This is a genomic window from Actinomycetospora sp. C-140 (genome assembly GCF_054796175.1).
Window position 1 is genome coordinate 54,456 of sequence record NZ_JBTWNF010000004.1, and the last position, 56,758, is coordinate 111,213.

Consider the following 56,758-nt stretch of genomic DNA (forward strand, 5'->3'; position numbering starts at 1 on the left):
TGACCACACCCTCGATGAACGACTGCGCGCTCGACCGCGCCGGCACGTCCGACGTGGCCCGCGCGCTGCGCTCGACGCTCGTGGGCCGCGCCCGCGAGATCGTCCCGGTGCTCGCCCGCAACGCGGCCCGCACCGAGGAGGACCGGCGCGTCGTCGAGGAGAACATCGCGCTGATCGACGAGGCCGACCTCTTCGCGATCATGAAGCCGCGCCGGCTCGGCGGGCTCGAGACCGACATGCGCACCAAGCTCGAGGTGTCCCGCGAGCTCGCCCGGGGCTGCGGCTCGACGTCGTGGGCCACCACGCTGATGAACGTCTGCTCGTTCTTCGCCGGCCTCTACCCGGACCAGGCGCAGCGCGACGTGTGGGAGTCCACGCCCGGCGCGCGGATCGCCGGGGTGCTCGCGCCCTCGGCCGAGGCGACGAAGGTCGACGGCGGCCACCGGCTGACCGGCCGCTGGGGCTGGGCGTCGGGCTGCTTCCACGCGCAGTGGGCGGTCGTCGGGTTCCCGGTGCCCGACGAGCACGGCGAGGTCGTCGACCAGGGCCTCGCCCTCGTGCCGATGGACGAGCTGACGATCGAGGACACCTGGTTCGTCGCCGGCATGCGCGGCACCGGGTCGAACACCCTGGTCGCGCGCGACGTGTTCGTCCCCGAGCACCGGGTCCTCTCGATCCCGGCCGCGATCGGGGGGCGCTACGGCACCGAGCACACCGCCGAGGCCCTCTACCGGTCCGCGTTCGTCCCGGTCGCCGCCCTCGTGCTCGCGGGCCCGCAGCTGGGCCTCGCCCAGGCCGCCCTGGACCTCGTGATCGAGAAGGCGCCGAAGCGCGCGATCTCCTACACCTTCTACGACACCCAGACCGACGCTCCGACCTTCCAGCTCGCCGTGGCGAAAGCCGCCTCGCTGGTGGACGCGGCGCACCTGTTCGCGTACCGCGCCGCCGCCGACATCGACCAGGCCGCGGCCGACGGCATCTACCCCGACTACGCCGCACGCGCCCGGGTGCGGATGGACACCGGCGCCGCCATCGAGAACGCCCGCGAGGCGATCCGCGTGCTGATCTCCGCCCACGGGGCGGGGTCCTTCGCCGAGACCAGCCCGCTGCAGCGCATCTGGCGCGACTCCGAGGTCGCGTCCCGCCACGCCGTCATCAGCCCGGCGATCTCCTCCGAGGTCTACGGGCGGGCCCTGCTGGGCCTCACCGACGGCGTCACCGCCCTCGTCTAGGAAGGACGTTCGTTGCGCATCGCCAACCACGCCGGGCGGCTCGCCCTGGTGGAGCCCGACGCCGACTCGCCGGGCGGTCTGCGCGGGCTCGACGTCGAGCGCGCCAGTGACGGCCGCTTCGCCGCCGACCCGCAGGCCGTCTACGACCGGTGGGACGAGTTCCGCGACTGGGCCGGCACCGCGGACCTCGCGGCCGCCGTCCCGCTGGGCAGTGTCGATTCTCCTGGGGCTGCCCTCGGCCCCGTCGCCCCCCGGCCGCCGCAGGTCTTCGCGGTGGGCCTGAACTACCGCGACCACGCCGCCGAGTCGGGCATGGACCTGCCGGCGACGCCGCTCGTGTTCACGAAGTACGCGTCGAGCTTCACAGGCCCGCAGGGGGACATCACGCTCTCCCCGGGCACCGTCGACTGGGAGGTCGAGCTCGTCGCCGTCATCGGCAGGGGCGGTCACCGCATCCCGGCGGCGCACGGGTGGGACCACGTCGCCGGCCTCACCGTCGGCCAGGACCTCTCCGATCGCGTCGCCCAGTTCGCCGCCCCGCCCCCGCAGTTCGGGATGGGCAAGTCCTACCCCGGGTTCTCGCCGATGGGCCCGGCGCTCGTCAGCGTCGACGAGCTCCGGGCGGCCGGCCTCGACCCCGACGACCTCGAGCTGGGCTGCCTCGTCAACGGCGAGAGCGTCCAGAAGGGCCGCACCGGCGCGATGATCTTCTCGGTCCCGGACCTCGTCGCCGAGCTCTCGGCGATCGTGACGCTGCTGCCCGGCGACGTCGTCTTCACCGGCACCCCGGCGGGCATCGGGGCGGGCCGGACCCCGCCGCGCTTCCTCGGCGACGGGGACGAGCTCGTCACCTGGTGCGCCGGGATCGGTCAGATGCAGCACCGCTTCGTCACGGGAGACCCCTCATGACCGTCCTGGAAGCCGCCGACCGCAGCGACACCTTCGTCCCCCACGCGTTCGACGAGCACCTCGTCGACCTCGGCGAGGTCCGCATGAACTACGCGACCGCCGGCGACGAGTCGTCGCCGTCGCTGCTGCTGATCCCCGGGCAGTCCGAGTCGTGGTGGGGCTACGAGGCGGCGATGCCGCTGCTCGCCGAGCACTTCCGCGTGTACGCGGTCGACCTGCGGGGCCAGGGCCGGTCCACCTGGACGCCGGGCCGCTACACGATCGACAACTTCGGCAACGACCTCGTGCGGTTCATCGACCTGGTGATCGGACGGGAGACGCTGGTCAGCGGCCTGTCGTCCGGCGGCGTGCTGGCGGCGTGGCTCTCGGCGTACGCCAAGCCCGGGCAGGTCCGCGCCGCGGTGTGGGAGGACCCGCCGCTGTTCGCGTGCCAGACGACGCCCGCGATCGGTCCGGGCATCCGCCAGGCCATCGGGCCCGTCTTCGAGGCGTGGAACACCTGGCTCGGCGACCAGTGGAAGGTCGGTGACTGGGAGGGGCTGATGCGCGCCATGCCGACGGCGCTGCCGCCGGAGCTCCTGCGGGCGCTGTCCGCGATGATCCCGCCGCCCGACCCGGAGGCGACGATCCCGCCGGGCCAGAACCTGCGCGAGTACGACCCCGAGTGGGGCCGCGCGTTCACCAGCGGCGCCGCGACCGCGTCCTGCGACCACGTGCCGATGCTGCGCCAGGTCCGGGTGCCGGTGCTGTTCACCCACCACTACCGCACCGTCGACGAGGAGACCGGCCGTCTCATCGGCGCGTCCTCCGACCAGCAGGCCCGCCGGGTGCGCGAGCTCGTCGAGGCCGCCGGACAGCGGATCGACTACCGCTCGTTCCCGGACATGCCGCACTCGATGCACGAGCACGCCCCGAAGCAGTACGTCGAGACCGTCCTGGACTGGCTCGCGACGCTCGACCGAGAGGAGCCCCGATGAACCAGCACAAGCAGGCCCCGATCATCCCCCCGAAGCTGCACCACGCGACGTTCCTGACGCTCGAGCTCGACGAGATGGTGCGTTGGTACGGGCTCGTGTGCGGGCTCTACCCGGTGCACTACGCGGAGACCGCGGCCTGGCTGACCAACGACGAGGCCAACCACCGGATCGCGCTCATCGCCCACCCCGCGGTGCACCGGCCGGTGAACAAGCCGACGAGCGCGGGCCTGCACCACACGGCGTTCGAGTACGACTCGTTCGACCAGTGGCTCGACAACTACGAGCGGCTGCGCGACCACGGCATCACACCGTTCATGTGCCTCGACCACGGCATCACGATGTCGCTCTACTACGCCGACCCCGAGGGCAACGGCGTGGAGATCCAGTTCGACGCGTTCGGCGACTGGGCCGTGTCCAAGGAGTGGATCTGGGCCTCGCGCGAGTTCGCCGAGAACCCCATCGGCGAGTGGTTCGACCCCGACAAGCTCGTCGAGGCCCGCGCGCAGGGCGTGTCCCAGGACGAGATCCACGAGGGGGCGCGCGCCGGGAAGTACAAGCCCGAGAACCCGCCCGCCGACCTCCTGCTGCCCGAGGTCTACTGACGACGTGGATCGCTGCGAGGTCCTGGTCGCGGGCGGCGGGCCGGTCGGGCTCGCCACCGCGGTCGAGCTCGGCCGGCGCGGGATCGACTGCGTCGTCGTCGAGCCGCGCCCGTCGGTGTCGCGCAGCCGCCCGCGCTGCAAGACCGTCAACGTCCGCACCATGGAGCACCTGCGGCGCTGGGGCGTCGCCGGCCGGCTCCGGGAGCGCGCCCCGCTGCCGGTCGACTGGTCGCAGGACGTCGTGTTCTGCACCACGCTCTCCGGGCACGAGCTCTCCCGCTTCCGCGGGGTGCTCGGGCTCGCCCCGGAGGCGGGGCGCTGCGCGGAGCCCGGCCAGCAGGCCCCGCAGTACGTGCTCGAGGAGCTGCTGCGCGAGGTCGTCGCGGAGATCCCGTCCTGCACCCTCGTCACCGGGAGCCGGGTGGTGGCGCTGGAGCAGGACGAGGACGCCGTGCGGGTGGTCGTCGACGACGGCGCCGGGTCGACGCGGGTCGTGGGCGCGCGCTACGTGGTCGGCGCCGACGGGCCGCGCAGCGTCGTGCGCGAGCAGGTCGGGGTCGACTACCTCGGCGAGCACGCCCTGCGCCCGAACTTCGGGATGGTCGTGCGCTCACCCGACCTGTGGCGCCACGTCCGGCACGGCCCGGCGGTGCAGTACTGGACGGTGAACCCCGTCGCCCCGACGCTGATGGGCCCCCTCGACCGCGACGGCACCTGGTGGATCATCGCGTTCGGCGTCGAGCGGGCCGAGGGGGAGTCGCGGGCCCGGGAGATCGTCGACGCGGTCGCGGGCGTGCCGGTCGAGGCCGAGGTGCTCTCGACCGATCCGTGGACCGCGCGCATGCAGCTGGTCGACCGGCTGCGCGTCGGGCGTGTCCTGCTCGCCGGCGACGCCGCGCACCTCAACCCGCCCTTCGGCGGGCACGGGCTCAACACCGGCATCGGCGACGCGGTCGACCTCGGGTGGAAGCTCGCGGCGGTGCTGCGCGGGTGGGGCGGGCCGGGGCTGCTCGCGAGCTACGAGGCCGAGCGGCGCCCGGTGCAGGAGCGGATCATCCGGGCCGCCGAGGACAACATGAAGACGCTCTCGACCGACCTGCTCGGGGGTGATCTCGACGGCGACGCCGCCGCGCGACGGGCCGCCCACGAGCGCATCCAGGAGACGAAGCACGCCGAGTTCCACGCGCTCGACCTCGTCCTGGACGTCGTCCACGACCGCTCGCCGGTGGTCTGCCCGGGCGCCGGGGACCGGGTGCCGCACCGCTGGCTCGCCCCCGGGCGCTCGCTCTATGACGCGCTGGGTCCCGAGCTGACGCTGCTGGTTCCGCCCGGGACCGCCGTCGACGGGTTCACGGCGGCCGCGCGCGCCCGGGGCGTGGACCTGCGGGTTCTCGACGAGCCGGGCCCCGAGCTGCTGCTCGTGCGCCCCGACCAGCACGTCGCCTGGCGCAGCCCGGCGGTGCCCGACGACGTCCCGGCCCTCCTCGCCCACATCCTCGGCGGGTGATCAGGGCGGGTCGTAGCGCCATCCGGCGGCGAGGGACTGCACGGCGTGGGAGCGGCCCAGCTCGACCTGCTGCTTCGCGTACTCGCCGTCGAAGAGGATGTGGCTGAGCAGCTCGTCGCGCCCGAGGCCGTCGCCGAGCGCGTCGAGCAGCCGCCCGACCGCGGAGTTCGCGTCGAGCGGCAGCGCCGAGGGCCGGAACGTGTCGGCGGCGAGGCGGGCGAGCTGCCCGTCCCGGGGCGCGACCAGCAGGTAGGGGACGCGGGGGTAGGGCCGGCGGTCCTCCGGCAGGACGTCCGCGACGCCCTCGAGCCACCGGTTGCGCAGGCCGAGCGCGTGCAGGTCGTCGGCGAGCCCGTCGGTGAGCACGGCGCGCACCGACAGGGCTGCGGTCGCGGCGGTGTCCGGCGGCGGCGCCCCGGGGTCGAGCGGGGTCGGCGACGGCGGCGGGCCGACGGAGTGCCCGGACACCACGACCAGCCGGGTCACGCCGCAGGCGAGCGCCGCGTCGACGGGCGCGTTGAGCCGGACGCCGCCGTCGACGTAGTACCCACGGAACCGGGGCGGCTCGGCGACGTACTCGGGCGGGAACGCCACGGGGATCGCGGCCGAGGCGAGGACGTGGGAGAGGTCGATCCGGTCGACCGCGGCGACGTCGACGGCCGGGTCGTCGGGGGGCCGGACGGGCTCGCGGCCCAGCAGGAACAGCCGCGAGCGGGCCGCGGCGCCGTCGGTGGGGCACACGGTCGCCGCCACGGCCAGCGTCTCGGGCCGGCCGGCGCGGACGTGGGCGGCCACGCGGTCCGCGTCGAAGATCTGCCCTGCGTGCCGGCGCAGCGGCGCGGTGTCGAGCAGCGACGCGACCGGGCCGACGAACCGTTCCCACGGGCTGCCCGCCAGGACCGCGCGCCCGACCACCCGCAGCCCGGCGTCGTCGAGGACGGGGTTGTCGAAGACCTGGCCGAAGCCGGTCCAGACGTCCGCGACGTGCTGGCCGGCGTCGTCCCCGGTGTCGGCGAACTGCGCGAGCAGGGTCGCGGAGATGCCGCCCGAGCTCGTGCCGAGCAGCACGACGGGCTCCCGCCCCTGCTCCCGCAGCGCCGGGATCAGCACCGACAGCGCGCCGGCCTGGTACGGACCCCGCGCCGCCGCCCCCGACAGGACCAGCCCCACTCGCTCGTCGCCCACCCGCGCGATCCTGGTGCATCCCCCGCGAGGGGAGACACCGCCGCCGGGTCACATGTGCGCGGCGACCTCGCCCATCTCGCTCCACCCGACCCCGGCGGGCAGCTCCTGGTAGACGATCGTCGGGACCCGCGACACGACCGAGGGCAGCCAGCCGAAGAACCACTGCGCGTGCTCGGACGACACGTGGGCCTCGCCGGCGGCCTGGTCGGCGTAGTTCGCGACGACGACGAACTCGTCGCCCTGCTCGACGCTCTCGTAGCAGGTGAAGTGGAGGTTCCCGGGCTCCTCGCGGACCTGGGCGCTGTAGCGCGTCACACCGGCCAGGAAGTCGTCACGCCTGTCCGGACGCACGTCGATGCTGATCACGATGAAGATCACGGGGACCGGCCTCCTCGGTGAGGGATTCCTGGGGCGTGAGCACGAACGGTTCGTCGACGAGGTGCACCGACCAGTCCTGCTCGGTGCTCCAGCGCGGGGTCGCACCCGCCGACCACCGCCAGCGCCGCGGGACGCGTTCCACGCCGAGGGCGTAGACGGTCAGCGTGCCGTCGGGTGCGATGCGCAGGCGGAGGAAGCCCTTGTGGTCCTCGATGCTCTGGGCGGCGAAGAGCTCGTTGCGGTTGGTCCAGCGCCCGTAGGCGAGGAAGAACGCGGCGAGGACGACGCTCGCCACGAGGCCCGCGACGAGCACGACGGCCGTGGCCGCGAGCGCACCGCCGAGGGTGCGGGCCACCCACACCGACACCCCCGCGACGATCAGCTCGGGCAGCGCGAGCAGGGCGGTGAACAGGACCTTGCGAGGCGCGCCCGGGCGCTGCGGCGCGACGAGCCCGAAGCACACGCCGGCCACGACGACCGCGCCGACGCCGACCAGGATGCGCAGGTCGAGCACCGCCGGGACGATCACCAGGCCCTGCAGGACGGCGAGCAGCAGCAGGAGCGCCGCCCCGTTGCGCCACGGCAGGCGGTAGAGCACCCGCCACGCCTCGAGCCGCGACCCGCGCCTCGTCGGGAAGACGCGGGGGCCGAGCTCGTAGCGGTGCGTGGCGTGGGAGCGGTGCGGGCCGGGGTCGGCGAGGTCGGTGGTGACGTCGAGCTCCGGCTCCAGGAAGTGCGTCGCCGACGTGTAGGCCCCGCCGTGTCCCGCGGTGACGAGCATCTGCTCCTCGTCGTCCGGTCCCGTCAGGTCCCCGGGGCGCCGCAGCGCGTACCGCGCGTAGTGGTGGGTGTCGCCGGTGAGCACGAGGCGCACCGGGTGGTCGTGGCCCGCGAGGATCTCGCGCAGGAAGAAGGCGAGCCGGTCCATCGCGTGCTCGGAGCCCGCTTCCGCGCCGTACCAGGCGGGGGTGGCGGTGCAGAGGATGATCCGGTCGCCCGGTGCCATGGCGTCGACGACGGCCCGGAACCACTCCAGCTGGGTGGCGTCGATGTAGGTGTCGAGCTGGATGTCGATCGCGAGCACCCACCACCCGTGGGGCAGCGAGGCCGCGAAGTACGAGCGCCGCTGCGCCGTGCGCCAGGCGGCGAGGTCCCGGCCCTGGCAGAACACGCGCAGGAACGCCGTCAGCCCGTCGTACCAGTCGTGGTTGCCCGGGATCGCGAGGACGGTCGGTTGCTCCGCCCCGGGGACGAACTGACCGGTCAGCGGGGCCTCGAGGCGCTCCTCGTAGGCGCGCACCCCGGCGACCGGGTAGACCTCGTCGCCGCCGAGCAGCAGCAGCCGGCCGCGGGGCAGGTGATGGCCGTCGACCTCGAGGGCGGGCCGCCCCAGGAGCGTGGCCACCGTGCACATGGGGGCGAAGCCGTCGCCGGTGTCGGCGAGGAAGTCCAGCCAGAACTCCTCGCCCGGGGCCGCGGTGAATGCCGCGGGCTCCTGGGTGAAGGTCGAGCCCGACATGACGTCGCGCTTGTCGGAGTACGCGGTGACGACCCCGGCGATCGCGACCTCGATCCCGGTGCGGGCCAGCTCCACCGGCGAGAGCCACCGCACGGCCGGGCGTTGCGGCGGCTCGACCTCCCGCTCCACCCGGACCCCTCCTCGCCGCCGGCCGTCGGGTGATCAGCCTGGTCCGCGGCGCGCGGGGGCGTCAACTCGCGACCGGCTCCTCCCGCCGGGTCAGCACCCGCGGTCCGTCCTCGGTGATCGCGATCGTGTGCTCGGAGTGCGTGGTCCGCGAGCCGTCGGCCGACCGGATGGTCCAGCCGTCGGGGTCGTAGACGATCTTGCCCGTGGTGCGGGCGAACCAGGGCTCGAGGGCGAGCGTCAGGCCGGGCCGCAGCCGCAGCCCGCGCCCGGCACGCCCGTCGTTGGGGACGTGCGGGTCCTCGTGCATCGTGCGCCCGAGCCCGTGCCCGCCGAACTCGAGGTTGACCGGGTAGCCGTGGCGTGCGGCGACCGCGCCGATCGCGGCCGAGACGTCGCCGAGCTTCGCGTCGGGCTGCGCGGCGGCGATCGCCGCCTCGAGGGCCTCCTCGCTCGCGCGGACCAGCCGCACGTCGTCGTCGGCCGGGGTGCCGACGATGACGGTGACCGCGGAGTCGGCCACCCAGCCGTCGATGCCGAGGGCGAGGTCCATGGTCAGCACGTCGCCGTCGCGCAGCACATAGTCGTGCGGCAGGCCGTGCAGCACCGCGTCGTTGACCGAGAGGCAGACGACGTTGCGAAACGCACCGCGCCCGAAGGACGGCGCGTAGTCCCAGTAGCAGGACTCGGCGCCGCGCTCGCGGATCATCGTGCGGGCGTGCTGCTCGAGGTCGAGCAGGTTCACGCCGACCTCGGCGCGGGCGGAGAGCGCGGAGAGCACCTGCGCCACGAAGCGGCCGGCCTCGTGCATCCGCTCGATCTCCGCGGGCGACTTGAGCTCGATCACGTGGCTCGCTCCATGGTCGGGATAGTTATACCGGTATTAGTATCACGACCATGGTGCGCGTGCCGTTGTCCGGGGAGGACCACGAGCGGGGCCAGCGACTCGGTCAGGTGCTCCGGGCCGCCCGCGGGCCACGCAGCATGACCTCCGTCGCCGCGGCCGCCGGTGTCTCGCCCGAGACCGTGCGCAAGATCGAGAGTGGCCGCGTGCCCACGCCCGCCTTCTTCACCGTCGCCGCCCTGTGCGCCGAGCTGGGCCTGTCGATCGACGACCTCACGGTCCGGTGCGCCGCGCCGGAGGCGCCGTCGCGCAGCGCCTGAGCCCGATCAGTTCCCCACGCCCAGGCTCGCCATGAACGCCGCCGGGTAGCGGTCGCCGCGCGCCGACCCGGCCGGCACGGCGTCCTCGATGCGGGCGAGGTCGTCCGCGGTGAGCTCCAGGTCCGCGGCGGGCAGCGCCTCGTCCAGGCGCACCCGGGTGCGGGCGCCGACCAGCGGCACGATGTCGTCGCCCTGGGCCGCCACCCACGCGAGGGCGAGCTGGGCGACGGTGCGGCCCCTGCTCGCCGCGACCTCGCGCAGGGCGTCGGTCAGCGCGAGGTTGTGCTCGACGTTGCCGTCGGCGAACCGCGGGGTGGCGCCGCGGACGTCGCCGGGCGCGCTCTGCCCGGCCGTCCAGTGCCCGGAGATCAGGCCGCGGCCGAGCACGCCGTAGGCGGTCAGCCCGATGCCGAGCTCGCGCAGCGTCGGCAGGACGTCGGCCTCGACGGCGCGGGACAGCAGCGAGTACTCGATCTGCAGGTCGCTGATCGGGTGCACGGCGTGGGCGCGACGGATCGTCGCGGCGTCGACCTCGGAGAGCCCGATGTGCCGGACGTGACCGGCCTCGATCATCTCGGCGATCGCGCCGACGGTGTCCTCGATCGGCACCGCCGGGTCGAGCCGCGCGGGGCGGTAGACGTCGACGTGGTCGGTGCCGAGGCGCTCCAGCGAGTAGGCCAGGAAGTTCTTCACGGCCGCCGGGCGGTTGTCCTGCCCGCTGAAGACGTGGCCCGGTCCCCGCAGCGCCCCGAACTTGACGCTCAGCGTGTAGGCGTCGCGGTCCCGGCCGCGCAGGGCCTCGGCGAGCAGCATCTCGTTGTGGCCCATGGCGTAGAAGTCGCCGGTGTCGATCAGCGTCATCCCGGCGTCCAGGGCCGCGTGGACCGTCGCGATCGCCTCCGCGCGGTCGGGCTCCCCGTAGGCCCCGGGCGACATGCCCATCGCGCCCAGGCCCAGCGCCCCCACGGCCGGTCCGGTGCTCCCCAGTCGTCGCGTCCTCATCGTGTCCTCCTCGTGCTCGGTGATCACTGCTGTCCACCGTGCGCCCGTCCGGACGGGCCCGGGAGAGGAGCGTTCATCGGGGGAGAGACGCTCCCTGGATCGGGCGCGGCCGGCGGGGGATCGTCGAGGCATGCAGCGCGACGAGCTCGCCGACTTCCTGCGCCGCCGCCGGCGGGCGATCCGCCCGGCGGAGGTCGGCCTCGTCGACGGGCCGCGGCGTCGCACCGCCGGCCTGCGCCGCGAGGAGGTCGCCCTGCTCGCCGGCATGTCGACCGACACCGTCGTGCGCCTCGAGCAGGGCCGTGGCAGCCGGCCGTCGACGCAGCTGCTCGCCGCGCTGGCCCGCGCGCTGCGCCTGTCGGAGGACGAGCGCGCCCACCTCTTCCACCTGGCCGGACACCCGGCGCCCCCGGCGGACAGGACGGCGCGCCTGGCCCGGGCGGGTCTCGTGCGCATGATCGACCTGCTCGACACCCCGGCGATGGTGCTCTCCGACCTCGGCGAGGTCCTCGCCCAGAACCGGGCGTCGGTGCTCGTGGCGGGCGAGCACACCGGAGGCACCGGCGACCGCCGCTACCTCGCGTACCGCTGGTTCACCGAGCCCGACGCCCGCGCGTCCCACGCACCGGACGAGGTCGAGCGTCACTCCCGCGAGCTGGTCGCCGACCTGCGGGCCACCGCCGGGCGGCGCTCCGAGGACCCGACGGTCTCTGGCCTCGTCGACCGGCTGCGGGCCGCGAGCGCCGACTTCCGCCGGCGCTGGGCGGACCACGAGGTCGCGGTGCGCCGCGCCGACCGCAAGACGCTGGTGCACCGCCGCGTCGGCGCGCTGGTCATGGACTGCGAGACGCTCGTGACCCCCGACCAGCGCCAGCGGATGGTCGTGCTCACGCCCGCGGACGCCACGACCCGCGAGCGCCTCGACCTGCTGCGCGTCCTGGGGCTCGAGGAGTTCCCGTCGCTCGCCCCGTGACCGTCAGCGGGTGCCGCGCAGGCCCAGGGTCCCGATCCACTCGGTGAGCCCGTCGAGGGCGGCCTTGCCGCCGGTCTCGGTCTCCGCGGCCGGGGTGAACACGCGGGCGTCACCCTCCCCGGAGACGTTCTTCGCCGCGAACGGGATCGGCACGGTGGCCGCGACCGGCACCATCCGCAGCCCCACGAGCACCGGCCAGAGCGCCTCGGCGGCCCGGGCTCCCGCGGCGACGCCGCCGTAGCCGATGAGGGCGACGGGCTTGCCGGCCCACTCCTGGTTGAGGTGGTCCAGGGCGTTCTTCAGGGCGGCGTTGTAGCTGTGGTTGTACTCGGGGTGCACGATCGCGAACGCGTCGGCGCGGGCGATGATCGCGCTGAACGCCTTGGTCGAATCCAGCGTGTAGCGCCCGAAGCGCGGGTGCTCGGGCTCGGCGAACATCGGCAGGTCGACGTCGACGAGGTCGACGATCTCCACGTCGAACGCCCCGTGCTCGCGGGCGTACTCGCCGAACCAGCGCGCGATCGGCTCGCCGACGCGTCCGGGCCGCGTGCTCGCGACGATGATCTGCAGCAGGGGGCGGCGACCGGCCTCGGTCATCGGACTCCTTCAACGATGGTTGTCGATACAACCATCATCCTCCTCGTCGCGGCGCGCCGCACCTCAGCCGGGGACCAGGGTGAGCGCGATCGCGTACGTGACGGTGCCCGCGGCCATGCTGAGCAGGGCCTGGCGGCGCCACAGGTGCACGGCGACGGTGACGGCGACCGGGACGAGCTCGCGGACGACGAGCAGCGGGCGGTCGACGGGCAGGTCGCGCAGCAGGTAGACGACGAGGATCAGCATCACCCCGGCGGGCAGGTGGCGGCCCAGGTGGGCCACGAGCCGCGAGGAGCGCAGACGGGCGAGCACCGCGAACGGGGCCGCGCGCAGGGCGAGGGTGATCGTGGCGGCGACCGCGACGACCGCGATCAGGTAGCCGGTGCTAGGCACGGCGCACCTCGCTCACCCGGTAGCGCACCAGCAGCACCGCGACGAACAGCGCCATCGCCACGAGCAGCATCTCGCCGGGGGCGACGAGGCGGGCGACCAGCGCGCAGGCGACGGCGAGCAGCGGACCCGCGGCCTCGCGCCCGGACACGGTGGCCTCCGTGGCCAGAACCACGAAGAGCGCGGTGAACAGGAACGCGAGCGCGGGCACGTGCAGCGCGAAGCGGTGCCCGGCCAGTGCCCCGACGACCCCGCCGCTCACCCACGACACCTGCATCAGCGCCTGCGACCACAGGATCCGCGCGCTCGAGAACGCCTCGGCGGGCCGGGCGGTGGTCAGCGCGTAGGCCTCGTCGATGAGCGCGAACACCGCGTACGCGCGGCCGAGCCGGCCCCGGACGCGGTGCAGGGGGAACGACAGGCCGTAGAACACGTGCCGCCCGTTGACCAGCAGTGTCGTGAGGGCGACGGCGGCCAGCGGCGTGCCCGCGACGGCGAGGGCGACCAGCAGGAACTCCAGGGACCCCGCGTAGACGACGGCGCTGAAGACCGGCGCCCACCACCAGGCGAGCCCGGAGCCGACCACCACCAGCCCGAAGCTCGTGCCGAGCAGGAACATGCCCGCACCGACCCCGGCGACGTCGCCGGCGGCGGCGCGGAGGTCGTGGAGCCGTCCCGTGGTGAGCACGGGAGCAATGCTAGGGCGATCACGGCGCCATCCGATGGCGAATCCTTCTGCTTGCACGGCTCGAATGGCACCATCCGTGCGTGGACGCCATCGATCGCGCAATCATCGCCGCCCTGCGGATCGACGCGCGCCAGTCGAACGTCGACCTGGCCGAACGCGTCGGGCTCACGCCGGCGCCGTGCCTGCGGCGGGTCCGGCGGCTCGAGGAGGACGGGGTGATCACCGGGTACCGCGCCGTGATCGACCCCGCGCTGGACGGCCGGGGCTTCGAGGTCCTGGTCAACGTCGACCTGGTGGCCAAGGACCGCGACGCCTTCCTCGCGTTCGAGGACCAGGTGTCGGCGTTCGAGGAGGTCGTCGAGCTCTGGCGCATGTTCGGCCTCCCCGACTACGTCATGCGCGTCGCGACGCGGGACCTCGAGGCGTACGAGGCCTTCGTCGTCGACCGGCTCAGCCGCGCGACGGGCCTGGCGAAGATCGACTCGCACCTGCCGATGCGGAAGATCAAGTGACCGCGCTCGTCCTCGACCTCGCGGGCACGTTCGCGTTCGCGCTGAACGGCGCCATGACGGCGGTGCGGGCGGCGCGGCTGGACATCGTCGGCGTCGTGACCCTCGCCATGATCACCGCGCTGGGCGGCGGGATCCTGCGCGACGTCCTGCTCGGGGCCCTGCCGCCGGCCACCTTCAGCGACTGGCGCTACCTCGTCGTCGCCGCGGTCGGCGGGCTGGTGGCCTTCGCGCTGAGCCGCCAGCTCGAGCGGGTCGCCCTCGCGGTCACCGTCTTCGACGCCCTCGGGCTGAGCCTCTTCGCCGTCACCGGGACCACCCGCGCGCTCGACCTCGGCGCCGGGCTCGGGCAGGCGATCCTGCTGGGCGCGATCACCGCGGTCGGGGGCGGGACGCTGCGCGACGTGCTCGTCCGCCGCGTGCCGACCGTGCTGTCGAGCGAGCTGTACGCGATCCCGGCGCTCGTCGGCGCCGGGATCGTGGCCGTCGCCGCGCGGCTGGAGCTCACGGGACTGCTCGTCGCCCTGCTGGCCGCCGGCGCCTGCTTCGGCCTGCGCATGCTCGGCGTGGGCCTGCACCTCAACGCGCCGCGGCCGCCGGGTGGGACGGCGGGGTCGGCGAGACCGGTGTGAGCGCTCGGCGAGCCAGGCGCTGGCGGCGGTGGGCGCTCATGCGCACCGGCGCGTCGGCCCAGCCGTACCCGTCGTCGTCGCCGAGGCGCTGGACGAGGGCGAGGAAGACGCGCCCGGCGAGGACCTCGGTGCACACCTGCAGATAGGCGCCGTCGGGGCCCTGGTCGTGCAGGACGCCGAGCTCCCGGTAGGCCGCGAGCCGGTCGGACGGCAGCTCGACGCGGGCGGCGAGGTCGTCGTAGTAGTTGTCCGGCATCGCGAGCAGGGGCGCCCCGGCGGCGCGCGCGGCGCGGGCCGCGGCGACGACGTCGTCGACGGCGAGCGCCACGTACTGCGGCTCGGGGACGCCGGGCGCCCACTCGCCGCGACGCAGCAGCGACACGGTCAGCGCCAGCCGGACGCGACGGGCCGGGTCGGCGAGGGCGCGGCTGCGGACGAGGCCGAAGGGGGCCGCGAACTCGCCCGCGCTCCCGGGCGTCAGCCCGAGGACCGCGCGGTAGAACAGCGTCGCCTCGTCGAAGTGGTCGAAGGGCTGGGCGAGCCCGACGTGGTCGATCCCGCGCACGCCGATGCCCGCCGCGGTCTCCCCGGTCGCGCGGAAGTCGCCCGCCCAGTCGGCGTCGACCCCGGGCCGGCAGAAGAACAGCGCCGTGCCGTCCGGAGCCGTGACCGCAGGGAGGTCGGCCTCGGCGGGCCCGCGCGAGCGGGGCAGCGGCGGCGCCCCGAGACGGGCCGCGCGGCGGGCGGCGGCGGACGGGTCGGCGGACTCGACCGCGAGCGCGCCGACGGCGGTCGCCCGTTCCCCGGAGCGGTTGACGAGGACGCGGGCACCGCCCTGCTCCCACCGGTCGACGGGCTTGGTGCGGTGGTGCCCGGTGCGGGCGAAGCCGAGGGCGGCGAGCGTGTCGTCGAGGGCGGGCTCGGCCCCGCTCGTGGCGATCTCGACGAACGCCGTGCCCTCCACCGCCGGTGCCGGCCCGCCGACGGGGTCGGTGCCCGCGCCCCGGGCGGCGGTGGCCTCGGCGAGGGCGAGCAGCGACCGGTGCGCGTCGGCGGCGGTGCGCACGGGGTCGGCCTGGCGGAAGACGTCGTTGAACACCTCGAGCGAGAGCGGGCCGCGGTAGCCCGCGCGCAGCACGGCGGCGAGGAAGCGCGGCAGGTCGAAGCCGCCCTGACCGGGGAAGAGCCGGTGGTGGCGGCTCCACTGCAGGACGTCCATCGCGAGCACCGGGGCGTCGGCGAGCTGCAGGAAGAATATCTTCTCGCCGGGGACGTCCGCGATCCCGTCGACCTCGGTCGTGCGGGAGAGCACGTGGAAGCTGTCGAGGCAGAGCCCGAGCGCCGGGTGGTCGGCGCGCCGGACCACGTCCCACGACGCGTCCCAGGTGTTGACGTGCCGGCCCCAGGCGAGGGCCTCGTAGGCCAGCCGCAGCCCCTGCTCGGCGGCCCGGTCGGCCAGCCCGTGGAGCTGGGCGGCCAGCCGGTCGGGGTCGGCGACGGCGTCCGCGCCGACCGAGGAGCACACCAGCACCGTGTCGGTGCCGAGGGCGCGCATGACCTCGAACTTGTGCTCGGCGCGGCGGTGGTTCGCGGCGAGGCGGGCCTCGTCGGTGGAGTCGAGGTCGCGGAAGGGCTGGTAGAGGTCGATCGACAGGCCGAGGTCCGCGCAGCGCAGCCGCACCTCGCCGGGCGACATCGGCGAGGCCACGAGGTCGGGCTCGAAGATCTCGACGCCGTCGAAGCCCGCGGCCGCGGCGGCGGCCAGCTTGTCGTCGAGGGCGCCGGAGAGGCAGACGGTCGCGACGGCGGTGCGGGGGTCAGCCGGCACGGGGGTCCTCCCGGGGTGCGGTGGTGGACTCGGTGGTGAACTCGGTGGCGGGCTCGGTGGTGGGCGCCGTGTCAGCGACCAGCTCGGCGAGGTGACGTCGCATCCGGGCGGTGTCCGGGCGCCGCCCGGTGAACAGGTGCAGGGCGTCCGCGGCCTGGTGGACGGCCATGAGGCCCCCGTCGAGGGTCCGGGCGCCGACGCCGGACGCCACCCGGAGCAGCTCGGTGTGCAGCGGCCGGTAGACGATCTCGGCGACCCACAGCCGGGGGTGCAGCACCGCCGCGGGGACGGGCAGGCCGGGGTGCTCGGCCATCCCGGTCGGGGTGGCGTGCACGAGGCCGTCCGCGCGGGTCAGCACGTCGCCGATCGCGTCGACCGGCACGGCGGTGGCGCGTCCGGCGCCAAAGGTCGCGGCGAGGCGGGCGGCCAGGGCGCGGGCGCGGTCGTCGTCGACGTCGAGGACGTGGACGACGCCGGTGCCGGCGGTCAGGAGGGCGTGCGCCGCGGCCGCGCCCGCCCCGCCGGCGCCGAGCAGCGCGACGTCGCCGCGGGCGGCGCCGGGCAGCCCGGACTCGAGCGCCGCGGCGAACCCCGACCAGTCCGTGTTGTGCCCGACGGCGCGCCCGCCGTCGAACACCACGGTGTTGACCGCGCCGATCGCCGCGGCGTCCGCGGAGAGCGCGTCGAGGTGGTGCAGGACATGCTGCTTGACCGGGTGCGTGACGTTGACCCCGCGCAGGCCCGCCGCACGGGCCCGGGCGAGCACGGCGCCGACGTCGGCGGGCGCGGCGCCCAGCGCGTCGAGGTCGAAGCGCGTGTAGCGGTACGACAGCCCGAGGGCGCGGGCCTCGCGCTCGTGCAGCGCCGGGGACAGCGACGGTCCGATGCCGGCGCCGATCAGCCCGGTGCGGACGGGGCGCGCGTCGACGACTGATGCCACGGGTCGCAGCGTACGTACTAGTTGGTTCATAGTCGACGGGTGCGATCCACCGCCTCGGAGCAGCCTAGGGTCGGTCCGGTGACCGGAGAGGACAGCGCCGGGGACGTGGTCGAGCGCCGGCGCGACGCCGCGCGCACCCGCGCCGACCTGCTCGCCGTCGCCACCACGGAGTTCGCCGACCACGGGTTCTCCGGGGCCCGCGTCGACGAGATCGCCGACCGCACCCGCACCACCAAGCGGATGATCTACTACTACTTCGGCAGCAAGCGCGGGCTCTACCTGGCGGTGCTCGAGCACGCCTACGCCGGCATCCGGGCGCTCGAGTCCGAGCTGGCGGTCGACCACCTCGACCCGGCCCGGGCCCTGCGCGCCCTCGCCGAGCTGACCTTCGACCACCACGAGTCGCACCCCGACTTCGTGCGGCTCGTGGCCATCGAGAACATCCACCGTGCTGAGCACCTGCGCGAGTCCGAGGCCCTGGCCGGGCTCGCGGCCCCGGCCGTCGACGTACTCGGCGGGATCCTCGAGCGGGGGCGGGTGTCCGGGCTGTTCCGCACCGACGTCGACGCCCTCGACGTGCACATGGTGATCAGCGCGTTCTGCATCTTCCGGCTCGCCAACCGCCACACGTTCTCCGCCGTCTTCGACCGCGACCTGCTCGACCCCGCGCGGCGGGAGCACTACCGGCGCATGGTGGGCGACCTCGTCGTGGAGTACCTGACGGCGCACGTCGGCCGAACCTGACCGGGGTCGCTTGACACGGCGGTGCGCGTCAACTCACCATCCGGTACGTAACTAGTTGGTACATAGCCGTGCCGAGGGAGTGCCCGTGACCGCACCGCAGGCAGCACCTCCTGCCCAGCCCCGCAAGGCCGCCCTCGCGGCGTGGATCGGCAGCGCGCTCGAGTACTACGACTTCTTCATCTACGGCACGGCCGCCGCGCTGGTGTTCAACAAGCTGTTCTTCCCCGGCTCCGAGCCGGCGACGGGCACGCTGCTCGCGCTCGCCACGTTCGGCGCGGGCTACCTCGCGCGGCCGGTCGGGGCGTTCGTGCTCGGCCACCTCGGCGACCGGTTCGGGCGCAAGCGGATCCTGGTCGCGACCGTGCTGCTCATGGGTGTCGCGACGTTCGCGGTCGGCTGCCTGCCCACCTACGCCTCGATCGGCGTCGCCGCGCCGATCATCCTCGTCTCCCTGCGGCTGCTGCAGGGGTTCTCCGCGGGCGGTGAGCAGGCCGGGGCCTCGTCGACGAGCCTGGAGCACGCCCCGCCGCACCGGCGGGCCTACTTCACCAGCTGGACCCTCGGGGGCACCCAGTTCGGGCAGGTCCTGGCGACGGCGATCTTCCTGCCGGTCGCGGCGCTGCCCACGGAGGATCTGCTGAGCTGGGGCTGGCGCCTGCCGTTCTGGCTCAGCGCCGTCGTCGTGGTCGCGGGGCTGCTCATCCGCCGCACCCTCGACGAGACGCCGGTGTTCACCGAGCAGGAGCAGCGCGGCGAGACGGCCCGCGCGCCCGTCGCGGTGCTGCTGCGCGAGCACCTGGGGTCGGTGGTCCGCGTGGTCTGCGCGGCCACCATCGCGACCGTCAGCACGATCTTCACCGTCTACGCGCTGTCCTACGCCGTGAACGACGTCGGGCTCTCGCGCACCGCGATGCTGTGGGTCGGCGTCGTCGCCAATCTGGTCGCGATCGTCGTCATCCCGGCCTTCGGCATGCTGGGCGACCGCATCGGCCGCAAGCCCGTCTTCCTCGCGGGCTCGATCGGGATGGCCGTGACGATGGTCGGCTACCTCTACGCGATCTCGGCCGGCAGCTACGTCTGGATCTTCGTCTTCGGCATCCTCGTCTTCGGGCTGGGCAACAGCGCCACCGGCGGCGTGTGGCCCGCCTTCTACGGCGAGATGTTCCCCGCGCGCGTGCGCCTGTCCGGCGTCGCCATCGGCACGCAGATCGGCTTCGCCGTCGCCGGGTTCGCGCCCTCGATCGCCGCGGCGCTCGCGGGCGAGGACGGCGGCAACTGGCCGGCCGTGGCGGGCTTCGTCGCCGCGGTGTGCCTGCTCAACATCGTCGCCGTCGCCACCGGGCGCGACTACTACCGCACGCCGACCGAGGACCTCGGCCTGCGCCCGGTGCCGCGGCCGCACGCGGAGGCGCCCGCGGGCTCGTCCGCGTGACCTTCGCCGTCCACGCGATCCGGTTCGCGAGCCGGCCCGGGGTCCGCGGCCAGCACTTCCTCGGCCACGACGCGCGCTCGCACGAGCCGCACCCGACCGCCTACTCCGTCTGGCTCGCGACCGACGGCGAGCACACCGTCCTCGTCGACGCCGGCATCGACCCGACCCGGCCCGCGCCGATCGACGGCCTGGAGTTCCACGGCTCGGCGCTCGACGGGCTCGCGGCGCTCGGCGTCGACCCGGTGCGGGTCGACCACGTCGTCCTGACCCACCTGCACTACGACCACACCGGCACCGTCGCCGCGTTCCCCGCCGCGCGGTTCGTGGTGCAGCGCGCGGAGCTGGCGTACTGGACCGGCCCGGTCGCCGCCCGCATCCGGCGCGAGCAGTGGCTGGTGTCCCGCGCGGACGTGGAGCACCTCACCGGTGCGGCGCGCGACCGGCTCGACCTCGTCGACGGGTCGGTCGAGGTCGTGCCGGGCCTGGAGGTGCACCACGTCGGCGGGCACACCGCCGGCATGCAGGTGGTGCGCGTGCGCACGGCGACCGGCCCCGTCGTCCTCGCCTCCGACGCCGCCCACTTCCACGAGAACCTCGACGCCGACCACCCGCCGCCGATCCTGCACTCGGTCCCGGACGTGCACGCGGCGTTCGACCGGCTCCGCGAGCTCGCGGGCCCCGACGGGCTCGTCGTGCCCGGTCACGACCCCGCCGTCGCCGACGGGAACACGGTCGTCCGCCTGGCCTGACCCCGCGGTCAGGGCGTGACGATCGCGAAGCCCGGATCGGGCGGGTCGAGGACGCCGAGCAGGCGCGGGAGGGCGTCGCGGGCACCGTCGACGACCAGGTCGCCCGACGCCTCGAGCGCCTCCGGCCCCGAGCGTCCGCCGACCAGCCCGAGCAGGGCCGTGCGCCCGATCCGGACCCGCGCGTCGGCCTCGTCGCGCCCCGTCCCCGCGCCGTGCACGAGCACGCCGTGGCGCAGCCGCGTCCAGTGCTGCTCCGCGGCGCCGTCGTCGCCCGTGACCGTCCAGTCGACGCCGAGACGCAGCTCGGCGGCGCGCGGGCCGTCGACCTGGATGGCGACGGAGTCGAAGAGCTGGTCGAGGCTCAGCTGGGCCAGGAGGTCCGGGCTGGCGGTGGTCGTCGGCGTCCCGAGGACATCCCCGCGCAGCTCCGTGGCGCCGGTGAGGAAGAAGTTGCGCCACGGACCGTTCTCGGCGCCGAAGCCCAGCTGTTCCAGGGCGTCCGCCTGCAGCGCGCGGGCGTCGGTGTTGCCGGGGTCGGCGAACACGAGATGGCCCACCAGCTCGGCGACCCAGCGGAAGTCGCCGCCCTCGTACGCGCGGCGCCCGGCGGCGAGCACGGAGTCCGGACCGCCGAGCGCCTCGACGTACCGGCGCCCGGCCGCCTCCGGCGGATGGCCCCAGAGGTGGGCCGGGTTGCCGTCGAACCAGCCCATGTAGCGCTGGTAGACGGCCTTGACGTTGTGGCTGATCGAGCCGTAGTAGCCGTGGGTGTTCCACGCGGCCTCGAGGCCCGGCGGCATCGTGAGCATCTCGGCGATCTCGGCGCCGACGTACCCCTGGTTGAGCAGCCGCAGGGTCTGGTCGTGCTGGTAGGCGTAGAGGTCGCGCTGCTGGGACAGCAGCGCGACGACGCGCTCGCGCCCCCAGGTGGGCCAGTGGTGCGAGGCGAACTCGACGTCGGTGGCGTCGGCGAACAGCTCGATCGCCTCGGTGAGGTAGCGCGCCCACACGTGCGGGTCGCGGACGAGGGCCCCGCGCAGCGTCAGGAGGTTGTGCAGGGTGTGTGTGGCGTTCTCGGCCATGCACAGCGCGCCGCGGTCAGGGAAGTGGAAGTTCATCTCCGCCGGCGCCTCGGTCCCCGGCGTCACCTGGAAGACGATCCGGACGCCGTCGAGCGTCTCCTCCTGGCCGGTGTGCGTGACGTCGCGCGTGGGCGGGATGAGCGTGACCGTCCCGGTGGACGTGGTCATGCCGAGGCCCGCGCCCATCTGCCCGTCCGGACCCACGGGGAGCGCGGCGCCGTACATGTACGCGGCGCGCCGGCTCATCGCGGCGCCGGCGTAGACGTTCTCCGCCACCGCGTGGTGGACGAAGCCCTCGGGCGCGAGGACCGGGACGCGCCCGGCGGCGACGTCCTCGCCGGAGACGACGCCGCGCACGCCGCCGAAGTGGTCGACGTGGCTGTGGGTGTAGATCACGGCGGTGACCGGGCGGTCGCCGCGGTGCTCCCGGTAGAGCGCCAGGCCGTCCGCGGCGGTCTCGGTGGAGATCAGCGGGTCGATGACGATCACGCCGCGGTCGCCCTCGACGATCGTCATGTTCGACAGGTCCATGCCGCGGACCTGGTAGATCCCGTCGGTGACCTCGTAGAGGCCGTGAAGCGCCACCAGCTGGGCCTGGCGCCACAGGCTGGGGTGCACGGTGTCCGGGCGGGGGCCGGCGAGGACGTCGGCCCAGGCGTCGGCGTTCCACACCACCCGGCCGTCCTCGGCGTGCACGGTGCCGGGCCGGCGGGCGGCGACGAATCCCCGCCGCGCGTCCTCGAGGTCGGCGGTGTCGGCGAACGGCAGGCGGTCCTCGGCCTCGCGCGCCGCCGCGGTGATCCCGCGGGCGACGGTCGTCTCGGTCATCCGCGCATCGTCGGGCGGTCGCCGAGGGCGACGCCTCATCCGCCCTGGGTGACGTCCGAGGCGTCGAGCAGGCCGCGGCGCCGGGCCTGGGTGACGGCGTGCCGGCGGTTGTCGACCTGGAGCTTCGCGTAGATGGCGCGGATGTGGGTCTTCACGGTGTTCACCGAGACGGCGAGGTCGTCGGCGATCTCGCTGGTCGAGCGCTGCGTGGGCAGCATCTCCAGCACGGCGTGCTCGCGGTCGGTGAGGACCGCGGGCTCCGGGTGCGCCGTGCCGGCGGGCAGGGCGAGCATGTCCCCGACGAGCGCGTCGGCCCGGCCGAACGAGCCCGCGTGCTCGGCGAGGAACAGCCGTACCGCCGGCGTCAGGTGGTAGAGCGGGCGGACCACCCCGCACCGGTCGGCACGCTCGAGGGCGGCGCGCACCCGTCGGCGGGCGGTCGCCCGCTCCCCGCGGGCCAGGGCGATCTCGGCGTCGAGCAGGGGAGCCTCGACGAGGACGGTGAGCACGAGGGGCGCCCGCTCGCCGTCGAGGGCCGGGGCGAGCAGGCGCCGGGCACCGGGGTCCCGGGCGGTGACCCAGGCCGCCCGGGCCTCGAGGAACGCGAGGTCCGGGGTCCCGGCGAGCCGGTGCGCGACGGCCCGGACGGCCTCGTGGGCCTCGGCCGCGCGTCCGAGCGCGAAGGCCGCCTCCTGCTCGTGGAGGGCGGCGTCGGCGACCTGGTGGTCGTCGAGCGCGCCCGGGTCGCCGGTCATACGGGTGTGCCGGATGCGGCGCCACCCGCCCAGGGCGTCGCCGAGGTCGAACTCGGCGGCCCCGAGGACGGTGGTCACGAGCGCGTGCAGCGAGGGGAAGCGCGCGGGATCGCCGTGCAGCGCGCGGATGGCGTGCTCCCGGGCGCGCGCGGGCCGGCCCCGGTGCAGCTCGGCGGTGCCGAGGATGGCCAGGGCCGCGATCGTCCACGGGCTGTCCGGCCAGCCGTGACGGGTCGCGCGCTCGACCACGGCGGACGCGCTGCGCACCATCGCGAGCGTGTCGCCCTCGGTGGCGCCGGCGATCCCGAGTGCCGACTCCGCCTGGAGCGCGAGATGGGGCAGGCCGTGCCGGCCGGCGATCTCCAGTGCCCGCGCCGCCTCCCGGCGGGCCCGCCCGGGATCGACGGTCGCGAACGCGGTGCCGCGGGTGGCGTGGGCCAGACCGCGCAGCGCGGGCCCGGCGATCGCGTCGGGGTCGACGCGGTGCGCGGCGGCCGCGCCGTCCCCGGGGCGGCCGTGCGCCGCGGCCCGGCGGGCGTCGGCGATGTCCCGCAGCACCGCGTCCCCGCCGCGGGCGTCCGTGTGCGCGAGGATCTCGTCGGCGGCGTCGAGCCGGCCCGTCTCGAGGGCGACGACGGCCCGCAGCAGGGCGAGCGGCGGATCGTCACCGGCCGCCGGGCGCCGGTCGAGGGCGCCGGTCAGGGCCGCGAGCTCCCCCCGGGCGAGGAGGTCGGCGGCCCGGCGGCGCAGGAGAGCCGCGGTCGCCTGCTCGTCGCCGGCGTCGACACTGTGTCGCAGGGCCCCCGCGGGGTCGTCGTGGTCCTCGCACCACGCGGCGGCGCGGTGGTGCAGCGCGGCGAGGTGCTCGGGGTCGCGGCGCCGCAGCCGGGTGAGGATGTGCGAGCGCAGCAGCTCGTGGATGTGGAAGTGCTCGCCGTGGCGGTCGAGCGGTGTCAGCATCCCGCTGCCCGCGGCGAGGTCGGCGAGCACGTCCGCCGCGCCCGGGTCACCGGTCAGGGCCACGGCCTCCTCGACGGCGACGACGCGCCGCACGCTGGTGGCCACGAGCACGCGGTACTCGCGTCCGGACAGGCGCGCGAGGACCTCGTCGACGAGGTAGTCCGCCACCGACCGGTCGTCCCCGGCGAACTCGGCGACGAAGGCGTCGGGGTCGGGCGCGCTGCGCAGCGAGAGGGCCGCCAGGCGCAGCGCGGCGGGCCAGCCCTCGGTCCGCTCGACGAGGGTCGCGATGCGGTCGGGCGCCAGCTCGATGCGCTCGAGGTCGAGCAGGGCCGCGGTCTCGGCGGGGCTGAACCGCAGGTCCGCGGCCCGGATCTCGTTCAGGCGTTCCGCGAGGCGCAGGCGGTCGAGGCCCAGCGGCGGGTCGACCCGGCTGCACAGCACCAGCGCGAGGCGGCGCAGCGGGTGGCGCACCAGCGCCCGGAGCCCGTCGAGGGTGGGGCTCCCGAGGACCTCGTGGACGTCGTCGAGCACGAGGCGCAGGGGCACCGTGAGCTCGTCCAGCGCGTCCACGACGCGGGCGCGCACGGCGGCGGGGTCGGCCGTCTCGGCGACCGGCTCGCGCAGCGGGCTCGTGGCGGGCACGGAGGGGCACGTCGCCAGGGCCGCCACGACGGACGTCCAGAACGTCACCTCGTCGCGGTCGGCGGCGTCGAGCGAGACCCAGGCCGTGTCGACGTGCGGGCGCGCCCGGACCCAGCTCGCGACCGTCGCCGTCTTGCCGTACCCGGCCGGCGCGCTGACCAGCAGCACCGGACGCGACGGCCCGCCGGACCCGCGCACGTCGAGGGCCTCGCGCAGGGCCGGGCGGTCGACGAGCTGCGCGGGGGCGTGGGGCACCGCGGTCTTGGCGCGCGGCATGACCCTCCCTCGGTGCCTCGTGCCAGGGGTCCGGAGATCCAGAGTTGTACGCCGGTCACGCGGCGTTGACCAGGTCATACGCCGCAATGCACCGGGTGAGGGAGGGGCCTGCTCCGGGCGCGCGCCCGCGACGGACCGACCGTACGCAGACGATCACATCGCGTCGCGGAGGGATTCAGCGGCGCCGCCGCCGGACGAGCAGCCCGATGATCACGCCGATGACGAGCGTGATCGTCAGCGCCGCCCACTGCGGCATCACGACCAGCGGGAGCAGGAGGCGGATGCTCACCAGATCCCGGTTCTCCAGCACGAAGATCACCGCGATGACCAGCAGCACCACCGGGATCACCCACCCGGCGCGCCACCAGGGCGTGGTCGTGGTCCGGCCTGTCGTCTTCTCAGCCATGGTCGACCTCCGAGGTCCCGACGGAATCTGTGCTCGGCGGCGCCGTGCCGGGGGGCGCGGCGGCCGGGGGTGTGATGCCGGCTGCGCGGCGCCGCTCGGCGCCCACCTGCCGGAAGATGACCTTGGCGGCCGCGGTGAGGGGGAGCGCCGTGATCGCGCCGAGCAGGCCGCCGACCGACCCGCCGACCAACACCGCGACGAACGCCGCGGCCGGAGAGATCTCGACGGCCTGGGAGAAGACCCGCGGCGCGATGAGGTAGTTCTCCAGCGCCTGGTAGACGCAGAAGAAGACCAGGGTGGCGACGGCCAGGCCGACGCTCACCGACAGGCCGACGCCGATGCCGGCCAGCGACGCCAGCGCGGCGCCCACCTGCGGGATCGCGTCGAGCACGGCGACGACGAGGCCGAGCAGCGCCGGGTAGGGCGTACCGGCGACCAGGAAGAAGACGAACGCCGCGACCCCGGCGATGCCGGAGACGGTCAGCTGGCCCGAGACGTAGCCGCCGATGCGTCCGAGCGCCTGGTCGGCGGTGTCGATGCGGTCGTCGCGCCCGATCATCCGGTCCAGTCCCGCGCGGATCCGGGGCATCGCGAGGGTGAAGTACACGAGCAGGGCGAGCACCGTCACCGTCGCGAAGACGCCGCCGAGCAGGGCGCCGAGCAGGCCGAACACCGCGGCGGCGGAGGTCGCGAGGATGTCGCCCGCCGCGCCGAGCAGACCCTGCAGCTGCTGGTGGGTCGACGGGTCGGCCAGGGCCTGGCCGGTGGTGCTCTGCCGGCCGCCGAGGCGGTCGGCGAGCGAGGAGAGCACGGTCGGCAGCTGGTCGGCGAGCTGGCCGAGCTGGCGTGAGGCGGGCACGACGAGCACCGCGACCAGGCCCGCGACGACGAGCAGCAGGCCCAGGACGATGAGGACGAGGGCCAGGCCGCGCCGGACGCCGCGACGGCCGAGGGCCCGGATCGCGGGCTCGATCCCGACGGCCAGGAAGAAGCCGACGAACACGAGCAGCAGCGCGCCCCGCGCGGCGTAGGCCGCCCCGGCCGCGAGCAGCACCACCAGGACCGTCGCCGTGATCGCGGCGTAGTCGGTCAGGGGCATGCGGCGGGGTCGGGGTGGTTCGCCTGCGGTCCCGGCGGGCTGGGTCATGTCGCTGCCTCTCGGACTCGGGGGCAGGACCGATCGACGGCTCAGCGTGGCGGGCCCCGTCACTGACGGCCTCATTCGTGGCGGGTGAGATCGTCCGCCGCCGTCCCCGGCCGTGCGGCCCGGGCCGTCGCCGGGTGGACGCGGCGGGCGGATCGGGGCCGGTCGCGCCGCGCGGCCGTCGCGGTCCGGCGCGGGCGCGCGCGGATGGTGACCGGGGCGGCGCCGGGCTCACCCGTCAGGGATGACGCCCGCCCCCGCGCGCGGGGCCACGGTGGAAGGCGTCCGGGTGACCGGGGCCTTCCTGCCCGGTCGCGGAGAGGAGAGCGTCGATGAGCCCCGCCCGCTACGAGGTCCGCGTCGCGGGACTGCTGTCCGACGACGTCGCGGCGGACTTCACCGAGTTCACCGTCCAGGACGCCCCGGCCGAGACCGTCATGTACGGCGAGATCGTCGACGACGCCCACCTGCACGGTGTCCTCGCCCGGCTCCAGGCCCTCGGTCTCCAGGTGACCTCCCTGCGCACGGTCCCCGAGTAGAGACCCGCCGTGATCGAGTACATAGATGCAAGCTTGAATCCAAGCCGTAGGGTGGCCGCGTGCCTCCCGCCGAGCCCGCGGCCGACCGCGCCTACCAGCTGACCAAGGAGCTCGTGCTCTCCGGCGAGCTGCCCGGAGGGCACCTGTTCAGCGAGGGCGACATCGCCACCCGGCTCGGCGTGAGCCGGACGCCCGTCCGTGAGGCGTTCCTGCGCCTGCAGGCCGAGGATCTGCTGACCCTGATCCCCAAGCGCGGCGCGGTCGTCGCGCCGGTACCGCCGGGGGAGGCCGAGGACGTCCTCGACGCCCGCGAGGCGATCGAGACGGCGGCGGTGCGCCGCCTGCTGCGCCGGCCCGACCAGGTGCCGCCGGTCGTGACGGCGCTGCGGGCGGTCGTCGAGAGGCAGGAGGCGCACGCCCGCGCCGCCGATCTCGCGGCGCTCGCCGAGGCCGACGAGGAGTTCCACCGGGCGATCGTCGACGCCGGGCGCAACGCCCTGACCGCGCGCTTCTACGCCACGCTCGGCGATCGGCAGCGCCGCATGAGCATCCACGCGTTCGGCCCGTCGCCCGACCTCGTGCCCGCCGTGATCACGCAGCACCGGGGGCTGATCGAGGCGATCGCGGCGGGCGACGGCGCCGGGTTCGCCGAGGCCCTCCGCGCGCACCTCGACGGGACCCACCGGCGATGACGCACCCCGGACGCCGCGCCGCCGCGGCCGTGCTGGTCTGCGGGTGGGGCGGCAACCAGTTCACGCCGCTGCTCGTCATGTACCGCGAGGCGGGGCTGTCGGTGGTCGCGGTCGACGCCCTGCTCGGCGCGTACGTCGTCGGTCTGGTGCCCGGGCTGCTGGTCGCGGGCCGGCTGTCGGGGCGCTGGGGGCGCAAGCCCGTCATGATCACCGGGGTCGTGCTGTCGCTGGCCGCCAGCCTGCTGCTGTCACTGGGCGACCTCGGGGCCGGCTGGATCGCCGCCGGCCGCCTCGTCACCGGGCTCGGCGTCGCGCTGGCGATGGGCGTCGGGTCCACCTGGGTCACGGAGCTCTCGGCGCGCCACGGCGACTCGCGAGCGCTCGGTGCGCGGCGCGGCGCGCTGTGGCTGACGGTCGGGTTCGGTGCCGGGGCGGGGGTGGCGGGCGCCCTCGCGCAGTGGGGACCGGCCCCGTCGGTGCTCCCGTACCTGGTGCACGCCGGTGTCGCGCTGGCCGTGCTCGCCGTCGTGGCGTCCCTGCCCGAGACGCGGACCGGTGCCCCGGCGTCGTCCGGGTCGGAGGGCCACCGTCACCCGCGCTTCCGGCGTGTCGTGACGCCGATGGCCCCGTGGATCTTCGGTGCGGCCGGGGTCGCCTACGCGGTCATGCCCCAGCTCGTCGGCGACCACCTCGGGCGCTGGGGCCTCGCCTACTCGACTCTGCTCACGGTGTGCACCCTCGCCGTCGGGGCGGCGATCCAGCCGCTGGCCAAGCGCCTCGACCGCCTCACCAGCGCCCGCGCCGTGGTCGTCGGGATGGCGACGATGGCGGTGGGGCTCGGGGTGAGCGTCGTCGTGGCCGTGGTCCGTTCGCCGGTGGTCGCCCTGGTCGCGGCGCTCGTGCTCGGTGCGGCGTACGGGATCGCGATGGTGTCCGGGCTGCTCGAGCTGCAGCGCCTCGCCCGGCCCGTTGAGCTGCCGACGCTCGTCGGGATCTACTACGCGCTCGCGTACTCGGGTTTCCTGCTGCCGTCGATCCTCGCCGTGCTGAGCGCTGTCGCGAGCTACGCCGTGCTCCTCACCGGCCTGATGGCCTGCGCCCTGATCGGCATGGCCGTCGTCCTGCGCCACTCCCGGCGCCACCTGCCGGCGCCGGGGTGATCGTCAGGAGCGGACCCGGGTCTCGAGCTTCGCCAGGGCGGCGGTCCAGCCGGCCTCGGCGCCGTCGCGGCCGGGAGCCGGGTAGGGCCCGTCGCTGAGGGTCATCCGGGTCTTCGGGCCGTGGTCGTGGAGCTCGACGCGCAGCACGCTGGGCTCGGACATGCCCATCGCGGGCATCGGGTCCGACCGCAGGACCAGCAGCTCGGGCTCGACGAGCTCGACGATGTCGTAGCCGACGGTGAACTCGCCGCCGGGTGTCAGCATCGTGATCTCGTAGCGTCCGCCGACGCGCAGGTCGATCCGGACGCGGTCGCGAGGGACCTCGACGTGGGCCGGGCCGTACCAGGCGGCGAGCTCGTCGGGGTCGGTCCAGGCCCGGAAGACCTGCTCGCGGTGCGCGTCGAACACCCGCGTGACGAGGACGTGTCCGTCGGTCGGCCGGCTCATCGGTGGTCTCCTCGGTCGTCGGGTCGGTGCAGGTGGGCGTCGAGGCGGTCCAGGCGGTCGTGCCAGGTGCGGGTCCGCTCCTGCATCCAGCTGATCGCGGCGTCGAACGGCTCGGCCTGCAGGCGGTTGCGCCGCCACTGCGCGTCGCGGCTGCGGGAGATCAGTCCGGCGTTCGCGAGGACGCGCAGGTGCCGCGAGATCGCCGGCAGGCTGATCGTGAACTGCGCGGCGATCTCGCCGACCGTGGCCTCGCCCCGCGCCAGCAGCGTGAGGATCTCGCGGCGGGTGGGATCGGCGAGCGCGGCGAAGGTGGAGCTGAGCTGGTCGGTGGCCATGTGCCCCTGCACTGAACAAGGTCGTTCATTGCGCTGTCAGTTGAGCGCTTCGTCGGGGGTCCTGGCAATGGTGTCGAGCGGTCGCGCGCGCGATGCTGCCGATGACCGTCGCGCCCGTCCCAGGAGATGACCATGTCCGTGCTCACCGCCTTCGCCGATGCGCTGCGCTCCGGCGCCGTCGAGGTCGTGGACCTGACCACGCCGCTGCAGGAGTCCACGCCGATCCTCGAGCTGCCCGAGCCGTTCGCGAACACCTCGCGGTTCCGGCTCGAGGAGCTCTCGCGCTACGACGACCGCGGGCCGTCCTGGTACTGGAACGACATCCACACCGGCGAGCACACGGGCACCCACCTCGACGCGCCGAACCACTGGGTCACCGGACGCGACGGCGCGGACGTCTCGCAGGTGCCGATGTCGACGCTCGTCGCCCCGGCCGCCGTGATCGACAAGACCGCGGAGGTCGAGAAGGACCCCGACTTCCTGCTCGAGGTCGCCCACCTCGAGGCGTGGCAGGACGAGCACGGCCCGCTGCCCGCGGGCGGGTGGCTCCTCTACCGCACGGGCTGGGAGGCGCGGGGCGGGACGCAGGAGGAGTTCGTGAACGCCGACGCCGACGGCCCGCACACGCCGGGGGTGTCGGCGGAGTGTGCCCGGTGGATCGCCCAGGAGTCGCCGCTGACGGGGTTCGGGGTGGAGACCGTCGGCACCGACGCCGGCGCGGCGGGCGGCTTCGACCCGCCGTTCTCCTGCCACCACTACCTCATGGGCGCGCACCGGTGGGGCCTGACGAGCCTGCGCAACCTCGGCCGCCTCCCGGCGACGGGCGCGGTGCTCCTGGTCTCGCCGCTGCCGATCGTCGGGGGCTCGGGGTCGCCGGCCCGGGTGCTGGCGCTGGTGGAAGGCTCGTGACCGTCGCCGCCCAGGTCGGCGCGCTGCTCGCCGAGCTCGGTGCCGGGCACGCGTTCGGGGTCGTCGGCAGCGGCAACTTCCACGTGACGAACGCGCTGCGCTCGGCCGGGGTGCCCTACACCGCCGCGCGGCACGAGGGCGGCGCGGCGACGATGGCCGACGCCTACGCGCGCACGTCCGGCTCGGTCGGCGTCCTCACGCTGCACCAGGGCTGCGGGCTGACCAACGCGACGACCGGGATCGCGGAGGCGGCGAAGTCCCGGACGCCGCTGCTGGTGCTCGCCGCCGAGACCGCCGGCGCGGCCGTCCGCTCCAACTTCCGGGTCGACCAGGACGGGCTGGCCCGCGCGGTGGGTGCCGTGCCCGAGCGGGTGCACACGGCGGCGTCGGCGGCGGCCGACGTCGTGCGCGCGTACGGGATCTGCCGCGACCAGCGCCGCACTGTGGTGCTGAACCTGCCACTGGACGTCCAGGCCTCTCCGGTCGTGCCCGGTGCTGCTCCGTCGCGGACGACCTGGGCGGCGCCGCGCCCCGATCCGGCGTCGGTGGCGGCGCTCGCGCAGCTGCTCGACGGGGCGCAGCGGCCGGTGTTCATCGCCGGACGCGGGGCACGGGGTGCGCGGGGGGAGCTCGAGGCGCTGGCCGACCGCTGCGGGGCGCTGCTCGCGACCAGTGCCGTCGCCCACGGGCTCTTCACCGGGTCGCCGTGGTCGCTGGGCATCTCCGGAGGCTTCTCGGGCCGGCTCGCGGCCTCGCTGATCGCGGAGGCCGACGTGGTCGTGGCCTGGGGCGCGTCGCTGACCATGTGGACCACCCGGCACGGGGAGCTCGTCGCGAACGCGGTGCTCGCGCAGGTCGACGACGCCCCGGAGGCCCTCGGCGCGCAGCGTCCGGTGTCCCTCGGCGTCCTGGGCGATGTGGGGGCGACGGCGCGGGACGTGCTCGAGGTCGTCGGGAAGTCGGCGGGATACCGGAGCGAGTCGGTCGGGCGGGCGCTGCGGGACGCGCGGCATCCGGTGCCCGACGAGGTGCCCGGCGAGCGGATCGATCCGCGCTTGCTCTCCGCCGCGCTCGACGAACTGCTGCCCGTCGAGCGCACGGTGGCCGTGGACTCCGGCAACTTCATGGGCTACCCGTCGGCCTACCTGCAGGTGCCCGACGAGGCCGGGTTCTGCTTCACCCAGGGCTTCCAGTCGATCGGGCTGGGGCTCGCGACGGGCATCGGCGCGGCGCTGGCGCGTCCGGACCGGCTGGCGGTCGCGGCGTGCGGCGACGGCGGGTTCCTCATGGGGATCGCGGAGCTGGAGACGGCGGTGCGGCTCGGGCTCGGCATGGTCGTCATCGTGTACGACGACGCCGGCTACGGCGCGGAGTTCCACCACTTCGCCGGCGCCGACCACGACACCGTGCGGTTCCCGGACACCGACCTCGCGGCCATCGCGCGGGGGTACGGGTGCGACGGGGCGGTCGTCCGGTCCCGTGCCGACCTGGCCGGCCTGGACGCATGGCTGTCCGGGCCCCGGGACCGGCCCATCCTGCTCGACGCCAAGGTCACCTCCGACGGGCCGTCCTGGTGGCTGGCGGAGGCGTTCAAGGGTCACTGAGCGGTGCGGGTCTCGGGGGTCTCGGGCGGCTCCCCTGTCTCGGGTGGCTCGGGTGGCTCCGCCCAGCGGATGAGCGCGATCGCGGCGACGACGAGCACACCGCCGACGATCTGCGTGGCCGTGGGTCGCTGGGCCACGAGCCACCAGGCGCCGAGCACGGCGAAGAGCACCTCACTCAGACCGACGAACGACGCGAGGCGCGACCCGAGGCGTCCGACGGCCGCGATGCCGGTGAGGTAGGCGAGCGCGGTCGACAGCGCCGCGACGAGGGCGACGCCGACCCACCAGGGCGTGGTCGCGCCGGCCAGGTCGATCGGCGTCGTGGTGGCCTCGAGCGGCAGGATCCCGACGGCGCCGACGAGCAGCACGACGACCGTGCCGACGAGCGCGCCGCCTGCGGTGAGGACGATCGCCGGCGGGCCGCCGTCGCCCGGGCCGGCGGACAGCCGGAAGTACGCCGCGAGGCACACCGCGGCGCCCAGCCCCCACAGCACGCCGACGACGTCCACGGCGGCGCCCCGGGCGACGTCGAGCACAAGCACGAGGCCGGCGATCGCGAGGGCGGCGCCGACCAGCGTGGCCGGCCGTGGGCGCGCGCGGGTGCGGGCCCACGTCCAGCCGAGCAGCAGGACCGGCGCGGTGTACTCGATGAGGAGCGCGACGCCGACCGAGAGGTGGCCGACGGCGCTGAAGTAGCAGACCTGCGCCCCGGCGAGCGGCACGAGCCCGTAGATCGCGATGGCGCGGAGGTGCCCGGCCCGGGGCCGCCAACCGCGGGCCACGACGACCACCAGCGGCACCGCGAGCAGCAGCGCGCCGCCGCCGAGACGTCCGACGACCACCGCGAGCGGTGACCACCCGGTGGCCAGCAACGACGCCGCGAACGGACCGGCGAGCCCGAACGCCAGCCCCGACAGCAACGCGATCGCGAGGCCGGGCGCCGTGCGTGTTGATCGCGGCTCGGCTCCGGTGCCGGGGAGGCCCACGTCCGGTGATCAGAGCAGTCGGTGCGGGACGGGGCAAGGAGCGGTGGTCCGGTCACGGCGTGACGGGTCAGGAGGCCGCGGCTCACGAGACAGCGGGCGGCGAGGAGACAGCGGGCGGCCAGCGCGCAGTCAGCGGGGGTGGTGCGGGTTCCGAGCGGAGATCAGAAGGGGGGTGGGTCGTCGAGGCCGGGGACGAGCGGCGGGGTGGTGGCCGCGCGGCGTAGAAGGTCGCGGGTGCCGGGGCCGCGGGGTGCCGGGATTGTCGGCGCGGTGCTGCTGCGGCGTCGGCGGGGACCGGTGAGGTCGCGGACCTCGAGGCGGCGCTCGTCGCCGGCTTTGTCGTGCTCGCCGTCGGGCGGGTCGTCGCTGTCGTCGGCGTCGTGGGTGTGGTGGTCGAGTTCGCGGTCGGGCAGGGGTCGAGGCGCCGGGGTGGGCAGGGGCGGGGGGAGGGGTCGGATGATCCGGGGTGGGTGGGTTTCGTAGGTCGCTCCGGCGCGGGTGGTGATCAGGAAGCGGCCGGGTTCGGGTTGGGTGACCTGCCAGCCGCCGTGGTGTTTGGCGCGGTGGTGGTGTCGGCACCAGCAGCCCAGGGCGCGGGAGAGGGTGGGTCCGCCCAGGGCGTGGTCGAGGGTGTGGTCGATGTCGGTGGCGTGGGCGGTGCGCCGGCAGGACGGGGCCACGCAGCAGCGGTCGCGGACCTGCAGCCAGCGCAGGACCTCGGCGCTGGGTCGGCGGTGGCGGGCCTGTTCGGGGGTGAGGTGTTGGTCGGGGGCGCCCGGCGGTGGCGCGTCGGGGCCGCTGAGGTCGGCGAGGCGGGTGTGGAGGTCGGTGAGCAGCCGGGCCCAGTGGGGGTGGTCGGCGGGGTCGAGGGCGGCCAGCAGTGTCGTCGGGACCTGGAGCTCGACGATGGCGGGGCCGTGCCGCCCGCGGCGCCCCCGCCGCCGGCGGTGGTCGCGGCGGGGGCCCGATGATCGACCCGATGATCCCGGGGGCGGGTCGGGGGTGCGGGGTCGGTGGCGGGTGAGCAGGACGTGCTGGAGGCGGCCGGTGTGGTCGGTGAGCACGATGCGCCATTCGCCGTGGTGGTAGCGCTGCAGCATCGTGCGGGCGGTGGCGGGCAGCAGGGTGCCCCAGCCGGGGAGCTGGGCGGGGCGGTCGTCGAGCCCGAGGGCGGTGCTGAGCTGGAGCCGGATTTCCACGAGGCCGGTGCGGACCCCGCTGGTCGGCGGCAGCTGCCCCTCCCCCCGACCGTCGTCGGCTCCGTCGTCGGCTTCGTCGCCGATGTCGTCGTGGCCGGTGTCCTCGCCGTGGCCGCCGGCGCCCTCATCGGTCGCGGGTTCACCGTCGAGCGGCCCGTCGTTCGCCGGGTCAGCCGGGTCAGCCGGGTCAGCCGGGTCAGCCGGGTCAGCCGGGTCGGCCGGGTCGGCGTTGGCGGGGTTGTCGGCGGTGTCCTCGGCCTCGTTCCCCGGTTCGGTCACTGGCTCATCGTCGGGCTCGTCGTCGGGCTCGTCGTCGGGTTCGTCGTCGGGTGCGTCGCCGCCCGGTCCGCCGTCGCGTGGCCCGTCGTCGGGGCCTCCGTCGTCGGGGCCTCCGTCGTCGGGGCCGCCGTCGCTGTCGGGGCCGCCGTCGCTGTCGGGGCCGTCATCGTCGGGCCCGGTGTCGGGGTCGGGTGGGCGCAGGGTGTGTTCGAGCAGGTCGAGCAGGGTGTCGTCGTCGAGGCCGGCGGCGGTGCCGTCGAGCTGGGCCAGGTACACCTCGGCCCGCAACTGCTCGATCTTGACCCGGATTCCGCGGCGGCGTAGTTCGGCGGCCAGCGCCTCGGCGCGGGCCATCGAGATCGCGGTCCGGTCGACCGGCAGGTCACAGCCCGAGAGGTTCGCGGTGCCCGACGGGTTGCGCGAGGCCAGCAGCCGGGCGCGCTTGAGCGCGTTGGTCTCGCGGCGGGCGGCCCAGTCGGCGTCGAGGGCGTGCGCGACGTCCTGGATGCGTTCGATCAGCGCCCCGACCGGCGGGGTGGGCGCTTCGGGCAGCAGGGTGTGGCACACCTGATGGGCGTGGTCGTCGGCCAGATCCCGGGTCCAGTCGGAGAACACGCGGGCCTTGGACTCGTCGAGGTCCCCGCCGCGCATGGCGGTGTGGACCTCGCCGAGGCGGCCGAGCAGGTCGTCGGCGAGGTCGAGCCAGCGGCTGGCCATGGCCCGGGACCAGCCCAGCGCGGCGGCGGCCTCGTCGCCGGAGAACTCGTCGAGCACCGCGCGGCGTTGGCGGCGGCCGGCCTCGGTGCGCCCGGCCTCGTGCAGCGCGGTCAGGAACCGGGCGGTGTCGCGGTTGCGGGCCCGGTGACATTCCCGCACGTAGTCGATCACCTCGACCCCGACCAGCCCGGCCGGGTCGACTCCCTCGAGCCCCTCGACCGGCAGCCACGACGGCGTCCCCGCGCCACCGCCCGCGCTGGGGGTGCCGGCCTGGTCGATGCTCACACCCGGGACGCTAGACCCGACCCCCGACACCCCCGGACGATCATGGACCGGGCCCCCGACCAGCGGCGACGCGGCAGCGGCGTCGCCGTCAGCTCCCCGGTCGAGATCCACGAACCCGACGTTAGACCCGACCCCTGACAGTCCTCGTCGATCTTCAACCGGGCCGTCGGCCAGCGGGGACGCGGCCGCCGCGTCGGCGTCAGCACACTGGTCGAGATCCACGAACCCGACGCTGGACCAGACCTCCGACAGTCCTCGTCGATCACATCGGGCCCGCGAACGGCGTCGCTGTCAGCACCCCCGGACGATCACGACCCGCGCCGTCGGCGCCCCGATCGACCACCCCGACCTGAACGCTCAGACGATCACGAGCCGGCGATCACGGCACCAGCGCCACCTTGCCCGTCACCGCCCGCTCCCCGAAGAGGGTCAGCACGTCGCCCGCCTCCTCGAGGGGTCGCACCGCGGGCGCCGGCGGCCTCAGCTCGCCGCGCGCGACACCGCCCAGCACCTCGCCCAGCAACGCCGTCGCCGCGGCCGGGGACGTCCGGGCCCAGTCGCCCCAGTCGACGCCGACCACGGAACGGTTGCCGATCAGCACCACGTTCGCGGGCAGCTTCGGGATCTCCCCGGACGCGAAGCCCAGGACGGCGAAACGTCCCGACGGCCGCACCGCTCGCAGCGCGGACTCGGCCGCCGCCCCGCCGACCGGGTCGATCACGAGGTCGGCGCCACCGCCGGTGTGCTCCCGGATCGCGTTCTTGAGGTCGTCGTAGCCGATCGCGTGCGCCGCGCCCGCGGCCAGCGCCGCCTCCTGCTTCTCGGCGGAGGAGGCGACGGCGACGACGTGCGCGCCCCGGCTGCGGGCGACGTCGACGGCGGCGAGCCCGATGCCGCCGCCCGCGCCCAGGACGACGACGCGCTCGCCCTGCGCCACGGGAACACGGTGGGCGACCGCGAAGAGCAGCGTGCTGTAGCTCTCCAACGCCGTCGCGGCCACGGCGCCCGGGACCTCGTCCGGCACCACCGCCACCCCGTCGGAGGGCAGTACGAGGTGCGAGGCGTACGCCCCGAAGCCCATCATCACCGCGGCCACGCGCGTTTCCGCTGCGACACCGGGTCCGTCGACGACCCGTCCCACCACCGCCGAGCCAGGCGTGAACGGCAGCTCGGGCCGCACCTGGTACCCGCCGCGGACGATCAGCGCGTCGACGAAGCTGGTCCCGATCGCCTCGACCTCGATCAGGACCTCGCCGGTGGCCGGCAGCGGGTCGGGCTCGTCGACGACCTCGAGGCCGCGCGGCTCGCCGAACGCCCGACACAGGATCCTTCGCACGTCGCTCTCCTCCCGGGCGCTGGGCAGAATGGTCGGGGTGTCTCCGGCAGAGGATCACACGGAGTCGGACGGACGTTGAGCGTGTCAGGAGTGCGACGGATGGGGATCGACGCGGACGAGGCGCGGGCACCAGCGCGGTCGGCCTCCGCCGCGCGCCTCTTCGAGCCCGATGCCGACGCCGCCTTCGAGCGGCTGGCCCGCCTCGCCACCTCGCTGACGGGCGCACCGGCCGGCGCCGTGTGGCTGGTCCAGGACGACCGCGTCGTCCGCCGCAGCGTGCACGACACGGCCGGCTCGACGGTCGATCCCGGCGAGCTGTCGACGCCGGCCGAGCGTTCGCGGTGCGGCCTGGTGCTGCGCGCCGACGATCCGGTCTGGGTCGACGACGTGACGGACGTGACCCCGCACGGCGCGACCGCGGCCGCCGACCCGGTGCGGGCGTGGGCCGGGTGCCCGATCCGCGACACGGCCGGCACGGTGATCGGCGTGCTCGGTGTGCTCGACGTCCGGGCGCGGCCGTGGTCGAGCCACCAGCGCGACGTGCTGACGACCCTGGCCCAGGCCGCCACCGGGGAGGTCGCCCTGCGCACGGCGCTGGCCGATTCCCGGGCCGACCGCTCGCTCGCCGTCCGGCAGGCGGTGCGGTCCGACCAGGACGCCCGCGAGGCGGGCCGGCAGGCCCAGGCGGCCGGTGCCCAGGCCCGCCAGGCCGGCGCCGCTGCCCGCTACTACGAGGCCCGGGCCCGGTCGGCGAGCGCCCAGGCCGCGACGTCGGACCAGCTCGCCGCGGAGGCCCAGCGCCTGGCCGGGCTGGCCGAGCAGCACGCGGCCGAGGCCGAGGAGCTCGCCGCGACCCTGCGCCAGAGCCTGCTGCCGGCACGGCTGCCGGCCTTCCCCGGCGTCGAGGTGGCGGCCCGGTACCGCCCCGGCACGGGCGGGTCCGTGCTCGGCGACTTCTACGACCTCTTCCCGACCCCGGACGGCTGGGGCGCGGTCATCGGGGACGTGTGCGGGAAGGGGCCCCACGCCGCCCGGACCACCGCGCTCGCGCGGTCCACGGTGCGCGCCCTGGGACACACCGACGACGACCCCGGCTCCGTGCTCGCCGCGCTGCACGGCGTGCTGCACGTGTGGTTCGACGAGCGCCCGAGCTTCGCCACCGTCGCCTACGCCGGCATCACCCCGCGGCCCGCGGACGACGGACTCGACGTCCGCCTCGCGAGCGCCGGCCACACCCCGGCGGTGGTGTACCGGAAGGACGGGACGATCGACGTGCTCGAGGCCGGCGGGCGGGCGCTGGGCATCCGGCCCGAACCGCGGATCGCCGTCGAACCCGTGACGCTGGACGTCGGCGACCGGCTGCTGCTCTACACCGACGGCGTCACCGAGGCCCGACCCACCGGCGGGCGCGAGTTCGAGCTGGACGGGCTCCTCGGGGTCCTCCGGAGCCTTCCCCCGGACGCCGACGAGCACGCGGTCGCGGACGCCGTGCTCGCCGCCGTCGACGACCACGCCGCGGGCGCCGCGCTGGACGACACCGCGCTGCTGGTCGTCCGCGCCGGACGCCGCTGACGGGCCGCCGACGAGCGCACCGATCACCGCGCGGGTTGGCCGACCCGGACGCGCGGGCACCCCCCGGGCATCATGCCGACACCGAGGACCGGCGACACCGACGTCGCCCACTGGCCCGACCCGCTGTGGGTCCGCACCCCCGCGGACAACGGCAACGTCCGGCTGCTCCGTCGTCGGCTGACCGAGTGGCTCGCCGGCGACCACCTCGACGAGGACGTCGTGGACGACCTCGTGATGGCGGCGTCCGAGGCGCTGGAGAACTGCTGCGACCACGCCTTCGTCGACCGGGAGGCGGGCGTCATGACGCTCGGCGCCCACATCGTCGACGGTGCCCTGGTGATCACGATCGTCGACGACGGGGTCTGGCAGGACCCGCCCACCGACCCCGGCGACCGGGGCCGCGGACTCGGGATGATGCGGGCGCTGGCCGACGACGTCGACGTCCGCGCAGGGCCCGACGGCACCCTCGTCGCCCTCACCCGCCACGTGGACCGGTCCGTCAGCCCAGGCGGATCGTCCCGCTGATCGACGGGGCGCCGGGCACGCCCGCCGTGACGCCCAGCTCGTCGGAGCTGCGAGAGCCGCCGGATGACGCGTCGTGGTCGGCGACGAGGCGAGACCCGGCGAAGGCGGGCCGGGAGAGGCGGTAGTCGAACGCGGTGACGCTCCGGTCGGGGCGGTGCCGCCGCGGGATCTCGAGCAGCATCAGCGCGAGCAGCGGCCCGTGCACGACGAGGCCGGGGTAGCCCTCGACGCCCGTGACGTAGGGCTCGTCGTAGTGGATGCGGTGCGTGTTGTACGTCAGCGCCGAGAAGCGGAAGAGCAGCGTCGCGTCGGGGACGAGGGCGACGGCCTCGGGGGACGGCGAGGACTCCGTGGCCGCCTCCGGAGATCCGATGCCCCGCGCCTGCCCGGGGGTCTGCGACCGGTAGACGATGTCGGACTCCTCGCTGACGACGACGTCGCCCCCGTCGCGCGCGTACTCGTCCCGCACCGTCACCAGCAGCATCTCCCCGCTACGGCCGTGCTTGACCTCCGCGCGGGTCAGGGAGGAGCGCCGGGTCAGCGGCTCGCCCACCCGCATCGGGCTCGCCACCCGCAGCCGCCCGCCCGCGATCATGCGGCGGCGGTCGGGGATCGGCGGCAGGAAGTGGCCGGCCGCGGGATGGCCGTCGTCGCCCAGCTCGTCCTGGCGCGGGTGTGCGAGGAACCCGAACCAGTGCCACATCGGCGGCAACGGGTCGCCCTCGGCGGCGACCGGGTCGAGGTCGAACAGCCCGGACACCGCCGCGACCGTCCACGCGGTGGTGGTGCCGGTCGTGGTCGTCGGCTCCGGGGCCCAGCCGGCGGTGGCGCTCGCGAGGTCGGTCACGGAGGCCACTGTTCCCGGTCAGACCGCCGTCCGCCCGCCGTCGACCGGGAGCACCGCCCCGTGGACGAACGACGCCGCGGGCCCGGCGAGGAAGACCACCGCGGCCGCGATCTCCGCGGGCGTCGCGGGCCGGCCGGCGGGAGCCGCGGCGGCCATCCCGTCGAGCGCGGGCCCGAACCGCTCCGTGCCCTCGGTGCGCGTGGGTCCGGGGCTGACCGCGGTCACCCGCACCCCGGCCGGCCCGAACTCCGCGGCCCAGGCCCGGGTGAGCGACCCGAGGGCCGCCTTCGACGCCCCGTAGAGCCCGATCCCGGGCATGCCGCGCTGCGCCGCCATCGACAGCACGTTGACCACGGCGCCGCCGCCCCGCGCCGCCATCGCGGGGGCGAGCGCCGCGACCAGGCGGTGGGGCGCGGCGACGTTGACCGCGAAGACAGCGGCGAGGTCGTCGTCGGTGACCTGCGGCGTCAGCCCGTCGGACGGGTACATCCCGGCGTTGTTGACCAGCACGTCGACGCCGGCGGCCGCGGCGGCCAGGTCGCGGACGGACGCCGCGTCGGCGAGGTCGGCCGCGACGAACTCGGCGGACCCGCCGGCGGCCCGGACCGCGTCGACGGTGCCGGCGCCGCGGGCGGCGTCACGGCCGTGGACGAGCACGTGGACGCCGGTGGCGGCCAGCCCGAGGGCGACCTCCCGGCCGATCCCGCTGGTGGCGCCGGTGACGAGAGCAGAAGAAGTCATGGCCGGACGCTAGGAGCGATACCGGGCGATCTCCGCCCGGTATCTCCGGCAGAATCGCGCGATGTGACCCGCCCCACGGCCCGCGTGCTCGCGCTGCTCGAGATCCTGCAGACCGGCGGCGTGCACACGGTCGGTGCGCTCGCGGAGCGCCTGGCCGTGGACGAGCGCACCGTGCGTCGCTACGTCGAGCACCTCCAGGACCTCGAGGTCCCCGTCGAGGGCGTCCGGGGCCGCTACGGCGGCTACCGGCTCGCGCCCGGGTTCCGGATGCCGCCGCTGATGCTCACCGACACCGAGGCCGTCGCGATCGCGGTCGGGCTGGCCGCGGGCCGCCGGACGGGGATGGTCACCGAGGCCGCGCAGAGCGCCACGGTCAAGGTGCGCCGGGTCCTGCCCCGGGCGCTCGGGGAGCGGCTCGACGCGCTGCTCGGGACCCTGGCCCTCACCGAGCCCGCGCGGGACGCCACGAGCCCCGAGACGGCGGTGCTGCTCGCCGTCGCCGACGCGGCGCGCGAGCACCGGCCGCTCGTCATCGCCTACGCCGGCCGCGGCGAGCGCACTGTGCACCCCTACGGCGTCGTGACGCACTCCGGGCGGTGGTACCTCACCGCGGCCGACCCGGCGCACGGCGACGTCCGCACGTTCCGCCTCGACCGCATCGAGCGCGCGAGGCCGGGGACGGGCCGGTTCGACGTCCCCGAGGGCTTCGACCCCGCCCGGCGGGTGCTCACCGGGCTCGCCGAGGTACCGCGGGAGCACGAGGTGTCGGTGCGCGTGCAGACCGACGCCGCGACGGTCGCGCGCCGGCTCCCGACCGGTCTCGCGGTGGTCGAGGAGCTGGACGGCGAGGTCCGCGTCCGGCTGCGCGCCGAGCGCCTCGACTGGGTGCCGTCCGTGCTCGCGTCCCTCGACGCGCCGTTCGTGGTCGAGTCACCGGCGGCGTTGCGCGACCACGTCCGCGCGCTCGCCCGGCGCCTCGACGCCGCCGCCACCGGCGGATAGCAGCTCCGCGCCGGCCTCCCGCAGGTGCTGCTCCCCGGCCACGACCTGGCGCCGCGACCACGGGCCCGGGCAGAACGGCTCGCCGCCCTGGAGCAGGTCGTCCGCCTTGAGGCCGGGCCACGCCGGCTCGACGATCTCCCGCGGCGACCGCGGGGTGGCGTGGCCCCAGACCAGCCCCCAGCCATCGGTCGTCGCCGTCGCGAGCCGGTCGCGGTGCTCGAAGTACAGCTCGTCGGCCCGCGCCGTGAGCAGGTCGAGGTCGACCGGGGCGCGACCCGAGCCGGACGCCGCCCGCCCGGTGGCCCCGACGTAGACGTGGACGTGCGGCCGCAGGCCCGCGACCCCGGGCACCCGCTCGTCGACGACGTGGGTGATCGCCAGGTGGCCGGGCTCGGAGCCGTCCGCGGTGAGCACCGATCCGCCGTGGTGCTGCACCCGGCGCGCGCAGGTCGCCGCCTCGCGCGCGTAGAACTCGCGCAACGCCGCCAGCACGCCCGCGTGGCCCGTGTGCTGCAGGGAGTCCATCCAGACCGCGAGCGACAGCGGCGCCGGCACCACCACGTCGACCGCGTCGTCCGGCGGGTCGGTGAACACCGGGTCGAACAGCCGATCGGACCCGATCGGCTCGCTGGACGTGGACACGGCGATCACCCCCGGACGCCGAGCGCGCCCCTCGCGGGGAGCCTACGGCGGCCGGGCGGTGACGGCAGGACGAACGGCGGCTTCGCTGCGTGGCCGGGCTCAGCGCGGCTGGATCTCGCCCATCGGTCCGAAGCCGTCGTGCGGCGTGTCGATGTAGAGGATCTGCGGCTGCGCCGACACCACGTACGGGGCCTTCTCGAAGAACTCCTTCACGTGCGGCTGCGCGACGTGGGTCGCCCCGGCCTCGGCGTCCCGGAAGTTCTCGATGCAGACGAACTCGTTCTCGTCGGTGAGGCTGCGGGAGAACTTGAACAGCAGGCAGCCCTCCTCGGCGTTCACGTCCTTCGCGTAGGAGTCGGCCAGCGCCAGCCACTCGTCCATCTTGTCGGGACGGATCTGCATGACGATGTTGATCACGATCACGGCTGCGCTCCTTCGACGACGGCGGCGCTCATCGTCGTGACGCGGACCACCGACCGTCAAGATCGGCGTCCGAGGTGCAAACGGTGGCGGCCGTAGGGTCGTGGGGTGCACGGACGGGGTACGGCGTCACGCCCGCGCGGACAGGTCGCCCTGCCCGGCGGCCGCTTCGCGATGGGCGACCACTTCGGCGAGGGCTACACCGCGGACGGCGAGCACCTCGTCCACGACGTGACGCTCTCGCCGTTCGGGCTGGACGCCACGACGGTCACGAACGCCGCGTTCGCGACGTTCGCCAAGGACACCGGCTACGTCACCGACGCCGAGCGGTGGGGCTCCTCGGCGGTGTTCCACCTCGCCTTCGCCGGCGACCGGTCCGACGTGCTGTCGAGCGTCGAGGGCGCCGGCTGGTGGCTCGCGGTGCGCGACGCCTGCTGGCGGCGGCCCGAGGGCCCCGGCTCGTCGGTCGGCGACCGCGCCAACCACCCGGTGGTGCACGTGTCGTGGCACGACGCGCAGGCCTACGCCACCTGGGCGGGCAAGCGGCTGCCGACCGAGGCCGAGTGGGAGTACGCCGCCCGCGGCGGCCTCGACGGCGCGCGCTTCCCCTGGGGCGACGAGCTGCGCCCAGGGAAGCGGTGGCCGCTCAACATCTGGCAGGGCCGCTTCCCCACCCACAACACCGCCGAGGACGGCTTCCTCACCACCGCGCCGGTGAAGACGTTCCGCCCGAACGGCCACGGTCTGTGGCAGATGGCCGGCAACGTCTGGGAGTGGTGCGCCGACCGGTTCGCCCCCGACGCGTACGCGCACGCGGCGCCGGTCGACCCGACCGGGCCGGACGCGGGGGAGAGCCGGGTCATGCGCGGCGGGTCGTACCTCTGCCACGACTCGTACTGCTACCGCTACCGGGTGGCGGCGCGGTCGTCGAACACCCCCGAGTCCAGCTCGGGCAACCTCGGCTTCCGGTGTGCGAGCTGACGCGCGTCACTGCGCGGACATGACCCGGCGGTAGACGCCCCCGTCGTCCGGCGCGGCGTCGTCGCGCAGCTCGATGCGCACCGTGTGGACCGTGCCGGTGAACGCGTTGCCGGTGCGGGGGTAGTCGGTGCTCACCGGTGTCCCGAGGTCGACGCCGACGTCGAGGGTCTCGTCGAACGAGAAGTAGTACGGGACCGTGGCGTCGACGACGCCGGTCGCCACCTTCGCGTCGTCCACCGACAGCACGACGCTCCCGCCGCGTCCCACGCCGCCGCCGTCGTAGGCGAAGTCGACCCGGACCTCGTGGCGCCCCGCCGGCATCGGATCCTCCGCGCGCAGCGTGTGCACCGCCAGCCCGAAGTAGTTGTAGACGTAGCACGCGCGCCCGCCGAGGCAGTAGAGCGCCCAGCCGCCGAAGCGCCCGCCCTGGGCGACGATGACGCCGTCGGTGAGCGTGCCGTCGGTGTCGACGTCGGCGACCACCGCGTGCGATCGGTTCTTGACGTTGGGCACCGTCTCCTCGATCAGGCGCCGCGTCCGGCCGTGGTAGGTCACGCTGCGGCGGTCGCCGACGAGGTCGAGCCGTCCCGCGAGCTTCGGGTTCTCCCGCTCGGTGACCCGGTCGTCGAGCGGGAGCACCCGGTACTTCGCGGCCTCGCCGAGGAAGAGCTCCTGGAGCGACGCGAGCCGCTCGGGGTGCTGGGCGGCGACGTCGTGGGCCTGGCTCCAGTCGGTGGTCGTATCGTAGAGCTCCCAGACGTCGTCGCGGAAGGACCGCCCGGCCGTCGGCACCATCTCCCAGGGGACGCCGTGACGGGTCACCGCGGTCCAGCCCTCGTGGTAGATGCCGCGGTTGCCGCACATCTCGAAGTACTGGGTGCGCCGCCGGTCGTCGGCGTCGGGAGCGTCGAAGGTGTAGCGCATGCTGGTGCCCTCGATCGGCTGCTGGCTGACCCCGTCGACCGAGACCGGCTCCGGGAGCCCGGCGCACTCGAGCACGGTCGGCAGGACGTCGATGACGTGGTGGAACTGGTGGCGCAGGCCGCCGCGGTCGGTGATGCCGCGCGGCCAGTGCACCACCAGGCCGTCCCGGGTGCCGCCGAAGTGGGAGGCCACCTGCTTGGTCCACTGGTAGGGCGTGTTCATCGCGAGCGCCCACCCGACCGGCCCGATCGGGTAGCTGTCGGGCCCGCCGATGTCGTCGATGCTCCCGATCATCTGCGCCGGGTCGTCGACGAGGCCGTGCCCGAGGCGGTGCTCGACGAGGGTGCCCTCCAGGCCGCCCTCGCCCGACGCACCGTTGTCGCCGATGAGGTAGACGAACAGCGTGTCGTCGAGCTCACCGAGCTCCTCCAGCTCGGTCACGAACCGTCCGAGCTGGGTGTCGGCGTGCTCGGTGAAGCCGGCGAAGGTCTCCATGAACCGCGCCCCGAGCGCGCGCTGGTCGTCGTCGAGCTCGTCCCAGTGCGGCACGCCCTCGGCCCAGGGCGCGAGCTCCGCCGTCGCGGGCACCACCCCCAGCTCCTTCTGTCGATCCAGGGTCAGCTCGCGCTGGCGGTCCCACCCGTGGTCGAACCGGCCGCGGTGGCGCTGCTGCCACGCCGGGGCGACGTGCAGGGGCGCGTGCGAGGCGCCGAAGGCGAGGTAGGTGAAGAACGGGCGGTCGGGCGTCATCGTGCGCTGGGTGCGGACCCAGTCGACGGCGTGGTCGACCAGGTCCTCGGAGAGGTGGTAGCCCTCCTCCGGCCGCCGGGTCGGCTCGACCGGCGTGGTGCCCTCGAACAGCAGCGGGTACCAGTGGTTCATCTCGCAGGCCATGAAGCCGTAGAAGTGGTCGAAGCCCTCGCCGGTGGGCCAGCGGTCGAACGGGCCGACCGGGCTGATCTCCGAGGGCGGGGTCTGGTGCCACTTGCCGAACGCGGCGGTGCTGTAGCCGTTGGCCTGCAGCGTGCGGGCCATCGTGGCCGCGCTGCGCGGCCGGAAGCCGGTGTAGCCGGGCGCCGAGGTGGCCATCTCGGTGGTGCCGCCCATGCCGACCGAGTGGTGGTTGCGGCCGGTCATCAGCGCCTGGCGGGTGGGAGAGCAGAGCGCCGTGACGTGGAAGCGCGTGTAGCGCAGGCCGTCGGCGGCGAGGCGGTCGGCGGTCGGCATCGGGCACGGCCCGCCGAAGGCGCTGGAGCTGCCGAAGCCGAGGTCGTCGAGGACGACGACGACCACGTTCGGCGCGCCGTCGGGCGCCGCCGTGGGCCGCACCGGCGCGAACGGCTCGGTCTGCTCGTCGATCCCGAACGCGGTGACCGCCTCCGGCGGCCGCTCCGGCTCGGGCAGCACGTGACGACCACCGGTGAACCCGCCCATCTCGAGGTCCCACCGTCCTCTCTCCTCGACGTTTCGTCGATCAGCTTCGCCCGCGCGAACGTTCGGATCCAGCGCACATTCCCGCACACCGGTGTTTGGATGAGCTTCATGGAGCTCTCCCTGCGCCGGCTGCGGACGCTACGGGAGGTCGCACGCCGGGGCGGGGTCAACGCCGCGGCGGGCTCGTTGCACTTCTCACCCTCGGCGGTGTCCCAGCAGCTCGAAGCGCTCGCGGCCGAGGTCGGCGCCCCGGTCCTCGAGCGGGTCGGGCGCGGGGTGCGCCTCACCGAGGTCGGGCGGGTGCTCGTCGAGCACGCCGAGGTGCTGCTCGCCGCCGAGCAGCGGGCGTGCGCCGCGGTGGAGGGCGCGCGGCAGAGCCTGTCCGCGCGCCTGACGGTCGGGGTGTTCCCCGCCGCGGCGGCCGCGCTCGTCCCCGCGGTGGTCGACGACCTCGCCGCCCGGCACCCGGGGATCGTCGTCGACAGCGTCGAGGCCGACACCGAGGACGTCGCCACCGACGTGCGGCACGGCCACCTCGACCTGGCCCTGCTGCTCGACTACCCGGACGCCCCGGAGCCCTGGCGCACCGACCTCACCGTCGTCCCGCTCGGCCGCGACGAGACCCACCTCGCGGCGCCGGCCGGGACCGCCCACCACCCCGGCGTGGACCTCGGCGCGCTCGCGGACGAGGACTGGATCCTCTCCGGACCGGAGACCTACTGGGGCCGCGCCGTCCGCACCGCCTGCCGGCGCGCCGGCTTCGACCCGCGCGTGCGGCACCGCGCCGACAGCTCGGCCACCGCCGCGGCCCTGGTCGCGGCCGGTCTCGGCGTCACGCTCGTCAGCGACCTGGGCCGGATCTTCTGCCCGCCCACCGGCGTCGAGATCGTCCCGCTCGCCCGCCCCCTGTCGCGCACGATCGTCGCCGTCCACCTGCCCCACACCGGCGAGCGGCCGACCGCCCGGGCCGTCCTCGAGGCGTTCGGGCGCGCCGCCGTGACCCGGGGGCTCGCCCCGGCGGCGTGAGCACACAGGCTGTGCTCATCGGCGTCGGGAACGATCGCCGGGATGCTCCCCGGCCTCCGCACCCGCGCCGTCGTGCTGCTCGGCGCGGCGGCGCTCGCGCTGGTCACGGCGGCCTCGGCGCCGGGCGGACCCGTGCCCACCGTGGCCGCCCCCACCCCGCCGATGGGCCTGGACAGCTGGAACGCCGTCGGGTGCTCGGCGGGGTTCGACGAGGCCTGGGTGCGGGCCCAGGCGGACGCGCTCGTGCGCACCGGGCTGCGCGACGCCGGCTACCGCGACGTCGACCTCGACGACTGCTGGGCCGCGCCGGAGCGGGACGCCGCCGGCCGGCTCGTGCCCGACCCCGCCCGCTTCCCCCACGGCATCGCCGCGCTGGCGGACTTCGTCCACGCCCGGGGCCTGCGCCTGGGCGTCTACACGAGCGCGGGGACCGCTACCTGCGACGCCGCGGGGTTCCCCGGCTCGCTCGGCCACGAGACCGCGGACGCCTCGACGTTCGCCGCGTGGGGCGTGGACCTCGTCAAGGACGACGACTGCTCCACCGCCGGCACCGACGCGATCGCCCGCTACACCGTGATGGCGCGCGCCCTCGCCGCCACCGGCCGCCCGATCACCCTCGTGGTCTGCGACAAGGGGAACTCGCGACCGTGGCTCTGGGCGCGCGGCACCGCCACGCAGTGGCGCACCACCCCCGACGTCACCGACACCTGGGCGGGCGTCGCCGACAACGCCCGGCGCACCGTCGCCCTGACCGGCTTCCAGGCGCCCGGCGCGTGGAACGACCCGGACATGCTCGAGGTCGGCGACGGCGGGCTCACCGGCGACGAGGAGCGCAGCCAGGTCGGGCTCTGGGCGATGCTGGCCGCGCCGCTGGTGATCGGGACCGACCTGCCCTCCGCCCGCCCGGACGTGCTGGCGCTGCTCGGGAACCGGGCGGTCGTCGCGATCGACCAGGACTCGCTCGCCGCCCCGGCCCGTGCCGACCCCGACACCGGGGACGGCCGCCTCGTCCTGCGGCGTCCCCTGGCCGACGGGAGCGTCGCCGTGTCGGTGACCGCGCTCGACGACCAGCCGGCGACCGTCCCCGCCGACGTGGCCGGCACCGACCTGCTCACCGGCGCCGCCGTGGTCCCCGGCGGATCCCTCGCCGCCCACGCGACCGTCCTGGTCCGGACGGTCGCGGGTTCGTGATGGTCACAGGCGCGACGTCGACCGGACGTCCGGGTGTCGGTAACGTCCTGATCCGACCGGGCCGATGACCCCCGTGGGTGCTGGGACGCCGGGAGGCGGGTCCCCGGGAGGTGGTCGTGGCGCGACCGTTGCGGTTGGTCACCGAGGTGCAGCGCCTCGGCACGATCGTCTGGGTCGCCGCGTTCCTCATCGTCGCCATCTCGGTCGGCCGGCTCGCCTACTCGGCGCTGGTCACGGTCCCGGCGAGCGACGACCTGCGGACGGGCCTGCTCGCCTACGAGGACACGCAGAACGCGGTGCTCTCCACCGACTCGTCGTTGCGCGCCTATCTCGCCACGCGCGATCCCTACTTCCTCGACCGCGCGAACGAGCTGGCCCCGGAGATCGCCACGGCCGAGACGACGATGGTCGCGACCCTGGACATGCCCGAGGTGTTCCCGCACGTCCTCGACCTGGTGGCCGCGCAGCGCCAGTGGCAGACCGGCTGGGTCGGCGAGCTCTCCGGCGTCCCGGCCGAGGACGTGCCGGCCTTCCTCGCCCGCGGCGACGTGATGATGCAGAACTACCGCGCGGCGAGCGCGGCGACCCGGGCGGCGGTGCTGGAGGAGATCGCGACGACCGACCGGGCGATGCGGACCCTGCAGCGCACGCTCGTCGTCGTCACCGCGCTCATCGCCGTCGCCGCGCTGGCGGTCGCGCTGCGCGGGCGGCGCCGGCTGCTCGCCCACGTCGTCGCGCCGGTCGACGGGCTGCTGGCCTCGGTCCGCGGGATCGGCGAGGGCCGCCTCGAGCCGCCGCACCCCGTCGACGGGTCGGCGGAGCTGGTGGCGCTGCGCGACGGGCTGGCGGACATGACGGTGGCGCTGGCGCGCCAGCGCGAGGAGACCGCGGTGCAGGCCGAGCGGCTGCAGGCGCAGACCGACCGGCTGCGCACCATCCTGATCATGACCCGCGAGATCGCGGGCAGCCTCGACATCCGGCACGTCGTGGACTCGACGGTGCAGGCCGCGGTGGCGGTCGCCGACGGGCGGGTGCTGCTGTGGCTGCTCGACGACGACGGGGCCGGCCTCGAGCTGGTGTACGACTCCGACCGCGGCGCCGTGGCCCCGATGGAGGCCCGCTGCAGGCTGGGGGACGGCGTCGTGGGTCGCTCGGCGCGCTACGGGCAGATCTCGCGCGGCGACCCCGGCGTCGAGGAGGACGCGGCGGTCGCGGTCCCGCTCGTGGTCGGGGCGCGGGTCATCGGGGTGCTGGAGTGCCACGACTCGCCCGAGGGCGAGGTCGAGGGCCAACGGCTGTCGACCGTGGAGATGCTGGCGACCCTGTCCGGGTCGGCCATCGAGGCCAGCCGGCTGCACGCCGCGGCCGAGCGACTCTCGCAGTTCGACCCACTGACCCAGCTCGCCAACCGCCGTCGGCTCGGTGCCGACCTGGCGTCGGCGGTCGCGGCCGCGCGGGCCCAGGCGTCGCCGATGGCGGTGATCATGGTCGATCTCGACCACTTCAAGGAGCTCAACGACCGCTACGGCCACCAGCAGGGCGACGTGGTGCTCCAGGAGGTCGCCACGACCCTGCGCACGGCGATGCGCGACGGCGAGACCGCCTATCGCTACGGCGGCGAGGAGTTCGCCATCCTGCTCCCGCGCGGCGGCCCCGACGACGCCGAGAAGCTCGCCGAGCGCCTGCGCCTCCGGGTCGAGGCCGATTTCCGGCGCGGGGACAAGCAGCTGGTCACCGCGTCGTTCGGCGTCGCGGGGCTGCCCGAGCACGCCGGGGACGGCGAGGGCCTGCTCAGCGAGGCCGACCGGGCGCTGTACTCGGCGAAGAACGCCGGCCGCAACCGCGTCCACCGCGCCGAGTAGGAGCGTGGTCCCGGGCGCCCGTCCCCGGGAGCAAGCCGGGGACGGGCGTCCGGGCGCCCGGGAAGGTCGGGCTACCAGGCGTGCACCTGACGCCGTGGTCGCGGTCTCGGCGTCAGGGACCGACAGTCGGCCGCTGACGCAGACCCACGGCTGCCTCCGTGGAACGCGGCGGTGTCGCGTGGGTACCCGGGACCCGGGCACGGAGCCCGTCGGGGGACGGGACCTTCTCCTCCGGTCACGCCGTGGCCGACCGCAGCTCCGTTGTCGTGAGTTGTACGCGCTCCTCGCTGCACGGACAAGCCTCCGACCAGCGGTTCCTTGTCCTCCTTGTCGTCCTCCTTGTCGCGGACCGGCCGCCACGCCAGGCTCCTGACGGTGACCTCGGAGCCACCGGACCCGTCCTCCACCCGGCGCCTCGGGGTCGTCTACGACGTCGACGGCGTGCTGCGCATCGCCCCGCTGCGGCGGCAGTGGGGCCGGCTGCGCATCCTCATGACCCGCGGCCCGCGCGACCGCCGCTCGCTGCTGGGCATGCAGCGCCTGCTGCGCGTGATCGCCGAGAGCGGGCCCGACGTCGAGGTGTTCTTCCTGACCGCCCTTCCGGACACGCTGCACCGTCCGCTGCGGGCCGCGCTGCGCCACGACGAGTACCCCGCGGGCACGGCGCTGATGGCCGGGCGGCACCTGATCTCGGGCTGGTGGTGGGGCGCGGGGCTCGACCACAAGCGGGCCGTGCTCGACCGTCTCGCCGCGAGCCGCCCGGACACCTCGTGGGTGCTCGTCGGCGACGACGCGGGCCACGATCCGGACCTGTTCGCCGGGTTCGCGCGCGACCACCCGGGCCGCGTCGCCGCGATCGCGATGCGTCACCTCGTCGAGGTCGACGACATCGACCGGGGCGACAGCGCCGACGGTGTCGACCACGACCCGCCCCTGGTGGAAGCGCCGAACGGCGAGGAGCTGCTGCCGCGGCTGCGCGCCGTGCTGGGCCTGGACCACGCGGCCGGCGCGCACGCCGTCGACGACTGGTTCCTCACCGCGCGCGAGCGCGGCAACCCGGCGACGCGGCTGCGGCCCTGGACCGAGGGCAACGCGGTAGCACTGCGCGTCCACGGGAGCGCCTACTACGCGGTCCTCGCCGAGCGCCTGGCCGCGACCGGCGCGGGGGACCTCCTGCTCGTCCTGGGCTGGCGCGGGGACGGCGACCAGCAGCTCGGCGACGACGGCCCGACGGTCTCCGAGGCGCTCGCCGCCGCGGCACGTCGCGGAGCCCGGCTCGCGGTGCTGCTGTGGCGCTCGCACCTCGAGGCGTTCGGCTACCACGTCCTCCAGAACCGCCGCCTCGCCGCGGATCTCCTGGGCGCCGGCGGCGAGGTGCTGCTCGACCAGCGGATCCGGGCGCTCGGCAGCCACCACCAGAAGCTGGTGGTCATCCGCGACGGCACGCACGGGGCCGACGGGGACGTCGCCTACGTCGGCGGCATCGACCTCGTGCTCGGCGCCCGCGACGACATCGTGCACCGGGGCGACCCGCAGTCCGACGCGTCCGCCGACGAGTACACCCGCAGCCCGCGTCACGACGCGATGCTCGAGCTGCACGGGCCGGTGGTGCGCGACCTCCAGGACGTCTTCGCCGAGCGCTGGGAGGAGCCGACGCCGCTCGCGCGCCTGCCGTGGCACGTCGTCCCGGACCTCGTCCACGGCCTGCCGCGGCGGGGCCGCGCGCTCCCGTCGCCCGCGCCCGACCCGCCCGCGGCCGGGACGTGCGCGGTGCAGGTGCTGCGGACCTATCCGCGCCGGCGTCCGCCGCACCCGTTCGCGCCGCGGGGCGAGCGCAGCGTCGCCCGCGCGTTCATCAAGGCCCTGGGCCGCGCGCAGCGTCTGGTGTACGTGGAGGACCAGTACCTGTGGTCGGCCGACGTCGCGCGCGTCTTCGCCGCGGCGCTGCACCGGTGCCCCCGGCTGCACCTCATCGCCGTCGTCCCGCGCCCCGAGCGCCAGGACCCGGGCCCCGCGGTGCTCGGGCAGGGCGAGGCGCTCGCGATGGTGCACGCCGCGGGGGGCGACCGGGTGCAGGTGCTCGACGTCGAGAACGACGACGCGCGCCCTGTGTACGTCCACGCGAAGGTCTGCATCGTCGACGACGTCTGGGCCACCGTCGGCAGCAACAACTTCAACACGCGCTCCTGGACCCACGACTCCGAGCTGACCGCGGCGATCCTCGACACCGAGCGCGACGCGCGGGAGCCCGCGGACCCCGGCGGGCTCGGCGACGGCGCCCGGGGCCTCGCCCGCCGCCTGCGCCTCGAGCTGATGCGCGAGCACCTCGGCGTGCCCGAGGCCGAGGACGCCCTCCTCCTGGACCCGGACCGGGCGGCGGCGACGGTGCGGGCCCGCGCCGACGCCCTCGACGCGTGGCACGCGGGCGGCGAGCGGGGCCCGCGCCCGCCCGGCCGCCTGCGCCGCCACGTCCCCGGGCACGAGCAGGTCCGGCTGACGCTGCGGCGCCGGTGGATCATCGACCCGGCCTACCGGATGGTGCTCGACCCCGACGGCCGCCCGTGGGGTGCGCGGCTGCGGCGCACCTACTGAGCCACCTACTGGGCCGCCTACTGAGCCACCTACTGCGCCCAGGTGGGGACGACGAACTCGCTGTCCGCGTACGGGGTGGGGCTGACGACGCGCTGGCGGCCCCGCTGGATCTGGTGGACGAGGTGGGCCTGGGCCAGGGACGGGTCGCCCGCGGCGTCGCCCGACCACGTCCGCGCGGTCTGCCCGGGGGCGTCGAAGCTGTAGGCGCCGTTGACGCCCCGGTGGACCGTGCGGCGCAGGTGGTCGGCCACCGCGGAGAAGTCGCGGAAGTCGCTGACGGCGGCCCAGGTGCCGGCGACGAGGTGGACGCGGTCGTAGGCGATGCCCGCGTGCGAGCGGCCCGGGACCTCGCCGAAGCGGCGGGCGTAGCGCGACGCGAACGCGAGCCCGAGGCGGTCGGGGTAGGTCCCGGTGGTCGTCGCCCACAGGACGCCGTCGGCGAGCGTCCCGAGCCGGGACCGGAACTCGGGCACCGACGGCGCGTAGATGCCGTAGACCAGCGCCGGGTGCGGCGCCGCGCGGAACCCGCGGACGAGGGCGACGTGGTCGTCGACGAGGTAGCTGCCCACCATGATCGCGGCGGGGTCGGCGGCCGCGGCCCGCGCGCCCGCGTCCGTCCACCCGTCGGCCGGCGGCGCGTCGACGACCAGCTCCCAGCCGCGCTCGTCCGCGCGCCGGGCCGCGTGCTCGAGGCCGAGGTCGACGAGGTCCCACACCGCCTGCCGCACCACGAGCAGGCGCCGCGAGGTCGGTCGCCAGAGACCGCGGTCGCGCAGGTCGCTGACGTAGTCGACGAAGTGGGGGCCGTAGTGGACGTCGCTCGGGCAGACCTGGAAGACGCGCCCGAACCGGCCCGGGTCGCCCGTCGCCCGCTGCTCCATCAGCCCCGAGGTGGCGGCGTGCAGGTAGGGGACGCCCGCCGCGGCCGCGAGGTCGTGGGCGAGGTCCTGGCGCGCCAGGTAGCCCGAGGTGAGGACGTCGACGTCGTCGGCGAGCAGGTCCGCGAAGCCGCGCTCCACCGTGCCGGCGTCCTCGGGGTCGACGTCGGCGACGCGGAGCTCGAGGCGGCGACCGGCGACCCCGCCCGCCGTGTTGATCTCGTCGAGGGCCAGGCGCGCGCCCTGCTCCATCTCGCGGGCGTCGGCGGCGGCGACCCCGGTGAGGGGGAGCAGGGCGCCGATGCGCAGCGGGCGGCGGTGGACGGGGCGGGGCGCGGGACGGCGGGTCGGCGCGTGGTCGGCGGCGATCAGGGCGCGGCCCAGGCGGATCCGCTCGAAGCCCGCCGTCCCGCCGGGCGGGGGGACCACCACGAGGCCCTCGTCGACCGCGCGGGCGGCCGCGGCGCCCCGGGACGCGACGTCGAGCTTGGTGAGCACGCGGTCGACGTGGGTCCCGACGGTGCGCGGGCCGATGGCGAGCCGGGCGGCCACCCCGGCGTTCGTCAGCCCGGCGACGAGCAGCGTGAGGACCTCGAGCTCGCGGCGGCTCAGGCCGTGGGGCAGGACCTCGAGCGGCTCGACGGCGACGAGCGCGGTGTCGTCCCCGACCGCCACGACCGCCCGGACCGGGCGCCCGTCGAGGTGCAGGGCCCGCAGCTCGCCGGCGCCGGCGCGCAGCGCGCCGGCGGCGAGGCGCCGCAGCGCCGGCGGGACGTCGTCGGCGTCGCCGTCCTCCACCACGCGGACCCGGCCGGCGGCGTCCACCCGCAGCGCGGCGCCACCGGGCGGGTCCGCCCGAGGAAGCGTGACGCTCATGGTCGTCTCCTGCGTGCCGGTCCCGCGACATTACCCCGGCGGGTTCCGCGGCGACCGTTCGTGACGTGATGGCCTCCCCGCCGCAACACGGGGTCCGTCGTTCGACGGATTCACGCCGCGGACCGCGGTCCTACCGTCCCGCCATGCGCCTCGGAATCTTCGCCCCGACCCTGTCCGGCGGCTGGGTCATCTCGACCGCGGCCCCCTGGTGGAAGCCCGACTGGTTCCTCATGCAGGAGACCGCGCTCAAGGCCGAGAACTACGGCTTCGACTTCCTGCTCGCCCCCAACAAGTACAAGGGCATGGACGGGGAGATCCATTTCTGGAACTACGCGCTCGACTCCTTCACGACGATGGCGGCGCTGGCGGCCGTCACGCGCAAGGTCATGCTGATCCCGTCGATCTCGCTGCTCTCGGTGCCGCCGGTGTACGCGGCCAAGCAGTGCAAGACGATCGCCGACATCGCCGGTCCCGGCCGCTTCGGCGTCAACATCATCAGCGGCTGGGAGAAGCCGGAGTGGGAGTCGATGGGCCTGTGGCCCGGTGACGAGTACTTCGGCTACCGCTACGACTACGCCGCCGAGTACATGCAGGTGATGCGGGAGCTGTGGGAGACCGGACAGACCGACTTCGACGGCCAGTTCTTCCACATGCGCGACGCCCGCCTGGAGCCGTGGTTCGACGACGGGAACATGCCCAAGGTGATCTGCGCGGGCCAGTCCGACCGCGGCATGCAGTTCACCGCCGAGCACGCCGACTACCAGTTCATGGGCGGCAAGCTCGACATCGGCGAGCTCACCGAGCAGATGGGGCGCGTGCAGTCCGCGTCCGACAGGGCCGGCCGTCCGATGGAGGCGTTCCCGCTCTACCAGTGCGTCGTGCGCGACAGCCTCGCCGAGTGCGACGACGTCATCGGGAAGTGGCGCGAGAGCCAGGAGATCGAGGTCGTCAAGACGATGACCGGGCACGCCTCGATGAACTCCGAGGCCGACGAGAACTCGCTGCACGCGACGCTGCTCGGCAACGACAACTTCATGCTGTGGGAGATCATCAAGGGTGACCCGAAGAGCGTCGCGGAACAGCTGCGCGCCATCGCCGACGTGGACGGCGTCAGCGGGGTCATGTTCACCTTCCAGGACTACCTGACCGACATCGACCGCTTCGGCCAGCAGGTCATGCCGCTGCTGGCGGACTGATCCCGCAGGGAGAGAGATGCCCGACGACGTCGAGGTCGCCGGTCTCGAGGGCACGGTCGAGGTGATCGTCGACCGGTGGGGCGTGCCGCACGTCTACGCGGGCTCGGCACACGACGCCTTCCTCGCCCAGGGGTTCCAGGCCGCCCGGGACCGGCTCTTCCAGATCGATCTCTGGCGGCGCCGGGGCCTGGGCCGCCTGGCCGAGGTGTTCGGGCCCGAGCACCTCGACCAGGACCGGGCCCGGCGGCTGCTCCTCCACCGCGGCGACATGGACCGCGAGTGGGCGGCGTACCCCGACGGCACCCGGGAGATCGTCGGCGCCTTCGTCGCCGGCGTGAACGCCTACGTCGACTGGGCGCTGGCCGGCCCGGACGGGCGGCTCCCCCCGGAGTTCGCGGCGCTCGGGCACGCCCCGGAGCGCTGGGCGCCCGAGGACGTCGTCCGCATCCGTACTCACGGGCTGTTCTACAACGTGGAGCAGGAGCTGGCCCGCGCCCTGACCGTGCGCGACCTCGGCGTCGCGGCCGAGGAGCTGCGGGCCGTCCGGGGCCCCGACGGCCCGCTGTCCGTGCCGGACCCCGCCGTGCTCGAGCACCTGGGCGACCACGTCCTCGCGGTCTACCGGCGCGCGTTCGAGCCCGTCGACCTCGCCGGCAGCAACAACTGGGTCGTCGCCGGCCACCGGACCGCCACCGGGCGCCCCGTGCTGGCCAACGACCCCCACCGCGTGATCACGGTGCCCTCGCTGCGCTACCTCGCCCATCTCGAGGCGCCGGGCCTGTCGGTGATCGGGGCCGGCGAGCCGGCCCTGCCCGGCATCTCGATCGGCCACAACGGGCGGGTCGCCTTCGGCCTGACGATCTGGCCGATCGACCACGAGGACCTGCTCGTGTACGCCCTGCACCCCACCGACGACGGCCGCTACGGCGTCGACGGGGGCTGGGCGGACCTCGAGGTCGTCGAGGAGGACGCCGGTGTCGCCGGCGCGGTGCACGAACTGGCCTTCACCCGGGACGGGCCCGTGCTGCACGTCGACACCGACGCCCGCGTGCTCGTCGCCCTGCGCGCCGCGTGGCTGGAGCCGGGCATGGCGCCCTACCTCGCCAGCCTCGCCTACCAGGACGCCGCCGACGTGCACGCCTTCCGCGCCGCCCTGGCCGGGTGGGGCGCGCCCGGCGTCAACCAGGTCTTCGCCGACGTCGACGGCGCCATCGGGGTGCAGGCGTGCGGCCGCGTCCCGCGCCGGGCCGGGTGGGACGGGGCGCTGCCCGTCCCCGGCGACGGGCGGTTCGCCTGGGCCGGCGTCGTGCCGCTCGACGAGCTCCCCGGCGAGATCGACCCGGCCGCGGGCGCGCTCACCACGTCGAACCAGGACACCGGCG

At 75.2% G+C, this 56,758-nt stretch carries 52 protein-coding genes (2 of these 52 only partly in view); 27 read left to right on the top strand and 25 right to left on the bottom strand.

The window, feature by feature from the left end:
- The 5 genes in view from ACR9E3_RS08180 to ACR9E3_RS08200 are tightly spaced (at most 12 nt apart) and all read left to right on the top strand, a layout consistent with a single transcriptional unit that may run on beyond the window.
- A protein-coding gene (locus tag ACR9E3_RS08180) for an acyl-CoA dehydrogenase family protein (protein ID WP_460379732.1) crosses the window boundary here: on the top strand, positions 1-1,232 show its 3' portion. 1 nt of this gene lie to the left of the window's left edge; only the last 1,232 of its 1,233 coding nucleotides appear in the window; its start codon straddles the left edge of the window (only 2 of its three bases are visible, at positions 1-2); its stop codon occupies positions 1,230-1,232.
- A gap of 12 nt (positions 1,233-1,244) precedes the next feature.
- A complete protein-coding gene (locus ACR9E3_RS08185; protein WP_460379733.1) occupies positions 1,245-2,141 on the top strand; it encodes a fumarylacetoacetate hydrolase family protein in 897 nt (298 codons plus the stop codon).
- Positions 2,138-3,118, top strand: a complete 981-nt coding sequence (locus ACR9E3_RS08190; protein ID WP_460379734.1) for an alpha/beta fold hydrolase — start codon at positions 2,138-2,140, stop codon at positions 3,116-3,118. Before ACR9E3_RS08185 ends, ACR9E3_RS08190 begins: the two co-directional genes overlap by 4 nt.
- The gene (locus ACR9E3_RS08195; protein ID WP_460379735.1) at positions 3,115-3,720 is read left to right on the top strand and encodes a VOC family protein; all 606 of its coding nucleotides are present in this window, start codon (positions 3,115-3,117) and stop codon (positions 3,718-3,720) included. Before ACR9E3_RS08190 ends, ACR9E3_RS08195 begins: the two co-directional genes overlap by 4 nt.
- 4 nt (positions 3,721-3,724) lie before the next feature.
- Positions 3,725-5,227: an FAD-dependent monooxygenase gene (locus ACR9E3_RS08200; RefSeq protein ID WP_460379736.1), complete on the top strand. Its 1,503-nt coding sequence runs from the start codon at positions 3,725-3,727 to the stop codon at positions 5,225-5,227.
- Here the strand turns inward: ACR9E3_RS08200 and ACR9E3_RS08205 are convergent, their stop codons facing one another.
- The 4 genes from ACR9E3_RS08205 to map form a co-directional block, all read right to left on the bottom strand.
- Positions 5,228-6,412: a patatin-like phospholipase family protein gene (locus ACR9E3_RS08205; RefSeq protein WP_460379737.1), complete on the bottom strand. Its 1,185-nt coding sequence runs from the start codon at positions 6,410-6,412 to the stop codon at positions 5,228-5,230.
- Between the two features lie 48 nt (positions 6,413-6,460).
- Complete coding sequence (locus ACR9E3_RS08210; protein ID WP_460379738.1) at positions 6,461-6,790, bottom strand: putative quinol monooxygenase; 330 nt, start codon at positions 6,788-6,790, stop codon at positions 6,461-6,463.
- Positions 6,744-8,438 (bottom strand): metallophosphoesterase family protein, encoded by a 1,695-nt coding sequence (locus ACR9E3_RS08215; protein WP_460379739.1) that lies wholly within the window; start codon positions 8,436-8,438, stop codon positions 6,744-6,746. The genes ACR9E3_RS08210 and ACR9E3_RS08215 overlap by 47 nt, the downstream gene beginning before the upstream one ends.
- Positions 8,439-8,499: 61 nt before the next feature.
- Positions 8,500-9,282, bottom strand: a complete 783-nt coding sequence (gene map / locus ACR9E3_RS08220; protein ID WP_460379740.1) for a type I methionyl aminopeptidase — start codon at positions 9,280-9,282, stop codon at positions 8,500-8,502.
- A gap of 50 nt (positions 9,283-9,332) precedes the next feature.
- Here map and ACR9E3_RS08225 point away from each other — a divergent pair, with 50 nt between their 5' ends.
- A complete protein-coding gene (locus tag ACR9E3_RS08225) occupies positions 9,333-9,599 on the top strand; it encodes a helix-turn-helix domain-containing protein (RefSeq protein ID WP_460379741.1) in 267 nt (88 codons plus the stop codon).
- Positions 9,600-9,605: 6 nt separating this feature from the next.
- Here the strand turns inward: ACR9E3_RS08225 and ACR9E3_RS08230 are convergent, their stop codons facing one another.
- Positions 9,606-10,601: an aldo/keto reductase gene (locus ACR9E3_RS08230; RefSeq protein ID WP_460379742.1), complete on the bottom strand. Its 996-nt coding sequence runs from the start codon at positions 10,599-10,601 to the stop codon at positions 9,606-9,608.
- Between the two features lie 130 nt (positions 10,602-10,731).
- Here ACR9E3_RS08230 and ACR9E3_RS08235 point away from each other — a divergent pair, with 130 nt between their 5' ends.
- Complete coding sequence (locus tag ACR9E3_RS08235) at positions 10,732-11,574, top strand: helix-turn-helix transcriptional regulator (protein WP_460379743.1); 843 nt, start codon at positions 10,732-10,734, stop codon at positions 11,572-11,574.
- Between the two features lie 3 nt (positions 11,575-11,577).
- On the opposite strand, the gene ACR9E3_RS08240 is transcribed toward ACR9E3_RS08235, so the two are convergent.
- The 3 genes from ACR9E3_RS08240 to ACR9E3_RS08250 form a co-directional block, all read right to left on the bottom strand.
- Positions 11,578-12,171, bottom strand: a complete 594-nt coding sequence (locus ACR9E3_RS08240; protein ID WP_460379744.1) for an NADPH-dependent FMN reductase — start codon at positions 12,169-12,171, stop codon at positions 11,578-11,580.
- 63 nt (positions 12,172-12,234) lie between these two features.
- The gene (locus tag ACR9E3_RS08245; protein ID WP_460379745.1) at positions 12,235-12,564 is read right to left on the bottom strand and encodes a branched-chain amino acid transporter permease; all 330 of its coding nucleotides are present in this window, start codon (positions 12,562-12,564) and stop codon (positions 12,235-12,237) included.
- Positions 12,557-13,249, bottom strand: a complete 693-nt coding sequence (locus ACR9E3_RS08250) for an AzlC family ABC transporter permease (protein WP_460379746.1) — start codon at positions 13,247-13,249, stop codon at positions 12,557-12,559. Before ACR9E3_RS08250 ends, ACR9E3_RS08245 begins: the two co-directional genes overlap by 8 nt.
- Positions 13,250-13,329: 80 nt before the next feature.
- On the opposite strand from ACR9E3_RS08250, the gene ACR9E3_RS08255 reads away from it, so the two are divergent.
- Positions 13,330-13,761 carry an Lrp/AsnC family transcriptional regulator gene (locus ACR9E3_RS08255; protein WP_460379747.1) on the top strand — a complete coding sequence of 144 codons (432 nt, stop codon included), beginning with the start codon at positions 13,330-13,332 and terminating at the stop codon, positions 13,759-13,761.
- On the top strand, positions 13,758-14,390 hold the full coding sequence (locus ACR9E3_RS08260) for a trimeric intracellular cation channel family protein (protein WP_460379748.1): 633 nt from the start codon (positions 13,758-13,760) through the stop codon (positions 14,388-14,390). The genes ACR9E3_RS08255 and ACR9E3_RS08260 overlap by 4 nt, the downstream gene beginning before the upstream one ends.
- On the opposite strand, the gene ACR9E3_RS08265 is transcribed toward ACR9E3_RS08260, so the two are convergent.
- Positions 14,338-16,218 carry a TIM barrel protein gene (locus ACR9E3_RS08265; RefSeq protein WP_460379749.1) on the bottom strand — a complete coding sequence of 627 codons (1,881 nt, stop codon included), beginning with the start codon at positions 16,216-16,218 and terminating at the stop codon, positions 14,338-14,340. The two genes, ACR9E3_RS08260 and ACR9E3_RS08265, sit on opposite strands and share 53 nt — an antisense overlap.
- Positions 16,208-17,158, bottom strand: coding sequence for a shikimate dehydrogenase (locus ACR9E3_RS08270; protein WP_460379750.1), 951 nt, complete (start codon positions 17,156-17,158; stop codon positions 16,208-16,210). The genes ACR9E3_RS08265 and ACR9E3_RS08270 overlap by 11 nt, the downstream gene beginning before the upstream one ends.
- A 78-nt stretch (positions 17,159-17,236) precedes the next feature.
- On the opposite strand from ACR9E3_RS08270, the gene ACR9E3_RS08275 reads away from it, so the two are divergent.
- From ACR9E3_RS08275 to ACR9E3_RS08285, 3 genes are all read left to right on the top strand, one after another.
- Positions 17,237-17,902, top strand: a complete 666-nt coding sequence (locus ACR9E3_RS08275) for a TetR family transcriptional regulator (RefSeq protein ID WP_460379751.1) — start codon at positions 17,237-17,239, stop codon at positions 17,900-17,902.
- Between the two features lie 85 nt (positions 17,903-17,987).
- Positions 17,988-19,334 carry an MFS transporter gene (locus ACR9E3_RS08280; protein ID WP_460379752.1) on the top strand — a complete coding sequence of 449 codons (1,347 nt, stop codon included), beginning with the start codon at positions 17,988-17,990 and terminating at the stop codon, positions 19,332-19,334.
- Positions 19,331-20,083 carry an N-acyl homoserine lactonase family protein gene (locus tag ACR9E3_RS08285; protein WP_460379753.1) on the top strand — a complete coding sequence of 251 codons (753 nt, stop codon included), beginning with the start codon at positions 19,331-19,333 and terminating at the stop codon, positions 20,081-20,083. The genes ACR9E3_RS08280 and ACR9E3_RS08285 overlap by 4 nt, the downstream gene beginning before the upstream one ends.
- Before the next feature lie 8 nt (positions 20,084-20,091).
- On the opposite strand, the gene ACR9E3_RS08290 is transcribed toward ACR9E3_RS08285, so the two are convergent.
- The 4 genes from ACR9E3_RS08290 to ACR9E3_RS08305 form a co-directional block, all read right to left on the bottom strand.
- The gene (locus ACR9E3_RS08290; protein WP_460379754.1) at positions 20,092-21,993 is read right to left on the bottom strand and encodes an alkyl/aryl-sulfatase; all 1,902 of its coding nucleotides are present in this window, start codon (positions 21,991-21,993) and stop codon (positions 20,092-20,094) included.
- A gap of 35 nt (positions 21,994-22,028) precedes the next feature.
- Positions 22,029-24,629 (bottom strand): LuxR C-terminal-related transcriptional regulator, encoded by a 2,601-nt coding sequence (locus ACR9E3_RS08295; RefSeq protein ID WP_460379755.1) that lies wholly within the window; start codon positions 24,627-24,629, stop codon positions 22,029-22,031.
- A 175-nt stretch (positions 24,630-24,804) separates the two neighbouring features.
- Positions 24,805-25,035 carry a LapA family protein gene (locus ACR9E3_RS08300; protein WP_460379756.1) on the bottom strand — a complete coding sequence of 77 codons (231 nt, stop codon included), beginning with the start codon at positions 25,033-25,035 and terminating at the stop codon, positions 24,805-24,807.
- A complete protein-coding gene (locus tag ACR9E3_RS08305) occupies positions 25,028-26,134 on the bottom strand; it encodes an AI-2E family transporter (RefSeq protein ID WP_460379757.1) in 1,107 nt (368 codons plus the stop codon). Before ACR9E3_RS08305 ends, ACR9E3_RS08300 begins: the two co-directional genes overlap by 8 nt.
- A 377-nt stretch (positions 26,135-26,511) precedes the next feature.
- Here ACR9E3_RS08305 and ACR9E3_RS08310 point away from each other — a divergent pair, with 377 nt between their 5' ends.
- From ACR9E3_RS08310 to ACR9E3_RS08320, 3 genes are read left to right on the top strand one after another with little or no spacing between them, the layout of a single operon-like run.
- On the top strand, positions 26,512-26,718 hold the full coding sequence (locus ACR9E3_RS08310) for a hypothetical protein (protein WP_285655781.1): 207 nt from the start codon (positions 26,512-26,514) through the stop codon (positions 26,716-26,718).
- A gap of 59 nt (positions 26,719-26,777) precedes the next feature.
- Positions 26,778-27,410, top strand: a complete 633-nt coding sequence (locus ACR9E3_RS08315) for a GntR family transcriptional regulator (protein WP_460379758.1) — start codon at positions 26,778-26,780, stop codon at positions 27,408-27,410.
- Positions 27,407-28,570 carry an MFS transporter gene (locus ACR9E3_RS08320; RefSeq protein WP_460379759.1) on the top strand — a complete coding sequence of 388 codons (1,164 nt, stop codon included), beginning with the start codon at positions 27,407-27,409 and terminating at the stop codon, positions 28,568-28,570. The genes ACR9E3_RS08315 and ACR9E3_RS08320 overlap by 4 nt, the downstream gene beginning before the upstream one ends.
- A gap of 3 nt (positions 28,571-28,573) precedes the next feature.
- On the opposite strand, the gene ACR9E3_RS08325 is transcribed toward ACR9E3_RS08320, so the two are convergent.
- Positions 28,574-29,017 carry an SRPBCC family protein gene (locus ACR9E3_RS08325; protein WP_460379760.1) on the bottom strand — a complete coding sequence of 148 codons (444 nt, stop codon included), beginning with the start codon at positions 29,015-29,017 and terminating at the stop codon, positions 28,574-28,576.
- Entirely contained in the window at positions 29,014-29,352 is a 339-nt protein-coding gene (locus tag ACR9E3_RS08330; protein ID WP_460379761.1) for an ArsR/SmtB family transcription factor, read from the bottom strand. The genes ACR9E3_RS08325 and ACR9E3_RS08330 overlap by 4 nt, the downstream gene beginning before the upstream one ends.
- Positions 29,353-29,484: 132 nt before the next feature.
- Here ACR9E3_RS08330 and ACR9E3_RS08335 point away from each other — a divergent pair, with 132 nt between their 5' ends.
- On the top strand, positions 29,485-30,261 hold the full coding sequence (locus ACR9E3_RS08335) for a cyclase family protein (protein ID WP_460379762.1): 777 nt from the start codon (positions 29,485-29,487) through the stop codon (positions 30,259-30,261).
- Positions 30,258-31,865, top strand: coding sequence for a thiamine pyrophosphate-binding protein (locus ACR9E3_RS08340; RefSeq protein WP_460379763.1), 1,608 nt, complete (start codon positions 30,258-30,260; stop codon positions 31,863-31,865). The genes ACR9E3_RS08335 and ACR9E3_RS08340 overlap by 4 nt, the downstream gene beginning before the upstream one ends.
- Here the strand turns inward: ACR9E3_RS08340 and ACR9E3_RS08345 are convergent.
- The 3 genes from ACR9E3_RS08345 to ACR9E3_RS08355 all read right to left on the bottom strand — a co-directional run bounded on the left by ACR9E3_RS08345 (position 31,859) and on the right by ACR9E3_RS08355 (position 36,667).
- Positions 31,859-32,851 carry an EamA family transporter gene (locus ACR9E3_RS08345; RefSeq protein ID WP_460379764.1) on the bottom strand — a complete coding sequence of 331 codons (993 nt, stop codon included), beginning with the start codon at positions 32,849-32,851 and terminating at the stop codon, positions 31,859-31,861. The two genes, ACR9E3_RS08340 and ACR9E3_RS08345, sit on opposite strands and share 7 nt — an antisense overlap.
- A gap of 161 nt (positions 32,852-33,012) precedes the next feature.
- Positions 33,013-35,331, bottom strand: a complete 2,319-nt coding sequence (locus ACR9E3_RS08350; protein WP_460379765.1) for an HNH endonuclease signature motif containing protein — start codon at positions 35,329-35,331, stop codon at positions 33,013-33,015.
- A gap of 379 nt (positions 35,332-35,710) precedes the next feature.
- Positions 35,711-36,667, bottom strand: a complete 957-nt coding sequence (locus ACR9E3_RS08355; protein WP_460379766.1) for a zinc-binding dehydrogenase — start codon at positions 36,665-36,667, stop codon at positions 35,711-35,713.
- Between the two features lie 99 nt (positions 36,668-36,766).
- Between ACR9E3_RS08355 and ACR9E3_RS08360 the strand changes: the two genes are divergently transcribed.
- Positions 36,767-38,239 (top strand): PP2C family protein-serine/threonine phosphatase, encoded by a 1,473-nt coding sequence (locus ACR9E3_RS08360; RefSeq protein WP_460379767.1) that lies wholly within the window; start codon positions 36,767-36,769, stop codon positions 38,237-38,239.
- 72 nt (positions 38,240-38,311) lie between these two features.
- A complete protein-coding gene (locus ACR9E3_RS08365; protein WP_460379768.1) occupies positions 38,312-38,764 on the top strand; it encodes an ATP-binding protein in 453 nt (150 codons plus the stop codon).
- Here ACR9E3_RS08365 and ACR9E3_RS08370 read toward each other — a convergent pair.
- Positions 38,739-39,611: an HTD2 family dehydratase gene (locus ACR9E3_RS08370; RefSeq protein WP_460379769.1), complete on the bottom strand. Its 873-nt coding sequence runs from the start codon at positions 39,609-39,611 to the stop codon at positions 38,739-38,741. The two genes, ACR9E3_RS08365 and ACR9E3_RS08370, sit on opposite strands and share 26 nt — an antisense overlap.
- 18 nt (positions 39,612-39,629) lie before the next feature.
- On the bottom strand, positions 39,630-40,352 hold the full coding sequence (locus ACR9E3_RS08375; RefSeq protein ID WP_460379770.1) for an SDR family NAD(P)-dependent oxidoreductase: 723 nt from the start codon (positions 40,350-40,352) through the stop codon (positions 39,630-39,632).
- Positions 40,353-40,415: 63 nt separating this feature from the next.
- Here ACR9E3_RS08375 and ACR9E3_RS08380 point away from each other — a divergent pair, with 63 nt between their 5' ends.
- Positions 40,416-41,354, top strand: a complete 939-nt coding sequence (locus ACR9E3_RS08380) for a helix-turn-helix transcriptional regulator (protein ID WP_460379771.1) — start codon at positions 40,416-40,418, stop codon at positions 41,352-41,354.
- Here ACR9E3_RS08380 and ACR9E3_RS08385 read toward each other — a convergent pair.
- Both ACR9E3_RS08385 and ACR9E3_RS08390 read right to left on the bottom strand, forming a co-directional pair.
- A complete protein-coding gene (locus ACR9E3_RS08385) occupies positions 41,283-41,996 on the bottom strand; it encodes a hypothetical protein (RefSeq protein WP_460379772.1) in 714 nt (237 codons plus the stop codon). The two genes, ACR9E3_RS08380 and ACR9E3_RS08385, sit on opposite strands and share 72 nt — an antisense overlap.
- Before the next feature lie 99 nt (positions 41,997-42,095).
- Complete coding sequence (locus ACR9E3_RS08390) at positions 42,096-42,419, bottom strand: putative quinol monooxygenase (RefSeq protein ID WP_460379773.1); 324 nt, start codon at positions 42,417-42,419, stop codon at positions 42,096-42,098.
- A 171-nt stretch (positions 42,420-42,590) separates the two neighbouring features.
- On the opposite strand from ACR9E3_RS08390, the gene ACR9E3_RS08395 reads away from it, so the two are divergent.
- Positions 42,591-43,397, top strand: coding sequence for a formylglycine-generating enzyme family protein (locus ACR9E3_RS08395; RefSeq protein ID WP_460380065.1), 807 nt, complete (start codon positions 42,591-42,593; stop codon positions 43,395-43,397).
- A 6-nt stretch (positions 43,398-43,403) separates the two neighbouring features.
- Here ACR9E3_RS08395 and ACR9E3_RS08400 read toward each other — a convergent pair whose 3' ends face one another.
- Positions 43,404-45,755, bottom strand: a complete 2,352-nt coding sequence (locus ACR9E3_RS08400) for an arylsulfatase (RefSeq protein WP_460379774.1) — start codon at positions 45,753-45,755, stop codon at positions 43,404-43,406.
- Between the two features lie 99 nt (positions 45,756-45,854).
- On the opposite strand from ACR9E3_RS08400, the gene ACR9E3_RS08405 reads away from it, so the two are divergent.
- The 4 genes from ACR9E3_RS08405 (at position 45,855) to ACR9E3_RS08420 (ending at position 52,426) form a co-directional block, all read left to right on the top strand.
- Entirely contained in the window at positions 45,855-46,781 is a 927-nt protein-coding gene (locus ACR9E3_RS08405) for a LysR family transcriptional regulator (RefSeq protein ID WP_460379775.1), read from the top strand.
- A 42-nt stretch (positions 46,782-46,823) separates the two neighbouring features.
- Positions 46,824-47,972: a glycoside hydrolase family 27 protein gene (locus ACR9E3_RS08410; protein ID WP_460379776.1), complete on the top strand. Its 1,149-nt coding sequence runs from the start codon at positions 46,824-46,826 to the stop codon at positions 47,970-47,972.
- A 116-nt stretch (positions 47,973-48,088) separates the two neighbouring features.
- Complete coding sequence (locus ACR9E3_RS08415; protein WP_460379777.1) at positions 48,089-49,834, top strand: GGDEF domain-containing protein; 1,746 nt, start codon at positions 48,089-48,091, stop codon at positions 49,832-49,834.
- Positions 49,835-50,209: 375 nt separating this feature from the next.
- A complete protein-coding gene (locus tag ACR9E3_RS08420) occupies positions 50,210-52,426 on the top strand; it encodes a phosphatase domain-containing protein (RefSeq protein ID WP_460379778.1) in 2,217 nt (738 codons plus the stop codon).
- Between the two features lie 29 nt (positions 52,427-52,455).
- Here the strand turns inward: ACR9E3_RS08420 and ACR9E3_RS08425 are convergent, their stop codons facing one another.
- On the bottom strand, positions 52,456-54,180 hold the full coding sequence (locus tag ACR9E3_RS08425) for an ABC transporter substrate-binding protein (protein WP_460379779.1): 1,725 nt from the start codon (positions 54,178-54,180) through the stop codon (positions 52,456-52,458).
- 143 nt (positions 54,181-54,323) lie between these two features.
- Between ACR9E3_RS08425 and ACR9E3_RS08430 the strand changes: the two genes are divergently transcribed.
- Entirely contained in the window at positions 54,324-55,376 is a 1,053-nt protein-coding gene (locus tag ACR9E3_RS08430) for an LLM class flavin-dependent oxidoreductase (protein WP_460379780.1), read from the top strand.
- A gap of 16 nt (positions 55,377-55,392) precedes the next feature.
- Positions 55,393-56,758: the 5' portion of a penicillin acylase family protein gene (locus ACR9E3_RS08435; RefSeq protein ID WP_460379781.1), read on the top strand. The gene runs 836 nt beyond the window's last position; only the first 1,366 of its 2,202 coding nucleotides appear in the window; it begins with the start codon at positions 55,393-55,395; its stop codon lies beyond the right edge, outside the window.

Excerpts from the sequence above, each read along its gene's own strand:
- ACR9E3_RS08405 (WP_460379775.1), top strand. The coding sequence starts at position 45,855 with ATGAGCTTCATGGAGCTCTCCCTGCGCCGGCTGCGGACGCTACGGGAG.
- ACR9E3_RS08410 (WP_460379776.1), top strand. The coding sequence starts at position 46,824 with ATGCTCCCCGGCCTCCGCACCCGCGCCGTCGTGCTGCTCGGCGCGGCG.
- ACR9E3_RS08430 (WP_460379780.1), top strand. The coding sequence starts at position 54,324 with ATGCGCCTCGGAATCTTCGCCCCGACCCTGTCCGGCGGCTGGGTCATC.
- ACR9E3_RS08290 (WP_460379754.1), bottom strand. The coding sequence starts at position 21,993 with ATGACCGAGACGACCGTCGCCCGCGGGATCACCGCGGCGGCGCGCGAG.
- ACR9E3_RS08320 (WP_460379759.1), top strand. The coding sequence starts at position 27,407 with ATGACGCACCCCGGACGCCGCGCCGCCGCGGCCGTGCTGGTCTGCGGG.
- ACR9E3_RS08235 (WP_460379743.1), top strand. The coding sequence starts at position 10,732 with ATGCAGCGCGACGAGCTCGCCGACTTCCTGCGCCGCCGCCGGCGGGCG.
- ACR9E3_RS08310 (WP_285655781.1), top strand. The coding sequence starts at position 26,512 with ATGAGCCCCGCCCGCTACGAGGTCCGCGTCGCGGGACTGCTGTCCGAC.
- ACR9E3_RS08425 (WP_460379779.1), bottom strand. The coding sequence starts at position 54,180 with ATGAGCGTCACGCTTCCTCGGGCGGACCCGCCCGGTGGCGCCGCGCTG.
- ACR9E3_RS08375 (WP_460379770.1), bottom strand. The coding sequence starts at position 40,352 with ATGACTTCTTCTGCTCTCGTCACCGGCGCCACCAGCGGGATCGGCCGG.
- ACR9E3_RS08395 (WP_460380065.1), top strand. The coding sequence starts at position 42,591 with ATGGGCGACCACTTCGGCGAGGGCTACACCGCGGACGGCGAGCACCTC.
- ACR9E3_RS08195 (WP_460379735.1), top strand. The coding sequence starts at position 3,115 with ATGAACCAGCACAAGCAGGCCCCGATCATCCCCCCGAAGCTGCACCAC.
- ACR9E3_RS08325 (WP_460379760.1), bottom strand. The coding sequence starts at position 29,017 with ATGAGCCGGCCGACCGACGGACACGTCCTCGTCACGCGGGTGTTCGAC.
- ACR9E3_RS08190 (WP_460379734.1), top strand. The coding sequence starts at position 2,138 with ATGACCGTCCTGGAAGCCGCCGACCGCAGCGACACCTTCGTCCCCCAC.
- ACR9E3_RS08305 (WP_460379757.1), bottom strand. The coding sequence starts at position 26,134 with ATGCCCCTGACCGACTACGCCGCGATCACGGCGACGGTCCTGGTGGTG.
- ACR9E3_RS08295 (WP_460379755.1), bottom strand. The coding sequence starts at position 24,629 with ATGCCGCGCGCCAAGACCGCGGTGCCCCACGCCCCCGCGCAGCTCGTC.
- ACR9E3_RS08335 (WP_460379762.1), top strand. The coding sequence starts at position 29,485 with ATGTCCGTGCTCACCGCCTTCGCCGATGCGCTGCGCTCCGGCGCCGTC.
- ACR9E3_RS08400 (WP_460379774.1), bottom strand. The coding sequence starts at position 45,755 with ATGGGCGGGTTCACCGGTGGTCGTCACGTGCTGCCCGAGCCGGAGCGG.
- ACR9E3_RS08365 (WP_460379768.1), top strand. The coding sequence starts at position 38,312 with ATGCCGACACCGAGGACCGGCGACACCGACGTCGCCCACTGGCCCGAC.
- ACR9E3_RS08230 (WP_460379742.1), bottom strand. The coding sequence starts at position 10,601 with ATGAGGACGCGACGACTGGGGAGCACCGGACCGGCCGTGGGGGCGCTG.
- ACR9E3_RS08360 (WP_460379767.1), top strand. The coding sequence starts at position 36,767 with ATGGGGATCGACGCGGACGAGGCGCGGGCACCAGCGCGGTCGGCCTCC.
- ACR9E3_RS08300 (WP_460379756.1), bottom strand. The coding sequence starts at position 25,035 with ATGGCTGAGAAGACGACAGGCCGGACCACGACCACGCCCTGGTGGCGC.
- ACR9E3_RS08240 (WP_460379744.1), bottom strand. The coding sequence starts at position 12,171 with ATGACCGAGGCCGGTCGCCGCCCCCTGCTGCAGATCATCGTCGCGAGC.
- ACR9E3_RS08225 (WP_460379741.1), top strand. The coding sequence starts at position 9,333 with ATGGTGCGCGTGCCGTTGTCCGGGGAGGACCACGAGCGGGGCCAGCGA.
- ACR9E3_RS08330 (WP_460379761.1), bottom strand. The coding sequence starts at position 29,352 with ATGGCCACCGACCAGCTCAGCTCCACCTTCGCCGCGCTCGCCGATCCC.